60 protein-coding genes (2 of these 60 only partly in view) are annotated in these 57,671 nt (G+C 40.4%); 50 read left to right on the top strand and 10 right to left on the bottom strand.

All coding sequences use genetic code 11. The annotated features are described in order from the left end of the window. The 10 genes from R50345_RS13635 to R50345_RS13680 form a co-directional block, all read left to right on the top strand. Window positions 1-67 carry the 3' portion of a pyridoxamine 5'-phosphate oxidase family protein gene (locus R50345_RS13635; RefSeq protein WP_042127354.1) on the top strand. It extends 584 nt beyond the left edge of the window, so only the last 67 of its 651 coding nucleotides appear in the window; its start codon lies beyond the left edge, outside the window; the stop codon is at window positions 65-67. Between the two features lie 20 nt (window positions 68-87). Then, window positions 88-945 carry a S66 family peptidase gene (locus R50345_RS13640; protein WP_042127356.1) on the top strand — a complete coding sequence of 286 codons (858 nt, stop codon included), beginning with the start codon at window positions 88-90 and terminating at the stop codon, window positions 943-945. 48 nt (window positions 946-993) lie between these two features. Continuing rightward, window positions 994-1,500: a DUF2569 domain-containing protein gene (locus R50345_RS13645; protein ID WP_042127358.1), complete on the top strand. Its 507-nt coding sequence runs from the start codon at window positions 994-996 to the stop codon at window positions 1,498-1,500. A gap of 30 nt (window positions 1,501-1,530) precedes the next feature. Further along, entirely contained in the window at window positions 1,531-2,061 is a 531-nt protein-coding gene (locus R50345_RS13650; RefSeq protein WP_042127360.1) for a ClbS/DfsB family four-helix bundle protein, read from the top strand. Beyond that, entirely contained in the window at window positions 2,039-2,968 is a 930-nt protein-coding gene (locus R50345_RS13655; RefSeq protein WP_156114793.1) for a hypothetical protein, read from the top strand. The genes R50345_RS13650 and R50345_RS13655 overlap by 23 nt, the downstream gene beginning before the upstream one ends. Before the next feature lie 12 nt (window positions 2,969-2,980). Next, the gene (locus tag R50345_RS31680) at window positions 2,981-3,412 is read left to right on the top strand and encodes a hypothetical protein (RefSeq protein ID WP_197069783.1); all 432 of its coding nucleotides are present in this window, start codon (window positions 2,981-2,983) and stop codon (window positions 3,410-3,412) included. A 149-nt stretch (window positions 3,413-3,561) separates the two neighbouring features. Then, a complete protein-coding gene (locus R50345_RS13665) occupies window positions 3,562-4,605 on the top strand; it encodes a serine hydrolase domain-containing protein (protein ID WP_042127364.1) in 1,044 nt (347 codons plus the stop codon). Window positions 4,606-4,624: 19 nt separating this feature from the next. Beyond that, window positions 4,625-5,212 carry a DUF5071 domain-containing protein gene (locus R50345_RS30300; RefSeq protein WP_052414593.1) on the top strand — a complete coding sequence of 196 codons (588 nt, stop codon included), beginning with the start codon at window positions 4,625-4,627 and terminating at the stop codon, window positions 5,210-5,212. A 186-nt stretch (window positions 5,213-5,398) separates the two neighbouring features. Further along, on the top strand, window positions 5,399-6,292 hold the full coding sequence (locus R50345_RS13675; protein ID WP_042127366.1) for a PhzF family phenazine biosynthesis isomerase: 894 nt from the start codon (window positions 5,399-5,401) through the stop codon (window positions 6,290-6,292). Then, the gene (locus R50345_RS13680) at window positions 6,283-6,717 is read left to right on the top strand and encodes an NUDIX hydrolase (protein ID WP_231574190.1); all 435 of its coding nucleotides are present in this window, start codon (window positions 6,283-6,285) and stop codon (window positions 6,715-6,717) included. Before R50345_RS13675 ends, R50345_RS13680 begins: the two co-directional genes overlap by 10 nt. A gap of 65 nt (window positions 6,718-6,782) precedes the next feature. Here the strand turns inward: R50345_RS13680 and R50345_RS13685 are convergent, their stop codons facing one another. Beyond that, on the bottom strand, window positions 6,783-8,018 hold the full coding sequence (locus tag R50345_RS13685) for an MFS transporter (RefSeq protein WP_042127368.1): 1,236 nt from the start codon (window positions 8,016-8,018) through the stop codon (window positions 6,783-6,785). A gap of 156 nt (window positions 8,019-8,174) precedes the next feature. Further along, on the bottom strand, window positions 8,175-8,648 hold the full coding sequence (locus R50345_RS13690) for a MarR family transcriptional regulator (protein ID WP_042127370.1): 474 nt from the start codon (window positions 8,646-8,648) through the stop codon (window positions 8,175-8,177). Window positions 8,649-9,015: 367 nt separating this feature from the next. Here R50345_RS13690 and R50345_RS13695 point away from each other — a divergent pair, with 367 nt between their 5' ends. From R50345_RS13695 to R50345_RS13715, 5 genes are all read left to right on the top strand, one after another. Next, window positions 9,016-9,984, top strand: coding sequence for an ABC transporter permease (locus R50345_RS13695; RefSeq protein WP_042127372.1), 969 nt, complete (start codon window positions 9,016-9,018; stop codon window positions 9,982-9,984). Window positions 9,985-10,013: 29 nt separating this feature from the next. Then, complete coding sequence (locus tag R50345_RS13700; protein ID WP_042127373.1) at window positions 10,014-10,910, top strand: carbohydrate ABC transporter permease; 897 nt, start codon at window positions 10,014-10,016, stop codon at window positions 10,908-10,910. A gap of 72 nt (window positions 10,911-10,982) precedes the next feature. Beyond that, window positions 10,983-12,668, top strand: a complete 1,686-nt coding sequence (locus R50345_RS13705) for an extracellular solute-binding protein (RefSeq protein ID WP_156114794.1) — start codon at window positions 10,983-10,985, stop codon at window positions 12,666-12,668. A 178-nt stretch (window positions 12,669-12,846) separates the two neighbouring features. After that, the gene (locus R50345_RS13710) at window positions 12,847-14,433 is read left to right on the top strand and encodes a response regulator (RefSeq protein WP_042127375.1); all 1,587 of its coding nucleotides are present in this window, start codon (window positions 12,847-12,849) and stop codon (window positions 14,431-14,433) included. 64 nt (window positions 14,434-14,497) lie between these two features. Then, window positions 14,498-16,198 (top strand): sensor histidine kinase, encoded by a 1,701-nt coding sequence (locus tag R50345_RS13715; RefSeq protein WP_052414804.1) that lies wholly within the window; start codon window positions 14,498-14,500, stop codon window positions 16,196-16,198. Window positions 16,199-16,283: 85 nt separating this feature from the next. Here the strand turns inward: R50345_RS13715 and R50345_RS13720 are convergent, their stop codons facing one another. Continuing rightward, window positions 16,284-16,490, bottom strand: coding sequence for a DUF1657 domain-containing protein (locus tag R50345_RS13720; protein ID WP_036678243.1), 207 nt, complete (start codon window positions 16,488-16,490; stop codon window positions 16,284-16,286). A 208-nt stretch (window positions 16,491-16,698) separates the two neighbouring features. On the opposite strand from R50345_RS13720, the gene R50345_RS13725 reads away from it, so the two are divergent. From R50345_RS13725 to R50345_RS13775, 11 genes are all read left to right on the top strand, one after another. Then, a complete protein-coding gene (locus tag R50345_RS13725) occupies window positions 16,699-17,559 on the top strand; it encodes a DUF421 domain-containing protein (protein ID WP_042127381.1) in 861 nt (286 codons plus the stop codon). Window positions 17,560-17,718: 159 nt separating this feature from the next. Next, complete coding sequence (locus R50345_RS13730; protein WP_042127382.1) at window positions 17,719-19,161, top strand: spore germination protein; 1,443 nt, start codon at window positions 17,719-17,721, stop codon at window positions 19,159-19,161. Continuing rightward, complete coding sequence (locus tag R50345_RS13735) at window positions 19,158-20,312, top strand: Ger(x)C family spore germination protein (RefSeq protein ID WP_042127384.1); 1,155 nt, start codon at window positions 19,158-19,160, stop codon at window positions 20,310-20,312. The genes R50345_RS13730 and R50345_RS13735 overlap by 4 nt, the downstream gene beginning before the upstream one ends. A 29-nt stretch (window positions 20,313-20,341) precedes the next feature. After that, window positions 20,342-21,430, top strand: coding sequence for a GerAB/ArcD/ProY family transporter (locus R50345_RS13740; RefSeq protein ID WP_042127385.1), 1,089 nt, complete (start codon window positions 20,342-20,344; stop codon window positions 21,428-21,430). 137 nt (window positions 21,431-21,567) lie between these two features. Continuing rightward, window positions 21,568-22,545, top strand: a complete 978-nt coding sequence (locus tag R50345_RS13745; RefSeq protein WP_042132158.1) for an AAA family ATPase — start codon at window positions 21,568-21,570, stop codon at window positions 22,543-22,545. Between the two features lie 3 nt (window positions 22,546-22,548). Beyond that, complete coding sequence (locus tag R50345_RS13750) at window positions 22,549-23,637, top strand: DUF58 domain-containing protein (protein ID WP_042127388.1); 1,089 nt, start codon at window positions 22,549-22,551, stop codon at window positions 23,635-23,637. Then, window positions 23,634-24,968: a hypothetical protein gene (locus R50345_RS13755; protein ID WP_042127390.1), complete on the top strand. Its 1,335-nt coding sequence runs from the start codon at window positions 23,634-23,636 to the stop codon at window positions 24,966-24,968. Before R50345_RS13750 ends, R50345_RS13755 begins: the two co-directional genes overlap by 4 nt. A gap of 136 nt (window positions 24,969-25,104) precedes the next feature. Then, window positions 25,105-27,690 (top strand): hypothetical protein, encoded by a 2,586-nt coding sequence (locus R50345_RS13760; protein ID WP_052414594.1) that lies wholly within the window; start codon window positions 25,105-25,107, stop codon window positions 27,688-27,690. Window positions 27,691-27,729: 39 nt separating this feature from the next. Then, window positions 27,730-28,449 carry an ABC transporter ATP-binding protein gene (locus R50345_RS13765; protein WP_042127391.1) on the top strand — a complete coding sequence of 240 codons (720 nt, stop codon included), beginning with the start codon at window positions 27,730-27,732 and terminating at the stop codon, window positions 28,447-28,449. Continuing rightward, entirely contained in the window at window positions 28,439-29,818 is a 1,380-nt protein-coding gene (locus R50345_RS13770; protein ID WP_042127393.1) for an ABC transporter permease, read from the top strand. Before R50345_RS13765 ends, R50345_RS13770 begins: the two co-directional genes overlap by 11 nt. Before the next feature lie 30 nt (window positions 29,819-29,848). Continuing rightward, window positions 29,849-30,937, top strand: coding sequence for an efflux RND transporter periplasmic adaptor subunit (locus R50345_RS13775; protein ID WP_042127397.1), 1,089 nt, complete (start codon window positions 29,849-29,851; stop codon window positions 30,935-30,937). Window positions 30,938-30,957: 20 nt separating this feature from the next. Here the strand turns inward: R50345_RS13775 and nagZ are convergent, their stop codons facing one another. Beyond that, window positions 30,958-32,028, bottom strand: coding sequence for a beta-N-acetylhexosaminidase (gene nagZ, locus R50345_RS13780; RefSeq protein ID WP_231574192.1), 1,071 nt, complete (start codon window positions 32,026-32,028; stop codon window positions 30,958-30,960). Between the two features lie 49 nt (window positions 32,029-32,077). On the opposite strand from nagZ, the gene R50345_RS31945 reads away from it, so the two are divergent. Beyond that, entirely contained in the window at window positions 32,078-32,278 is a 201-nt protein-coding gene (locus R50345_RS31945) for a hypothetical protein (RefSeq protein ID WP_231574194.1), read from the top strand. 105 nt (window positions 32,279-32,383) lie between these two features. Further along, window positions 32,384-32,887, top strand: coding sequence for a ferritin (locus R50345_RS13785; RefSeq protein ID WP_042127399.1), 504 nt, complete (start codon window positions 32,384-32,386; stop codon window positions 32,885-32,887). A gap of 42 nt (window positions 32,888-32,929) precedes the next feature. On the opposite strand, the gene R50345_RS13790 is transcribed toward R50345_RS13785, so the two are convergent. Further along, the gene (locus tag R50345_RS13790; RefSeq protein WP_231574196.1) at window positions 32,930-34,264 is read right to left on the bottom strand and encodes an outer membrane protein assembly factor BamB family protein; all 1,335 of its coding nucleotides are present in this window, start codon (window positions 34,262-34,264) and stop codon (window positions 32,930-32,932) included. A 315-nt stretch (window positions 34,265-34,579) separates the two neighbouring features. Here R50345_RS13790 and R50345_RS13795 point away from each other — a divergent pair, with 315 nt between their 5' ends. The 5 genes from R50345_RS13795 (at window position 34,580) to R50345_RS13815 (ending at window position 38,842) form a co-directional block, all read left to right on the top strand. Further along, on the top strand, window positions 34,580-35,449 hold the full coding sequence (locus tag R50345_RS13795) for a cation diffusion facilitator family transporter (protein ID WP_042127403.1): 870 nt from the start codon (window positions 34,580-34,582) through the stop codon (window positions 35,447-35,449). A gap of 141 nt (window positions 35,450-35,590) precedes the next feature. Continuing rightward, window positions 35,591-36,001, top strand: coding sequence for a bacteriohemerythrin (locus R50345_RS13800; RefSeq protein ID WP_081389791.1), 411 nt, complete (start codon window positions 35,591-35,593; stop codon window positions 35,999-36,001). Between the two features lie 186 nt (window positions 36,002-36,187). Continuing rightward, a complete protein-coding gene (locus R50345_RS13805) occupies window positions 36,188-37,381 on the top strand; it encodes a metallophosphoesterase (RefSeq protein ID WP_042127405.1) in 1,194 nt (397 codons plus the stop codon). A 147-nt stretch (window positions 37,382-37,528) separates the two neighbouring features. Continuing rightward, window positions 37,529-37,978 (top strand): MarR family winged helix-turn-helix transcriptional regulator, encoded by a 450-nt coding sequence (locus tag R50345_RS13810; protein WP_042127406.1) that lies wholly within the window; start codon window positions 37,529-37,531, stop codon window positions 37,976-37,978. 48 nt (window positions 37,979-38,026) lie between these two features. Next, window positions 38,027-38,842 (top strand): SDR family oxidoreductase, encoded by an 816-nt coding sequence (locus R50345_RS13815; protein ID WP_042127407.1) that lies wholly within the window; start codon window positions 38,027-38,029, stop codon window positions 38,840-38,842. 18 nt (window positions 38,843-38,860) lie between these two features. On the opposite strand, the gene R50345_RS13820 is transcribed toward R50345_RS13815, so the two are convergent. Then, window positions 38,861-39,334, bottom strand: coding sequence for a ferritin family protein (locus R50345_RS13820; RefSeq protein WP_042127409.1), 474 nt, complete (start codon window positions 39,332-39,334; stop codon window positions 38,861-38,863). 144 nt (window positions 39,335-39,478) lie between these two features. Here R50345_RS13820 and R50345_RS13825 point away from each other — a divergent pair, with 144 nt between their 5' ends. The 4 genes from R50345_RS13825 (at window position 39,479) to R50345_RS13840 (ending at window position 43,409) form a co-directional block, all read left to right on the top strand. After that, entirely contained in the window at window positions 39,479-40,156 is a 678-nt protein-coding gene (locus tag R50345_RS13825; protein WP_042127411.1) for a response regulator transcription factor, read from the top strand. Beyond that, entirely contained in the window at window positions 40,153-41,529 is a 1,377-nt protein-coding gene (locus tag R50345_RS13830) for a sensor histidine kinase (RefSeq protein WP_042127412.1), read from the top strand. Before R50345_RS13825 ends, R50345_RS13830 begins: the two co-directional genes overlap by 4 nt. A gap of 69 nt (window positions 41,530-41,598) precedes the next feature. Beyond that, on the top strand, window positions 41,599-42,717 hold the full coding sequence (locus R50345_RS13835; protein WP_042127414.1) for an ABC transporter permease: 1,119 nt from the start codon (window positions 41,599-41,601) through the stop codon (window positions 42,715-42,717). Next, window positions 42,714-43,409, top strand: a complete 696-nt coding sequence (locus R50345_RS13840) for an ABC transporter ATP-binding protein (RefSeq protein WP_042127416.1) — start codon at window positions 42,714-42,716, stop codon at window positions 43,407-43,409. Before R50345_RS13835 ends, R50345_RS13840 begins: the two co-directional genes overlap by 4 nt. 64 nt (window positions 43,410-43,473) lie before the next feature. Here the strand turns inward: R50345_RS13840 and R50345_RS13845 are convergent, their stop codons facing one another. From R50345_RS13845 to R50345_RS13860, 4 genes are all read right to left on the bottom strand, one after another. Next, complete coding sequence (locus tag R50345_RS13845) at window positions 43,474-44,634, bottom strand: asparaginase (RefSeq protein ID WP_042127419.1); 1,161 nt, start codon at window positions 44,632-44,634, stop codon at window positions 43,474-43,476. 354 nt (window positions 44,635-44,988) lie between these two features. Then, the gene (locus R50345_RS13850; RefSeq protein WP_042127421.1) at window positions 44,989-45,879 is read right to left on the bottom strand and encodes a LysR family transcriptional regulator; all 891 of its coding nucleotides are present in this window, start codon (window positions 45,877-45,879) and stop codon (window positions 44,989-44,991) included. Window positions 45,880-45,909: 30 nt separating this feature from the next. Further along, window positions 45,910-46,341: a GNAT family N-acetyltransferase gene (locus tag R50345_RS13855; RefSeq protein ID WP_042127424.1), complete on the bottom strand. Its 432-nt coding sequence runs from the start codon at window positions 46,339-46,341 to the stop codon at window positions 45,910-45,912. Window positions 46,342-46,408: 67 nt separating this feature from the next. After that, window positions 46,409-47,242: a helix-turn-helix domain-containing protein gene (locus R50345_RS13860; protein WP_042127426.1), complete on the bottom strand. Its 834-nt coding sequence runs from the start codon at window positions 47,240-47,242 to the stop codon at window positions 46,409-46,411. A 158-nt stretch (window positions 47,243-47,400) separates the two neighbouring features. Between R50345_RS13860 and R50345_RS13865 the strand changes: the two genes are divergently transcribed. The 13 genes from R50345_RS13865 to R50345_RS13920 all read left to right on the top strand — a co-directional run. Further along, on the top strand, window positions 47,401-48,564 hold the full coding sequence (locus tag R50345_RS13865; protein WP_042127428.1) for a Gfo/Idh/MocA family protein: 1,164 nt from the start codon (window positions 47,401-47,403) through the stop codon (window positions 48,562-48,564). 24 nt (window positions 48,565-48,588) lie between these two features. After that, window positions 48,589-49,350, top strand: a complete 762-nt coding sequence (locus tag R50345_RS13870) for a sugar phosphate isomerase/epimerase family protein (protein WP_042127430.1) — start codon at window positions 48,589-48,591, stop codon at window positions 49,348-49,350. A gap of 30 nt (window positions 49,351-49,380) precedes the next feature. Then, the gene (locus R50345_RS13875) at window positions 49,381-50,469 is read left to right on the top strand and encodes a Gfo/Idh/MocA family protein (RefSeq protein ID WP_042127432.1); all 1,089 of its coding nucleotides are present in this window, start codon (window positions 49,381-49,383) and stop codon (window positions 50,467-50,469) included. Between the two features lie 31 nt (window positions 50,470-50,500). Next, window positions 50,501-51,502: a Gfo/Idh/MocA family protein gene (locus R50345_RS13880; protein WP_042127434.1), complete on the top strand. Its 1,002-nt coding sequence runs from the start codon at window positions 50,501-50,503 to the stop codon at window positions 51,500-51,502. 205 nt (window positions 51,503-51,707) lie between these two features. Next, window positions 51,708-51,968, top strand: a complete 261-nt coding sequence (locus R50345_RS13885; RefSeq protein WP_042127435.1) for a hypothetical protein — start codon at window positions 51,708-51,710, stop codon at window positions 51,966-51,968. Between the two features lie 246 nt (window positions 51,969-52,214). Then, a complete protein-coding gene (locus tag R50345_RS13890; protein WP_042132162.1) occupies window positions 52,215-53,711 on the top strand; it encodes a malate:quinone oxidoreductase in 1,497 nt (498 codons plus the stop codon). A gap of 118 nt (window positions 53,712-53,829) precedes the next feature. Beyond that, window positions 53,830-54,297: a DUF2691 family protein gene (locus R50345_RS13895; RefSeq protein WP_042127437.1), complete on the top strand. Its 468-nt coding sequence runs from the start codon at window positions 53,830-53,832 to the stop codon at window positions 54,295-54,297. Between the two features lie 174 nt (window positions 54,298-54,471). Further along, entirely contained in the window at window positions 54,472-55,128 is a 657-nt protein-coding gene (locus R50345_RS13900; protein ID WP_042127439.1) for a CatB-related O-acetyltransferase, read from the top strand. A gap of 155 nt (window positions 55,129-55,283) precedes the next feature. Next, on the top strand, window positions 55,284-55,520 hold the full coding sequence (locus R50345_RS13905) for a DUF3977 family protein (RefSeq protein ID WP_042127441.1): 237 nt from the start codon (window positions 55,284-55,286) through the stop codon (window positions 55,518-55,520). A 40-nt stretch (window positions 55,521-55,560) separates the two neighbouring features. Then, the gene (locus R50345_RS13910; RefSeq protein ID WP_042127443.1) at window positions 55,561-56,223 is read left to right on the top strand and encodes a uridine kinase family protein; all 663 of its coding nucleotides are present in this window, start codon (window positions 55,561-55,563) and stop codon (window positions 56,221-56,223) included. Between the two features lie 8 nt (window positions 56,224-56,231). Continuing rightward, a complete protein-coding gene (locus tag R50345_RS30805) occupies window positions 56,232-56,495 on the top strand; it encodes a CDP-alcohol phosphatidyltransferase family protein (protein ID WP_081954080.1) in 264 nt (87 codons plus the stop codon). Window positions 56,496-56,729: 234 nt separating this feature from the next. Beyond that, a complete protein-coding gene (locus R50345_RS13915) occupies window positions 56,730-57,140 on the top strand; it encodes a GntR family transcriptional regulator (RefSeq protein ID WP_042127445.1) in 411 nt (136 codons plus the stop codon). Continuing rightward, window positions 57,137-57,671, top strand: the 5' portion of a protein-coding gene (locus R50345_RS13920; RefSeq protein ID WP_042127447.1) for an ATP-binding cassette domain-containing protein. The gene runs 152 nt beyond the window's last position; the window shows 535 of its 687 coding nt (coding positions 1-535); its start codon is at window positions 57,137-57,139; the stop codon falls past the right edge of the window. The genes R50345_RS13915 and R50345_RS13920 overlap by 4 nt, the downstream gene beginning before the upstream one ends.

Here is a 57,671-nt window from a genome sequence, read left to right on the forward strand (position 1 = left end):
GCTTGGGCTATCTCAAGACGATGTATCTAAGTCTTTAAAGGACAGCTACGAGAATCGCTTATATTAGAGATGAGAGGAATAACAGAGATGAGTAGAGCTCTAAAGCTCACTGTTGGGAATAAAGTAGGACTTATCGCTTGTTCTGATGGCGTGAAGGTAGAGAACCTAACTAAAGTTGAAGAATTAATTAGAATTATGAACTCGTTTGGTCTTGAAGTAGTGATTTCCAACACCTTGTTTAGAAGGAATGGTTATTTCAGTGGGAGTCCTAAGGAAAGAGCAGCGGAGCTGAATCTACTATTTAAAAATAATGAAATTCGTGCGATTTTTGATATTTCAGGTGGGGATTCCGCGAACCAGATCTTGGAGTATTTAGACTACGATAATATTCGATTGCATCCAAAGCCTTTTTTCGGAATGAGTGATTTGTCCGTTATTTTGAATGCTTTATACACGCAAAGTAATGCTAAATCCTATCATTATCAATTGATGACTCTTGTTTCTTCTGATGGGGCGGAGCAGCAAGCTGCTTTTTATCGAACATTTTTCGAAGGGCATAACGATCTTTATGATTTCAAATATCATTGGATTCGTGGGAACCAGATGAGCGGGATTGTTATTGGAGGGAATATTCGATGTTTTCTGAAGCTGGCAGGAACCAATTATTTTCCAGACCCTTCGAACCAGATTTTATTCTTAGAAAGTTTAAGTGGCAGAGCGAACAAAATCGTTTCCTTATTTGCCCAGCTGCAGCAAGTTAGAACCTTTGATAAATGCGCTGGAGTAATTCTTGGGTCGTTTACTGAACTTGAGCGCTATAATGAATTTTCAATCGTTGAAGAGTATCTGAAGGAGATCAGCCGAATTCCTATCGTGAAGACGAACGAGATCGGGCATGGTAGTGATAGTAAGTGTCTTATTATTGGAGAGAATATTACTTTATAAAGAAATGATTTTGATAATCCATTAGATGTGAAAACAGGGAGAGTTGTCGTGGAAACAAACATAATCGAAAATAAAAAAGATTACAAGCCTTTAGGAGTGTCAGGACTCGGGGGATGGTTGATCCTCGTACAAATAGGTCTTTATGGGACGATTATCATTCAGATCATGCAGTTTTTCCAGAACTCTTCCATGATGTTTGACACCGAAGTCTGGACTGCACTAACTTCAAGTGAATCAGAGTTTTATCATCCTTTATGGGGAGCTACCGTTGTTTTTGAAATCGTAATTACCCTAGCGCTATTACTTTTTAGTGTATATATTCTAGTTAATTTCTATAGACGGAAATCGATACTACCTCGATTATTAATTATTTTTTATGTGGTGGTACCCGTAGTTGGAATCATTGATTATGTCCTTCTTTTACAAATTCCACTTGTCAGAGAACTTGAAACGGGACGGTCACTCCGGAATGTTATTAGACCTGTGATGACGAGTGCAATTTGGATTGCGTACTTCATGAAATCTGAACGTGTACATAATACTTTTATAAAGTGATTTAGCAAAGGTCTATAAAGGAGAGTTATGATGTCTACACTCAACTATCCCACTAAAGAAGTATTGAAAAAGGCTATACATACTGCGTATTTGTCTCTTGATAAAGAATTTGATGGCATTGAGAATACTCAAAAAGACATTCGTATAGAAGAGGTTGATCGGACACCAGCAGAAATCATTGCGTATCAATTGGGTTGGTTGAACCTTGTGATGAAATGGGATAGGGATGAAAAAGCAGGAAGAGCCGTCATTACGCCTTCACCGGACTATAAATGGAATCAACTTGGCGGATTATATCAATCGTTTTATCATTCATATGCTACCTGCACATTAGACGAATTAAGATCTTTATTTAAAGAAACGGAACATCAGTGGCAGAAATGGATTGATTCTTTAAGTGATGAAGAGCTTTTTACGCAAGGAGTCCGGAAATGGACAGGAAAGAATCCAAGATGGCCTATGGTCAAATGGATTCATATCAATTCCGTTGCACCGTTCAAGACTTTTCGTTCGAAAATTCGTAAATGGAAAAAGCAAAATGGTATTAGCTCAACTAAATAACAGCAGATCAAGCCCCTGTCTAAGAGAAGAAATCTCTGAAGCAGAGGCTTTTTTATGTGAATACAGATTAGTTTTATGTGGAGGAGATGGGATTAGTGGAAGAGAATGTATATTAGTATGCGAAAAAAAGATATCCCGTACTTCTAGATTAAACAGGAGTATTTTTAATAACCCCAAAGGAGCTACTGGTATGATGAAAAAAAGGAAAAAGAAATTCATCATCGCTGCAATTCTTTTTATCTTTCTTATGTTACTAGTAGGTAGCTACATGTTAAATCCTCAACCTGTTCATGCGATGATGGTCGACTTTTCTAGTATGGAGGAGCGTGTTGAACATGTTTATGTGGAACCTGACATCCCTGTGAATATGGAGGATATGATTTTAAACGATCTCACACAATCTAAAGAGAGAATTTTAGAGGTTTTTGACGGGTTACAAGCTAATCCAACCATTTTATTCGTTCAATCTTCTAAAGCCTTAGAGAAATATGCTCAAAATAATCGAACAGCACAAACTTATTATACGTATTGGGGACATTACATCGTTGTCGGTCCTGATGGATTTAATGAGGATGTGATAGCTCATGAACTGCTGCATAGTGAGCTAAGAACGAGATTAATGAATAAGGATAAGGTGCCTGTATGGTTTGATGAAGGGCTAGCAACCGTAGTTGATCATAGATATTTAAGAGATGAAAGTCTAAATTTAGATCATATTAATGATTTAAGTAGTAGAGATGCTTTTTATGAACCCTCACAAGTAAAAGAAAATTATGAGATCGCCCATTCAGAAGTTGTCAGATGGTTTGGGATCGTAGGAAAGTCAGGCTTAATGGAACTTATTGAGGGATTAAATCAAGGCGGAACGTTTAATGAACTGTATAAAGCAATCGAATCCCGTAGATAAGGTGGGGAAAAGATGAAGAAGTTCATTATTATATTTCTAGCCATTGTTGCTTTGCTACCAATACGCTCTATGAGCGCGGACTGGACCTATTCTTTTGTTGTTTACTCAGGCGATATTTATGAAATATCATCAGAAGAAATCGTCCCTTCGAATGAAATCGATAAGAAGATAGGTCAAGTAACCCGATATTCAGACCATGAAGGAACATACAGCGGCAACTTTTCAAATACTTACCCTAAAGGAACGCCATATTATTCGATTAAGAATACTGATCCAAAAGAAATCATTGCCATTCAGACCAACGAAGCTGAATTTGTCAAAGCCATAAATAAAGGTCAATATGCCAACGGTCAATTGGAAGGTAAAACGATTTGGTTTTTTATAATTGGGTCTTTAGTTATTGTGTTATTAATAATATGGATAATAAAACGAAAATATCGTTAGGAAAACCTGTTACTTTGATTACGACAGTGTATGATTCGGGGTTAACCAAGTTGTAATTAATAATTATTTCCTTAGTATTTTTGCTGGAGTTATGTGTTTTTGTTGTTCTTCTTGTCATTTGGAAGGTAGATTGGAGGATTGGATAACCCATGACAACCAAAAGAATACAAAACATCGAGAAGATTTTTAATAAAACAACAAGTTCTAAACATATTCATGAAGGAGTCATTTTCGTAGAGAACACCAATGGCGACTTCTCTTACAGCAAAGAATATGGAGGCAAGGGTGTTGACTCCCCGTTACTAATGGCCAGCATCACCAAGCTATTTACTACAACCTGTATTTTAGGTTTACTAGAGAAAAATGAACTTTCTTTGGATGATAGGCTTACAAAGTATTTTGATAATGAGCTGTTAAGTAATATCCATGTGTTTGGTGGCAAGGATTATTCATTTGATCTGACCCTATCCGATTTGTTGTTTCAGACCAGTGGGCTGCCGGATGTGTTTGAAGAAGGAGGAAATAGTGCTAAGAGTCGTGCCATAAAGGAGGACTATTACACAACCTTCAGTGAGCAGGTGGCGCTGGTAAAGAACCTGAAACCACATTTTGCACCTCGAACTAAGCGAAAAGCATACTATGCCGATATAAACTTTGACATGCTTGGTGAAATCGTTGAGAGAGTAACAAATACAACATTAGCTGATGCTTATAAGAAATACATATTTGAACCACTAGCATTCGAGAGTACATATCTGCCTGAACATGAAAATGATATTATACCGAATATCTATTATATGGATAAATCTATTTATCGACCCAAAGTGATTAGAAGCAGTCGTGCGAGTGGAGGCTGTATCACCACTGCTCGTGAATTAATGATATTTACGAAGGCCTTCTTTGGAGGCAAGCTGTTTAATAAGGAGTTGTTTGAACAACTATCGGCATCTAATAAACTTCAAGCATCCATGGGACCTATCTACTATGGCAGTGGTTACATGAGAATTCCTTTGAATGGGTTAATTACGCTTTTTATGGGCAAAGGAGAGTTAATGGGGCACTCTGGATCAACAGGATCGTTTGCTTTTTATTATCCGATTAAAGATTTATTTATGGTGGGAGATTTGAACCAGATGGGTAATGCTGCACTGCCTATAAGGCTATCGATGAAGCTTGCTATGACAACGAAATGATGATGAAAAGGCGGATACAATGGAAAGTATATCAAGTTTAATCAAAAAGTTATCATGGGGCACACCCGAAGAGGAAAAAGAAGATGCAATTAAGAAGCTACAATATATAGAGGAAGAGAATCTTCATTTGTTACTGCAGCCTATTTCAAAAGACTATTGGGATGGAGCGGCTGAAACAGTCGTGCGTTTGGGATATCCACGTGTGAAGAGTGTACTGACAGGTTTACTTGAATGGATACAAGATACAAATTGGCCAGGTGCGGGGCAAATATCAGTTTTTTTACGTGAAATAGGGGATCCGATGATTCCATATGTTAAAGAAGTACTAAATCACCACAGCGATGATCAAGAATGGGTGTACAATATTTTTGAAGAATTAATAAATCATTGGAATAAGAAACAAGTGCTACAGATTCAAGAAGAATTAATTAAAATTTCACAGGAAAAAGCTAGTGATCTTACGGCATTAAGAATCCTGTTAACTCATAATGTGTACTCAAAAGAAGGAGTCTGTGAAATCATCCAGCGTAAAAAAGATGCCCTTCTATTTGAACTCAAGGAACTTCATGATACGCATCCTGAAATTGATTGTGAAGCACTTAATTAAGGATTCAGAGAAACAATTTACAAACAACCAAATTTATCTAAAGAGTATCATGAAGACAATATAGAGCAGTTTATTATATGTAATGCTATTTCAAACCTCGAAAATAATTTAAGTGAAATAGAGATTTTTACAGCAGAGTGTCTCACTTAATCAGTCTATATGTATTTTAAAAAAGGAGACTTACCAGTGAACAATGTCAAAGTCCTTCATTATGATGCTTTTTCGCCCTATCCGAACAAAGGAAATCCTGCGGGAGTAGTGTTAGATGCGGCTCATTTAAGTGAAAGTGACATGCAATCTATTGCTCACAAGGTCGGCTTTAACGAAACAGTTTTTGTAGTTTCATCAGATGTAGCTGATTTAAGGCTTAAGTATTTTACGCCAGGCCATGAGATCGATCTTTGTGGACATGCTACAATGGCATCTTTATTTGCTTTGAAAACAAAGGGGATTCTTGGAGAGGTTAGCTCGGTAAATATTGAAACAAATGTAGGAGTGCTACCCATTCGATTTAGCTTCGATAATAACAACCAATTAATGATAAAAATGAAGCAAGATCATCCGAAGTTTATTGAATTTAACGGTGATAGAGCCGAGCTTGCGCACGCCATAGGTTTAACCCTTGATGAGGTAGAAGAGGATCTGCCTATTGTTTATGGTTGTACAGGTGCTTGGACGCTATTAGTCCCTGTTAAGAATAAAGAAAGTTTTAATAAAATGAAACCGATAAACCGGTTGTTTCCAGATATTTTAACGCAGCTTCCAAAAGCATCGGTGCACCCATTCGCAATTCTAAATGATAATCCGCACGCACTCATGCACGCTAGACATTTCTCATCGCCTTATTCGGGAACCGTTGAAGATCCAGTAACAGGTACAGCGTCAGGTGTTATGGGGGCCTATTTTTTGAATTATATTGATACGCATCTGGATTCGATTCAATTTAATGTAGAACAAGGGCATGAGATTGGTAGAGATGGAAAAGTGAGTGTTGACGTATATCGAAATGAATCCGGTGAAATGGATGTATTTATTTCTGGAACCGCAGTGTTTGTTAAGGAGTTTGACATATGGAGCTGATAAAACATACTCATCTTGGAGTATATGGTGTCTTAGTTATTAACGATAGAGTATTACTAATTAAGAAAGCAAGAGGCCCTCATACGGGGAAGTGGGACTTTCCAGGTGGATCTATTGAGTTTGGAGAGGAACCGTATGAGACTCTTAAGAGGGAGTTTTGGGAAGAGACAGGAATTACAAGTTTAAAAGGGGAACTTCAAGATTCTATTTCCTATACTTTAATTTATCCATACAGTGATACTCAGCTAGAAGAATTACACCATATCGGGATCATATATGAGGTGGAATTACTAGATTTGAATTATGAACTAAAGACTGATGGGGATGAACAAGACTCTCTAGGCGCCCAGTGGATAGACATTGAACAATTAAACACCCTTGAATTAACACCTTTCGTTAAAAAAATACTGCTGGGTTCTTATTAATAATAGGGTTTCAGAACTTGTCACTAAGTTTTGAAACCCTATTATTTGTTCTTAAGACCACCTGCTTACATATTTACAAGTGTCCCCTTATTCAATACTGATATAGCTGCTGCAATAAGGATCATACCCATAAAAGCGGGTGCGGCGTGACCAAGTGATACATAGATTTGTCCTCCAATGATAGGCCCAATCATTCTAGCTAAAGCCTGGATAGATTGGCTACCTCCCTGAATCCTTCCTTGTTCACTAGAATCGACAGACTTGGAGAGCATCCCATTGAAGGAAGGCCCAAAAATCGAATCACCAAAACCGAATATAAACATTCCAGCGATAAAAAGAGGATAGAATGCGAACAAAGCGGATGCTGCAATAAGACTGTAGCCTATAATCTCCGAAAACATTCCAAGAGTTGCTATCTGTTTATCACTAAGTTTCTTCAAAAGCTTTGGCATTAAGAAACCTTGTGAAATGATGTCTTGAAGGCCCATTATTGAAAACATAAGTCCGATTAGTGCAGGCTTCCAACTGAAAGTATCCATAGTGAATTGTGAAAAAACTGCCTGCAAAGATCCGTTAGGTATCCAAAGTAAGAACGCTGAGACAAGTAGCCTATTTAAGTTTTTCATAGAAAGTAAGTTCGCAAGCTGTGAAAATGGATTCAGTCTTACAAAGGTAATCTCTTTCAGTCTATTCTTCTTATCAAGGCTCTCAGGCATAAAAAAGAATCCATAAACAACGTTCAATAAAGTTATTATTGCTCCAAAGTACAAGGGTATAGAATAACCAAACTTAGCCAGTAATCCGCCTATAGTTGGGCCGATGACGGTGCCTACACCTACAACCGCACTCACCCATCCGAAGTATTTGGTTCTCTGTTCTGAAGGAATAATGTCTGCAAAATATGCGAAGATCGTGCTTATACTCCCGCCTGTTATACCTTCGATTATGCGTCCAGCAAAAAGTACCCATAGAGCACCTCCAATACCAAAAACGAAATACCCGATTGCGGAACCCAAGAGGCAAACTAAGAGCAATGGACGACGACCATATTTGTCGCTCAAAGCTCCAAGTATGGGGGCTGCAAAAAACACGCAGATTGCATAAACAGAGGTCAGCAGCGTAACAATTATAGCTTGTTCTCCCGGATTGCTTGTATAAGGCTGCACTAAGAATGGGACGACAGGCATTATGATACTGAAGCCGATTCCGCAAAGAAACACAGAGATAAGACCGAATATTAAAGCGTGTTTATCTATGGATTGTTCTGTGTTCTGTTTATTGTGTGATCTAAATAAGGACATATAAATTCGCTCCTCAAACGTTATTATTTTGATTCCTAGGAAACATATTCATCTTAATGAAATTATGTTTCCTTGTCAACAAAATAATAAAAATAAAAAATGCAGCTCGTTCTCAATAGAGCCCGGCTGCCTGTGGTTTCATATCATTATTTAAATTTAATCCGACTTAATATCTATACCCATTTTCTTTATTTCTTTATCCAAATGCCTATTATACTTCTCGACAAAACTAAGCATACTTTCAAATTGTTCCTCGGTTATTTGCTCAAATACAGCTTTATCCCGCTCTTGAAACTCTTTGTGCAGATCCTCATGGATTTTATAAATTACTTTTCCTTGCTCAGTAAGCCTAAAATAGATTTCTTTCTTGTTATCCGACTTCTGGTAGCTTTCGATAAGGCCTTTTTCTATGAGCTTCTTAGTTAATTTACTGATGGCACCGCGAGTCATATAAAAGGACTCCGCAAGTTTTGTCACGTTGGAATCTACATTTTTTTCAATGTATTCAATACAATGTACTTCGGAAGATGTATACCCCTTAAGACTTTCTTCCATCTTATCTTTATTAAGCCAAACGATCTTATTATATAGGTCCCTGACACCCATTAGGATCTGTTCTTCCTTGTTCATGACCTATCCTCCTACCCGTAAGTGCATTAGCAATATTATATTAAATTTTTGTTTCTGTTTCAACAATATTAAAGATGAGTAAACATTCTACTGATTGCAGGATTCAAGGTATAATTCGATTGCTAAACGATGAAAAGCGCTGGTGATTTCCAATAAAAGTAATATCGGACGAGCAATTACAAGACAGTGTCAAAGTATCAATAATAGTTGTTTTGTCATATACCTTTGAAAGCGCTTAGATATTAAGATTGGTTCATAAGGTCGCAGATCAACGGAAGGAGAGTAGAGGAGAACCAAGGCTGCAAAAAGAGAGAAGGCCATGCAAGCTGATTTAATTATAAGAATCTAGGTTTAGGAGGACTTACATATGGCGAACGCAAGCGTCGCACCAGACAAGACATCAAGACCGAATCTGGGCAAGCATCGGACCAGCGGGATAAGACGCTTTTTTAAGCAAATAGATCTACAGCTTATGGTATTGCCGGCACTCGTTCTAGTTTTTATTTTTGCTTATATCCCCATGTACGGTATTCTAATCGCTTTTCAAGATTACAAGTTAGGTAATAGTTTTATTAGCAGTGATTGGGTTGGATTAAAGCATTTTATTTACTTCTTTAATGCTCCTGAATTTGAAGTAGTTATGAAAAATACAATCATAATCAGCTTACTGAAGTTCTGTTTTGGATTTCCTGCACCGATTATTTTGGCGTTAATGCTGAACGAAGTTCGTAAAATGTTCTTTAAACGGGTTATTCAGACCGTTACATACTTGCCTCACTTTTTATCTTGGGTGGTTATCGGCTCAATGGTTACCTCGATGCTATCCGTAGATAATGGCAGTATAAATATGCTGCTTGAGAAATTGAGATTTATTGATGAACCGATTAACTTCCTATCTATGACCGAATATTTCTGGGGCATTTTAGTTACAACCAATGTATGGAAGGAAATTGGATTTGCCTCGATCGTTTACTTAGCTGCCATTGCTGGTATTGATCCGCACTTATACGAAGCTGCTTCGATGGATGGTGCGAGTCGCTTTAAACAGATATATTTAATTACGTTGCCTTCCATTATGCCAGTTGTGATCATCTTTATGATTCTGGCTATCGGTAATTTGGTGAATGCAGGATTTGAAGATATTTTGATCCTTGCTTCCAATCCGGCTCTACGAGAGGTATCAGATTCAGTTGATGTGTATGTTGTACGTGTTGGTATAGATAACTTCAGGTACTCCTATGCGACTGCTATCGGATTGTTCAAGGCCGTTATCAGTGTGACATTACTTACCTTTGCAAATTTCATTGCCAGAAGAGCAGGAAACAGCTTGTGGTAATGAATTACTCAATATAGGGGGACTGAACTATGAAACGTACTAACATAGGAGACCGATTGTTCATTGGATTCATATATGTATTCTTGACCTTACTGGCATTCTCCGCGTTTTATCCATTTTGGAATTCACTTGTGATTTCTTTTAACGAGGGGATGGATACCTCCAAAGGCGGAATTACTTTCTGGGTCCGCGAGTTCACGCTAGAGAATTATAAGATCGTATTTGAAGATTCTCGTTTAATGGGTGGATTCGTCATTGCTACATTAAGAACGGTAATTGGTACTGTAACAGCGATATTGGCCACTTCGATATTTGCTTATGGGATGTCAAAGCGTGAACTTATGGGTCGAAAATATTACATGATTATGTGTATCATTACAATGTATTTCGGTGGGGGACTCATTCCGTCATACATGCTAATCAGAAGTTTAGGTCTCTTCAACTCATTTTGGGTGTTTATTATTCCTGCACTTGTCAGTGTATGGAATATGATCATATTCCGGACCTTCTTTCAAGGTCTACCGCAAGGCTTGGAGGAGTCAGCAAAGATTGATGGCTGCGGATACTGGGGAACTTTTCTCCGAATCGTACTTCCCTTGTCAGGGCCTGTTATCGCAACATTATCGTTGTTCACAGCAGTTAATCACTGGAATGAGTGGTTCGTAGCGAGTATTTACATTACGAAAGAGGAGTTAATGCCGATTCAGACTATCTTGAGACAGATATTGTTCTCTAATATTGCTTCAGAACAGCTGTCTAATGTAGATGCAAGTTCCATTGCTCATATTAACTCAGCCAAGAAAATAACGTCGAAGTCATTAACGATGGCAACGATCATGGTTGCAACCATTCCGATTGTATGTGTATACCCATTCCTACAAAGATTCTTCGTTAAAGGGGTCTTAGTCGGATCATTGAAAGAGTAGGATGATAGAATGAGATGGGGTTTAGAGCATATTGCTTTGAACATAGATTACAAATTGAAAGGGGAAAATACATTGAAGACTAAGAGAAAGATGCTTCTCGGAACGTTGTCTACCTTGCTATTATCGACTGTGGTGGCGGGTTGTAGTGGCAACAATTCAAGCGCTCCAGCTGCAACTGCTGAACCAGCGAAAGAAGGAGGAACAGCGGTTAACACAGCAACTGAAGCTCCAGCGGCTGATTTGTATGAGTTAGGGAAAGAACCGCTTGAAGTATCCTTCTACGGAAACTACGGCTGGTATCAAATGCCGAAATGGGGCAAGGATGCCGCTTCTAAATGGATTTTAGATAATTTGAAAATCAATGTCACTGGTATTAGCTCCGGTGGTAATAATGCTCAAAAACTGCAAACAATGATTGTGGGTAACGAGCTGCCGGATATTGTGTGGACTGAGAAAGGTGCTGACGTAGAACGTCTTCGTCAAGCAGATATGCTAGTTCCTTTGGATGAATACATTGATAAATATCCAAACTTTAAAAAATACTTAACAGCTGGACATTTGGAATTGCTTCGTTCTCCTGATGGAAAAATCTATCAGCTGCCGAATTATTATACAACACAGCCTAACGGAAATGCCGGTTATGCGATCAATAAGAAAATTTACAAAGAACTCGGTTCTCCTAAGCTAGAGACTACGGATGATTTGTATGCTTACTTAAATGCTGTTAAAGCGAAGTTCCCAGATGTTATTCCGTTTGAGACTGGCTTAGCGAAAGATGGTAACGGTATTGACCAGTTGTTCTCCTCGTTTAAAGAGAATAACCTTTCGTATACTAGAATATACGCTGTACCTGATGGCGACAAAATGGCTTCCATTTACAAAGATGAAGGGTTCCGTGAGTCCGTTGTCTTTGGTGCTAAATTAATGCGTGAGAAGCTTATGACACAGGATGCGAATACCCAAACAGAAGACCAAATTAGAGAGAAAGCGATGAATGGCAAGTTCGCTGTGATTGCGACATTCGATCCGATGAAGTTGCTCGCTACTGCTGATGAAGAGATGAAGAAGAAAAATCCGGAAGATGGTTATATGTTTATTAAACCAATCTACAAACCGGGCTTGGATCAAAGTAAGATTACTCCGGGAACGTACAATCAGCTAGGCTGGAACGTTGCTACAATTACTAAAAACGCTAAAAATCCAGAAGCTGTATTCGCTATGCTTGACTGGATGACAGGTCCAGAAGGTTCTATGGTTCTGAACTGGGGTCCTCCAGGACCAGACGCTTACTGGGATGGCTTTGAAGCAGATGGACTTACTCCTAAATTTAATAAAGATAAATATCTAAATGAGCCAGAAGAATTATCTGAAATTAGCGGTAAGGCTGGTGACTTGGTTTGGGTAGGAAACACAGTTTTCTTGGATAATACGAAGAAAATGATGTTGCAAACCCTTCCAGCTGATAAAATCGACTTTAGTAACCGTTGGCAGATGGAAGTAACGTGGGCTTCACAAGGCGACTTTACGGAGTTCCTAAATTGGGATCCGGCTCCCGACAGTGAAGAAGGTATTATCAGACAAAGTGTCAGAGATATCTGGTTAACTGCTAGAGCGAAATCAATGTATGCGAAAACTGATGCAGAAGCATTAGCAATTCTTGATAAAGCGCACGATGATTCCATGAAGGTTGGTTATGAGAAATTCCTTGATTATGTTACAAAAGTATGGACTGAAAACAAGAAAGCTTTAGGAAAATAATCATTAGTAATGCGAAGGTTTGCTACTAGGCAAGCCTTCGTTTTTACGTTCGATTCTGATGACTCCTTGTTTATGAGCTGATAGACAAATTAATGAATGGTATACTGGAAAAGAGTAATGGTAGAATTTACAGGATTTTCAGGGATAGATTTAAGGCATTTCAAAGGGGGACTTGTTGATGTACAACGTATTATTAGTAGATGATGAGATGCTTGATTTAGAAGGTATGAGACAATTCATTCCTTGGGATGAGCTTGGTATGGAAGTTGTGGAGGCAGCAAATAACGCGTTTACCGCATGCGATATTTTAGATCAGCATGTGATTGATATTATCGTTAGTGATGTGAATATGCCGAATATGTCGGGTCTAGAGCTGGCCCGGATTGCCATAGAGAAGAAAAAGGATATACGCGTGATATTTGTAAGCGGTTACCAAGATTTCAGCTATGTGAAGCAAGCATTGTCACTAAAGGCGTATAGCTACGTCCTTAAGCCAATGGATGACAGCGAACTCATTGCTGCACTTCAGAAAGTAAGGCAAGATTTAGACGATGAACGAAAACGTCGTGACGTCGAAGAAGCCTATCAGCATATGATTCCAATGGCCAAAAATGATTTGTTGATACGCTTGTTTGAAGGAGAATGGGAAGGGGATGAGAAGAGCCAGGCCGGAATGTTGTCACTTGTAAAGTCATACGGTCTGGATCAGCTGAATTGGCCTGTTCGTGTAGCTGTCCTGGAGCTGGACTATTTTAATTGGCTTCAAGGACAGGATAATCTAACTAAACATCAAATGGCCAAGGACTTCCTTTATGAAGTAAATAGAATAGGTCAGAAGCATGGTATGCCACATTGCTACAAGGTATCGTCTTACCGGATTGCATTATTGATTAACGAACAGGAAATGGGAAATTTCACTGAGGATATTTTCGCCTCGATTCGTGCGAAGTTTCCAGTCACAATGACTGTGGGTGTTGGGAAACCAACATTTTCTATGGAACAGGTCCACATCTCCTATCGACAAGCTATGGAGGCTGTGGACGGAAAAATGTTCATTGGCAAAGGCAAACTTATTATGTATGAAACGGTTAGCAGCGAACCTGGGATGATTGACGCTCGTATGTTAGATACCCGCATGGATACGCTGTTTAAAGCAATGAAAGAGTATGAGTTAGTTCTTATTTATGATGAGATTGACAAACTGTTCCGCTCAGTAAGTAGTTTGAGATCCAAATTCACTATTCATAATCTGGCCATGTATATCATATGGAAGCTGGATCAGCAATTAAAGGATGTTAACGAGGATTTATTTGAAATATTAGGGATGGAGATACATAGCTTAGATGTTCTACACCAATTCGATACGATCAGTGATATTCGCTCCTGGCTCGTACTTAAAACATTTGAAATCTCAGAGTATCTCCGTAGCAAATCTGATTCTGTGAACCATAAACTCATTAGAGAGATTATCCAATTGATGCAGGACAGAATGAGCGATAACTTTACGCTTAAAGATATAGCGCAGCAGTTCTCTTTCTCGCCTAACTATTTGGGTTATCTATTCAAAGAGGAAACTGGGAAAACGTTTAGTGAAGTACTCACACAGCTTCGAATGGATCAAGCCGGCAAGCTTTTAAAAGATCCAACGTGTAAAATCTATGAAATCGCTAGCAAAGTAGGCTATCGTTATCTCCCTTATTTCAGCAGACAGTTCAAAGAGGCTTATGGTATGACACCTATGGAGTATCGTAAGCGCGACAAGTGATGGGGGATGATGTTCTGTGAAAAAGCGAAGTAAACATAAGTATGTGCCGATTGGCTATAAGTTAATGCTGACGTATATGTTTTTTATTATTATTCCTATTTCCCTAATCGGGTTCGTCTCGCACTCCATGTATAATGATTCATTACGCGAGCATATCAATACGAATATTAAAGGAACGTTATTACAGATTCGTGACAACATTGATTATAAAATGGACGAAGTCACTCGAATATCAACACAATTATACAGTGATTTTGATTTCTATCGAAATCTTCGGAGTTATGAGGAAGGCTGGGAAAATTACGACCGGATGTCTAAGAAGGTATTGCCGAAGCTTGACGTAGCTATTCAATCTACAGGTGTGAAGATTGGGATGTCGCTATTCTTAAAGAATGAATCGATCCCTGAGATCTATTCGAATTCACTTGAGGGCTATCTTGATAATAGCAGCTTTTATCATCTCTACCACATGAAACGGATTGAAGGGAAATCGTGGTATTATGATTTTCCAGCTGAAAAATACGCTGAAACTATGAAATGGTGGCAGATCGAGAGCGATGTAGAGAATAATCGCATCTCGTTGCTCCGCAGACTAATTGATACATACGAACCTCTTAAGCCTAAAGAGATTGGATTCCTACGGATTAATGTAAGGATTCCTGATCTATTTGACAGTGTCAATTATACGAAGATTGGAAAAGGAAGTAATTTAATTATTAAGAACGAGTTTGGAAGAACAATGTATCAATCGGGTGAATTACCGGAGAACTATACCAATGAAGCCGAGCTGAATAAGGATTACCTGACGATTAAAGAAACCATTATGGTTGCTAACCAAGCATGGCAATTAATCGCACTTGTTCCAATTGCTATCCTTGAAAAGGATGCAATGAAGGTACGTTTGTTTATTATTTTAATGTGTCTCATATGTTGTGTGGTCTTTAGCTTCGTGGGCATATTTATCTCCCGTTATTTTTCAATACGGATTAATAAGTTTGTATATGTGCTTAATGCCTATCGGGAAGGTGATCTTCACAAACGTATTAAATATCGAGGGAAGGACGAATTCTCTCAGATAGCAACTGCGTTAAATGATATGGGTGAAAATATTGATATGTTGATTAAAGAGGTGTATCTGACGCAGCTCCAGAAGAAGGAAGCAGAGCTTGAGATTCTGCAATCGCAAATCAATCCGCACTTCTTGTATAATACTTTATCATCTATTGTTCAGTTAGCTAAATTTGGTCAAAATGAGAAGCTACAGAAGATGGTACTGGAATTAGCGAAGTTTTACCGCCTAACGCTTAATGAAGGTCGTACGATGATTCCGGTTCCAACGGAAATTGAGCAGGCGAATGCCTACTTAGAAATTCAGAAAATTAAATACGGTGACCGCTTAGAGGTCATGTTTGATTTTGATACAGAGATTTGGCCTTATGAGACCATTAAACTGATTCTACAACCCTTTATAGAGAACGTGCTCAAGCATGCTTGGTGTGGCGATCACATTCATATACGAATTGTTGGTCGGAAGGAAGGCGATCATATCCTGTTCCGCATCATTGACGATGGGATAGGCATCAGACAGGAACGTATCGATCAGATTTTTGATTCGAAGGGTCACACGAACACAGGTTACGGGGTTCGTAATGTGGATCAACGCATTAAACTGCAATATGGACCAGAGTATGGCGTTACAATTTTTAGTCGTGTTGGAATTGGCACTTCAGTTCAGATTCGGATTCCTGCTAAAAAAAGAAAGTAAGCAGTATTGCAGTTATGATATAGAGAAGGGGTCATTAAGCTAGTTATCGCTAGCTTAATGACCCCTTTGATTGTTCAAGTGAAAGTTAGAAACCTTTGTATTGAGGTTCTTCTGACTCTAATTCGGTTACCCGATTTTCAACCTGTGTAACGATTTGTTGCGTTTGCTCAGCTGCATTTGTGAATAAAGTCTTTGCACTTTCGTTTTGTGTTTCAAGTGCAAATTGCTCCAAGCTCGCTTGAGCGCCTTTTAAAGAAGATAAACATGTTTTAACTTGTGAGGCTACTGTCATTAGGTTTCTCTCCTCTGTTTTAAGTTTCTAGCATAACGTTTCCTATTGTCCTCAACCGTTACTTTAGTTATGCAGGCAAAAAATAGAAGCTTAATACGTTAACCGATTTCCATAAATAAGTAGTCTAATTCAGGATTGAATGGACCTTTTTTGACAAATAATGAGTGTTACTAAACAAGTGTTGATTTAAAAAAGGAGGAAAATTGTGATGCCGGAGTGGTTGGAGGTTGTAGTACGAACACTCTTTGCTGTGGTTGTGCTTTTCTTTTTAACTAAATTACTGGGGAAGAGACAAGTATCGCAGCTTTCGTTCTTCGAGTATATTACGGGGATAACCGTCGGCAGCTTAGCCGCCTATATTTCTTTGGATACGGATAAGTATTGGCATTTAGGACTCATTGCATTGATTGTATGGGTCGCTTGTTCTTTAGGAATTGAATGGCTTCAGATGAAGAGTAAAAAAGCAAGAGACTTCATTGACTTTAAGTCCACAGTTCTTATAAAGGACGGAAAAATACTCGAAGATCATATGAAAAAGGAACGTTTAACAACAGATGAATTATTGGAAGAGTTACGAAAAAAGGATGTATTCAATATATCTGAAGTGGAATTTGCGATTATGGAGTCTGATGGAGCGATTAATGTTCTGCTTAAGAAGGAGTATCTCCCTCTATCGGCAAAAGACCTGGGTGTGAAGGTTGCCCCACAAAAAGAGTCACAAGCCGTCATTATGGATGGAAAGGTATTAGATAAACCGTTAGATACCTTAAATCTGACTCGCAGCTGGCTTGATGGAGCGCTAGAGAAAATGGGGCTAACCGTCGAGAATGTATTTCTCGCTCAAGTTGATTCTTATGGAGAGCTGACGGTCGATTTGTATGCCGACAACTTTAAAGTTCCACAGCCGCAAGATAAACCACAATTATATGCTTTGCTAAAAAAATGTGAAGCGGATCTGGAAATGTTTAGTTTGTCGACAGACAATGAAAAAGCTAAAAAAATGTACGAACAATGCTCACAGCAATTGCAAGCATCTTTGAAAGTGCTAAAGCCTTTAATCCAAAGTTGATGTGCTAACAAACCTCATACCTAAAAGCAAAAAAGAACCGGTTATTCGCATCGGTTCTTTTTTTCGTATCCAGCTAAATGATGTAAAGAGTATAAATCTCGTATACCATTGGCAAACTAAGTCAGATTCGCAAGTCACAACCTAGGAGGTATACAGCCTATGTCAGGAATTTTAGAAACCATTAAAGATCAACTGGAGGGATGCAGTGATGCGGTGTATCAGTCCATTTCTGTTCATGGGCAAACCTGTCTTTTGATTTTTTTACCCTCCATTATCGATTCCAAGACACTTCATGATAGTATTGCTTTGCCGCTGAAAACAGAAGCAGAAGCGAAGCTGGAATGGACAGATTTTTTAGAACGGTTAGATCAAGGTGTTGTTTTTCCTATCCCATACCTCAAGGCATTTGATTTACAGAAGATCGTAGATCTGATCGTTGCTGGAAAAGTAGTGCTTTGTATAGAGGATATCCCTTATGTTTATTATTTTGAAATTACTCAATATCAAAAAAGATCAGTGACCGAATCACAAAATGAACTTGTTGTTATTGGTCCCCAAGAAGCATTCATTGAAGATATAGAAACGAATCTCTCTATGCTTCGACATAAAATTAAACATCCGGATCTAAAAACCGTTCATTATTCGATTGGAAAATATACAAAAACTGATGTGTATGTGGTCTATATTGAAGGACTTTGCAAAAAAGAAATTCTAGCTGAGATTAAACAAAAACTAGGCGAAATAGATATTGACGGGATACTAGGCATTAGTTATATATCAGAATACTTAAGAGATGGTAACCTCACACCATTTCCGGTATTTCAATATACAGAACGGCCTGATTCGGTGGCAGCATCTTTAATGGAAGGCCGGATCGGAATCATACAAGATGGCACACCTACTGCAATGCTTGCTCCGACATCTTTTTTTACTATGCTGCAATCCTCTGAAGATTATTATCAAAGCTTTTATGCAGCAAGCTGGATTCGTTTAGTTCGATTTCTATTCTCAATCATATCCATGATTCTTCCATCCCTTTATGTAGCAATTACAACCTTTCACCCGCAGATCATTCCACCAAACCTGTTAATTACGATTGCTTCAGCTAGAGAGAACATTCCCTTCTCAGCTCTTACTGAAGCTTTAATTATGGAGCTTACCTTTGAAGCACTTAGAGAAGCTGGGACGAGAATTCCAAAGCCTGTAGGGCAGACGGTATCCATTATTGGAGGTATCGTTATTGGTCAGGCAGCAGTCCAAGCAGGAATTGTATCAGCTCCAATGGTTATTGTTGTTTCTATTACCGGAATCGCCACCTATATCATTCCTCATTATGAGCTGGGTCTGACTTTCCGGCTTCTTCGATTCCCGTTACTTGTTATGGGTGGAACAATGGGACTGCTCGGGGTATATATTACAGCTTTTTTGATTTACGGACATTTAGCCAATTTAAGACCGTTAGGTGCTCCATATTTGCAACCCGTTGCCCCTCTTGTGTTACGAGACTGGAAGGATACATTAGCTCGCTTCCCCTCGAACTTTATGACGAAGCGCAGTAACCTCTTTACAGATAGAAATAAAAGGAGACAGAAAGAGAAATGAGAATCCTGAAGCTAGGAGTTATTGTGATTTTGCTCCTAAATATAACAGGTTGTAGGTCGTCGAAGGTAGAACTGGATGAACTAACATTTGTATACGGAATGTTTATCGATGAGGGCAAAGAACCAGGTACTGTTGAAGTTACAATTAACTCACCTTTGCCCAACCGTCTTAACGCAGCGGGCCAGCCTTCAAGTGGCGGTGGAGGAGACGGTAATACTTATTCTACCGTTTCTAAGACAGCAGGATCGATTGCGGATGCCATGCTGTTAATTCAAAAAGACTTAACACGTCAACTAAGTCTTTCTCAATTGAAAGTTATTGTCTTAGGGAAGACCTATGCTGAAAAAGGAATCAGCGAATTATTCCTATGGATTGAAAGAGAACCAAGTCTGCCTTTAGGTGCGTATGTTATGGCTAGCCCCACAAGTGCAAAAGAGATGAATACTTTAACACCTATTTACGAGCAATTGCCTTCGGATGTACTAAGGAACTTTGGATCAGAGAGGTATTTGTTTTCAACTACGATTAAAGATTGCCTGTTTGCAGAGGCATCAGGTGTAGGATTTGCAATAAACAATCTTTCATTTGGTAAAAAAGAAGAAACGTCGAAAGAGGGAAAGCCGGAGTACTGGGCCGGAATTCAAGGGGCGATGCTGTTTCATAGAGATAAAATGAAAGGAACACTTAAGCTTAAAGAGGGAAGGGCATTAGCTTGGGCGGTAGGTAGTCTTAAGCTGGCAGTTTACACCGTCGAATGGGATGAGGGGAAAAGTGCCGCAAGTGTTGTATTTGTAAGCACAAAAGCATCAAAGAAGCTAAAACATACAGATAATGGACCGGTGTTCACTGTGAATTTAAAAGGGAAAGCTAGTGTGATTTATTTAAGGGATCCAAAAAATAGGGATGCAGAGGAACTCGGTCAAATTATCATTGCGAAGCTTAAAGAAAAAGTCTCTGATAATCTTGCCGAAGCCATTCGTAATACTCAAAAATCAGGTGCTGATGTTTTGCAACTCGGCTTGTTATTGGAATGGAATGATCCAAAGCAATGGAAGCAGCTTAGTAAGAGGTGGGAGAATTATTATGCCCATGAGGCTGATATTAAGGTGAAGACAGATTTTAGTATTGTAGATTTTGGAACGGCAAAATAGCAAAATAAAGAAATTTAGAGGGAGAAGTTATGCAAACATCAAAATGGCAGCTGTTCCGTTTTTTTATTATATTCTTCAGCTCCCAAACCACTATATTTTTGATTCCGACTCTAATTGCTACTTCATCCTATCAAGGCTGGATTGCATTATTAGTGGGGTCTTTATTAGGGTTGATATTATTGTGGTTTACTTTCCACGTCGGTATGCTGCGGCCTAATCAAGCATGGGTAAGCTTTGGAAAAGATATCTTAGGTAAATGGCCGCACAAGTTCATGCTTCTTTTGCTCTTAAGCTGGTGTGTTTACTATGCATCCTATGATATTGAGAACTTTGTACTGTTCTTTGGTTCAAATTATTTGAGAGGAACTCCGCCTCTGTTTATTCAGTGTATCATTGGGTTAGTGATTATGTATACGGCCAGTTTAGGCTTTAAAACGATAGCTTATATGGCAGATGGACTTTTTCTTATTTTTTTCATAACAATGATCATTTTATTTAATTTATTTCTCCCGAATGCGGACTTCAATATGCTGCCAGCCTTTATTCATTATCACGATCCCGGGATTGCTTTAAAGGACTCTATTGTAGTCATGTCATGGTTTGGAGAATGGATCGTCCTCTTGTTTGTTGTACCCGATCTGAAGCTTGAAGCGAAGATGCTGAAAAGATTAGTACTTACGGGGATATGTGTCTTAGTAACCGTCTTAATTGGTTGGGCGTTGACGATGATGAGTTTTGGTCCACATTTGGGGAAGGAACTGCAATATCCTTTCCTTGAATTGGTGCGTAGCGCCAAACAAGATAATCTGCTAGGTAATTCAGATCCGCTCTTAATTGGAATATGGTCGTCTTCTATGTTCATTCACAGCTCATTTCTTATCTACGTAGCCTCCAGATGTGTATCCAGCTTGCTGAATACCAAAACTAAAAAGATATATATTCCTTTATTAACAACAGTTTCAATTACGATAGCTTTTTTGTACTCACGACATATAGGCAGTTATTATAAACACTATAATAGCTATGCTATTGTTATCATTTGGCTAATCGTTGAAAGCATCCCGGTCTATTACACCATCACAGCTTTCTTTCGATTTCGGAATAAAACTGCGAAGTGAATGAAATTAGGAAGGGAAATCTAGGTTCTGTCTTTTAATGGACAGGGCCTTTTCTTGTGAATTATATATTGGATACACTTTCTGTTATGATGAAAGGACTTATTACATTAATTTCCCAGATTGGACGGTGTATTTACATGAACCTTCAAGAAGTCACTGAACTCATCAAATCTATTAGAACCAATCTAGCTAAAGTCATTGTAGGAAAAGAGGATGGAGTAGACCTGTTACTGACTGCATTGCTTGCGAATGGCCATGTTCTTCTCGAGGATGTTCCGGGTACAGGTAAAACTTTATTAGCAAAAGTCCTTGCTAAATCTCTGGATTGTTCATTTAAGCGTATTCAGTTTACGCCAGACTTACTGCCTTCTGATTTAAGCGGGATTAATTTCTACAATCAAAAGACAGGTGAATTTCAGTTTAGACCTGGTCCGGTTTTTGCGAATATTTTGTTGGCTGATGAAATAAATCGTGCAACCCCGAGAACACAATCCAGTCTGCTGGAATGTATGGAGGAGCGGCAAATTACGATCGATGGTGTGACTCATAGTCTAGAAGCCCCGTTTCTGGTAATTGCTACTCAGAATCCGATTGACAACCAAGGGACCTTTCCGTTACCTGAAGCTCAATTAGATAGATTTTTGATGCGGATTACTACGGGCTATCCGTCCTTTGACGAAGGAATTCATATTTTACAGCGCTTCCGTGAGAATAACCCGCTGGAAGAGACTTTTTCAGTGGCTACCGCTCAAGATATTCAAGCAGCACAGCGTTTAACCGCTTCCGTTAGTATAAGCGATGATTTGCTGGCTTATATTGTTCGAATTACAGAAGCTACACGGAAATCAACGGCAGTTAAACTAGGTGCGAGTCCCCGTGCTAGTGGGGCTTTGCTTAAATCTGCTCAAGGATATGCACTTATTCAAGGGAGATCTTACGTAACACCGGATGATATTAAGGCCGTAGCCGTTCCGGTGCTTGCCCATCGTCTACTTCTTCATCGAGGATTGGGTTCAAAAGAAGGACAGGCAGCGGATATTGTGCTACAAGTGCTTCGTGAGGTAGAGGTGCCGACTGAACTCGTTACGTCCATTAGAGGCGGAAAGGTGGAATGAGCTATGGCTTTGCCTTGGTTCATTTTCATTACTGTAGTTCTATTGTTCCTTCTTGCCGCTATCTATGAACGAAATGGTCTGAAAGCGCTTAGCTATACTCGTTATTTTTCAACAAAAGTTGCTTATGAAGGGGATCATCTTGAGATGATCGAGGAGATCGTTAATGCTAAGCTTTTGCCATTACCATGGCTTCGGCTGGAATCTAGTATTTCTAGAGGTTTGGATTTTAGTAGTCAGGATAATCTCGGAATTAGCACGGGGGAAATCTATCAGAATCATATCAGCTTGTTCTACCTGAAATCATACCGTCATATTAAACGGCGTCATCAAGTAACTTGCGAGCGACGGGGGATATACCGTTTAGAGACGGTCACAATGACCACTGGAGATCCCTTTGGTTTAATTCGGAAAAACAAAACGTATCCACTTGAATTAGAGTTATTGGTCTATCCTAATCTGCTGAGCTTAGATGATCTACCACTGCCGATACATAGCTGGCTGGGTGAACTTCCGGTGAAAAGGTGGATCGTAGAAGATCCTTTCCTGACTGCAGGTATTCGCGAGTATAACTCAGGAGATTCTATGGGACTTATAAACTGGAAGGCTACAGCACGCACAGGTACTATGCAGGTGCATAAGAAAGACTACACCGCAGATTCCAGACTCGTCATTTGCTTGAATATAGAGGACAGTCATTCCATGTGGAGAGCGGTAACGGATGTTGAACGTATCGAGCAAGGGATAAGGTATGCGGCCACTATCGCCGAATACGCCATGCGCCATGGAATTGAGACGGGGTTTATCTGTAACGGTAGACTGGACAACAGGGGCGAAAGAGATCCTGTAGAAGCAGAACCAATGGCTCAATTGGAAGACTTACTTGAGCTGTTAGCTAAGCTGGAGCTTGACAGAACGCTTCCTATGAGCCGATTGCTGGACCTGCAAGCCGAGAGTGGAATAAGTGATACTGACTTTCTGATCATTAGCTGTCATAGAGGAACAGAATTACAAGCGTCCGCAGACCTTCTATACCAGTTAGGAAACGGTGTGGAGTGGCTGGATATTCCGGAACAGGGGGGAGAGAGTGCATGAAGCTTACGTCATCTGGTTACGTATGGAGTACAATCAAACTCTGGATATTCTCTATTCTAGAACTATTATTAGTTCTACCTGTATGGATTCTGTTTCAGGTTTATGTACTGCCCAAGCAAATTGACCCTTTGTGGTTATCTGTCATGCCGCTAGTATCATTACTGGGCATTCTGCTGCGGCGACAGTGTAGTGTCAGATGGAAACAGTTGCTGGCTGCATTAATCCTTGGGGCAACGACTGGTATTTTGTCATCAGGAAGTCTGTCTATCGAAAGTCTGCCTTTAGGTATCGCAGGTTTTATATGCGCATATCTAGGGATGACTGCTGACTCTCGTGATCAGACCAGTAGGAAGTATTGGCTGGGGATTGTGATTTATTTTGTTGCGACCATTGTCTTTCATAGAATTCCTGATTTGGAGGCAACCGTTACCCTTCTGACCTGGTGTGGCAGCTTATGTTTATTGCTCACTCTACTTATATCTAATAGCAGTTATTTACAATATAGTACGCTCTCAAATGAGGGCAAAGCTTTGCCAAAAGGATTACAAAGAAATAACCGTATTTATGTTATTGGTATAGGAATTGTTGCGGCCGTGTTAGCGGCAGGGGTCGGAAAAGCCATAGGAACACTGCTATGGAATATGGTGCGTTCGTTCTTCGGATGGATTAGTAAACTATTCTCTGGATCGAGTGAGCCGCTGCCACCGTCAGTAGAACAGCCGCAAGCGAGTCCGGAGCTGCCTTTTGTAGGAGAGCAAAAACCAGGCCTGCTAGCTGCTATCTTAGATGTCGCTTTTTATGTAGCTGGAACTGTGCTAGTAGGAGTGGCAATCTACTTTGCAGTTCGGTGGTTGTATAGAAATGCCGGAGGGAAATTGAAGAGATTCATGGATGCCTTGCTATCCATGCTGCGCAGGGAGCATACGCCTAAAGACAATACCTCTTATCTTGATGAGGAGAAAAGTGTATTTACATGGGAACAAACGCTTCAAGGACTGAGGAACTTCTGGAGTACCCGTCTTACGTCAAGACATCGAAAAGATCGCTGGGAGCAGATGCAGAGTGAACGGGAACGTGTTCGCTGGTTGTATCGGCGTTGGCTTCATATGAAAGAGGATCAAGGTTATGTAGTTAAAAAATATCTTACACCGAAAGAAACGGAAGACGATATTTTTAAATGGACAGCTCTTAACCACTCTAAACGTAAGGGCGATGAAAGTTCTGTTAACACGTCGAATTCATTGATTAAAATATATGAAAAAGTTAGATACGGAGAGGAAAATCCTTCTGCTAATGATGTGGCTGCATTGAAAGATGAATTGAAATTATAGAATAGAGTATTCATCAAAAATCATGCAAATAGAACAAATAGGTTACAATCAGCCCAAAAGTGTTACAACATGGATACAATTGGTTTTGCGCTTGCCACTATAATAATTCTAGCAAAATATTCGTGGAGGGAAGTAAATGAGAAAGCATAGCAGTACATATGTTGTTTTACTATTAAGTACCTTTGTCATCAGTCAACTGACTGGACATACCGCTTCAGCGGCATCCGCTAATGCTGTTAATACAAATCCAGCTGTGGCTGCGGCGGCCGTTACAGCAACTAGTAATCTAGGTTCCATTTCTTTAGGAGCAAATATTAAAGCCACACTTGAAGATGTCAATATTTGGTCACAAACAGGTGGGAATATTTTAACCTATACGCTGAATTATTCGAATGGCAGCAGTAAAAATGCAAACCTAATGTACTATTTTTCGAGAGTTACGACGCCAGGGGGAGCTGTCATTCCGGGTAACCCTCTGAGTGCTGACGCGCTTAAGAAGAAGATTGGTGCAAAAGAAAGCTTGCGCGTTACATATTACGTCAACATAGGCAAGGCTAATTCGTTAAAAGGGATCAAGATTCCTATGTATGTGTGGGATTCCAAAACCAAAGGTTATTTAAAGCACGCAGGAAGTTTTACAGTGCCAGCTAATTATTCTCCAACCGCTGTAAATGGAAAAAATGTTAGCACTACAATGAATGATATTCCTGTCATCGCCAAAAGTGAGTCCTTGGAGCTCTATAAATATAATGGAAAGGTCTATGCCAAGGTTGGAATAAGCCTGACCAATAAAGGTAGCAAGGTACTCAGTGATCCAGGTTATGCGGCTTATTTGCTCTCTGCAGGTGGTAGTTCTTATGAATTAGCACTTGATCGATCTCAGATTAGTTACAAGATCCAACCGCAAGAGAAGAAGACAATTTATTATCTTGCCGAGATTCCTCCATATATGAAAACGGATAATATGAAGCTGCAATTTACACAAAAGGATGAAGCGCTGAAGCTTGAAATCGCTAAATCCTCGTACAAGCTACCGGCAGCTACAACACCTAATTTGGTGGTAGGTAAAGGTGTGACTAAGAAAATCACCATTAATAATAATCCGATAGAAACTCAGTTAAACAACGCAAACGTATACGCTGAGAATAATAAGGGAATCTGGACCTTCCAGCTACGAGTGAAAAATGTAGGAAAGACAGCCGTGACATTGCCTACTTATGAGCTTGCTGTCAAATCTTCAACAGGGACAACCTTTCCGATCAATGCGAAAGGATTGAGCGGATTAACCATAAAGCCTTTGGAAGAAAAAATCATTCCTCTTACCGCACAGGTTCCGCTTGAGGTTGAACAGAATTCACTGCAATTGCAAATGATAGAGGCTGTTTCAGCTCCAGCCAGTACAGATACTGGAAGTGTGGGGGAGGGAACAGGATCTGAAGGGAATAATGTAAGTACGGGCAATACTGCCAAGCTGACAGTACCGGTTGCCTACTACGCAATTTCTTATACATTACGACCTGAGATTCAAAAAGGCGTGGAGTATAGCGCATCGAATGAATATGGCTCTTTCACTTATAACTTGTTGTCATTACAGCGTTTTCCTTGGAAAGCTGATGATATCGTTGTTGCTAGAATAAATATCAAGAATCCCCAGTCGGTGGCATTGATGCTTCCAGAATTAAAAGGGTCTGTCCAAGTAGACAATGATGATGTGTCTGCTTCTACAGAACTCTTCATGGACAAGGAAACCTCGACAATTGCGCCAGGAAAAAATGCTGAGATCTATGTATTTGCTAAAATTCCATACACGCAAGAGTTCGATAAATTAAAAGTGAACCTCTTTTCCACGGTCAAAGAAGAAAAGAGCTCGTTCTTGTCGTTAAGCACAAACAGCACGATGAATGCAGTATCCACTATCGAACGTGGGGGAAGTTATACAATCACCGGTAAAGGCAAGAATGCCCAGGTACAAGAGAACAAAACGATCATTTATGAAGGTCTCAACTCTAATATCGTATATACAGAGCTACTGCTGAGCAGCGAAGAAAAAAGACAAAGCAAAATGGCTCGCCTTCAAGCGTACTTTAAAACGGCTGATGGTCAGCTATTTGAAGCCACAGCGAATCAACCGGATTCTTCAGCCACTCCTGGTGGTAAGCAATTAATTACGTACTGGGCAAAATTACCGAAGTCAGTTATACCTTCTGATGTGAGTATGTATCTAGGTCCGGGAATAACCGGGAATAAGTTGACTGAACCTGGTCAAGAAGCCACAGGATTTATAAATATTGCTTCCTTGACTCTGAATCCAGTTTCCACACCACCGGAGAATAACTTGACGAAGGTTGCGCTATATCCATACACGATGTCTGTCCTAAGTTCGGAAGGGCGAACACTGAAAGGAAGTAACACTTTAGACATCGTTATGAATTACAACCTGCTTCGTGACAGTACCTACGATATGGGAACCTTCACCCATAAACTAGTACTCAAAATGACAGATCCATATGGCTTATCACAGGAACGAAGCTTGAACATCGGTACCGAACTACTTGAAGGGAATAACAACTCGTATACTGCAACCTTTACGAATAATATGTACAAGAATTTGGAGGGTGGTTCGTACCGGATCACGCTGTATGATGAGTTTCAGGGAGAACGGATCGAGCTGGCTAATCAGGCATATAGCATAAAGATTGATAGACTAGTAACAGAAAAGTAAGCATTCATATCTATTAATGTACGCGAAGGAGCAGCTCCAATGTTGCGAGTGGAAAATGTAACGCATTCTTTTAAGAATGGTAATGAAACGACGGCAGTCCTTCATCAAATAGACTTTTCTGTGAAAAAGGGGGAAATGGTTGCTCTGCTGGGGAGCTCGGGTTCCGGTAAGTCAACCATGCTAAACCTGATGGCAGGTCTGATGAAGCCTACGGAAGGTCACATATACATTGCTGACCAAGATATCGTGAAAATGAGCGAGAATAAGCTATCCGAATTTCGAAGAAAGCATATCGGGTTTATCTTTCAAGCTTATGAACTGATTACTAGCTTGACTGTCCGTGAAAATGTGGAATTGCCGTTAGTCTTTCAATCCGTCTCTCCATCAATACGTAAGCAAAAAGCTCTAGCTTTGCTGGAAGGGGTCGGCATACCGGATAAAGCCGACCTGTTCCCTTCTCAGTTGTCTGGTGGACAGCAGCAGCGGGTCAGTATTGCTCGTTCCTTGATTACGGAGCCTTCTGTTATTTTCGCAGATGAACCGACTGGAAACCTGGACTCGAAGACAGAAGAGGAAATTATTAATATCCTGCTTAACCTGAATAAGAAGATGAAGACGACCTTCATAGTCGTAACACACGAGCTCAAAGTTGCGGAACAAATGCAACGGATTTTCACGCTTCAGGATGGATATATGATTACTGAGAAACAAACTTCTTCGGAGACAGAACTCGAAGGGGGTAAATTAATTGAGGATTAGTGATATTTCACGTTTGGCTTGGGAGCAGGTCAAACGACGGAAAGTTGTCACAGGTCTTTGTATGGCTGGTATATCGATTGGCTGTGCTGCTATTATTGTTGCTTTAAGTATAGGAGATTCCGCACAAAGCTATACGGAGCGGGAAATTAATCGGAATTTCAAAATGGATGAAATTACAGTGACTCCGAACAGCGGTATCCCTTCACAAGGGGGCGGCGAAGGAAGTGGAGCTTCTGCTTCTGATGCTAAGCTCGATCCCGGCAGGTTAACAGCTCAGAAGCTTGAAATTGTTCAAAGCCTGAAGCATGTTACAGCAGCTGCACCTTTTCAAGAGCTTGGCTACATACAAATGACTACTATCGATAATAAAATTACGGATGTACAGCTTATCGGAACGGATCTTCGGTTGCTAACGAAATACGACAAGACGTTTAAGCAAGGCGGTCCTTCTGATTTGATCGGAATGGCAGTGCTTAACTATGGAGCAACTGTAGGATTGATAGATGTCGAGACACGGCAGCGTCTTTTTGAACAGCTAAATTCAGATCCGTACAATAATAAAATAATGGAACAGTACAATAGTTTAAGCATGCTTCCATCGGAAATGTACAAACAACAGGTTCAATTACAATCGTATGACCCTGCTTCGCAGACTGGACAGTCCCTAGTCAGTTCACCCATTCAAATTGTTGGGATATTGGATAGTGGGGGGAACCCTGATATGGCGATGTACGACAAGAAGATTTACGTATCGCTAGAAACGGGTGAGCGTCTGGTTGAACAATTGAAACTAATGAACGGAACCGCTGGGCAGAAGGGTGTCTACAACTCAGCCATTGTAAAAGTTGACAGTACCGACAACATCGTGCAAGTGGAGAAGCTTGTACAGAAGCTCACACTAAACACTAGCACGAATCTGTATCAAAAAGAGGCGATGGCTTCCACCTTCAGTATGCTCAAGAAAGCAGCGCTTGGTATCGGTGTGTTTATCCTTATTATTGCCTCGATCTCGATTATCGTTGCAATGACCATGTCTACCCATCAGCGACGACGCCAGATTGGTATTATGAAAGTGCTAGGCGCTAATATGGGGCAGATCCGAAATATGTTCATTACAGAGGCGGCATTGCTTGGTATGCTCGGCGGTATGCTCGGCATTGTCTTTTCATACTTAATTGTATTCGGCATAAATAAGCTCATTGGTACTGCTGGAGGAATGGGGATGGGTGAACCCTTGGTTATCACTATACCTCTAATGACACTTCCAGTAGGAATTGCATTTGCAGTGATGACAGGAGTACTATCAGGGATTTATCCCGCGATCAGCGCGTCCAGAACGAATGCGCTCACGGCGATAAAACGGGATTAGCTATTTTCAAGTTGAAAGGAAGCAGAAGTGATGAAGAGGAGAATCAAGTGGATTGTATTGGTATTGATCATTATTGCAGCAGGTTATTTTGTATACAACAAGATGTATAAACCTGAGGCACAGCTAGAGCCTGTTGAACCGCCGCAAGCGATAACCTTTGAAGTGACAAAGGAAACAATGACGAATTCCGTTCAGGTTAAAGGGAACTCACACTATGAGCAGGAAACGCTTGTATATGCACCTTATGCTTCAAAGGTAACAAAGTGGAAGGTTGAGAACGGTGGGCAAGTAAAAAAGGGGGATTTACTGTTTACCCTTGATCAGGAACCCTTAAAGAATGAGATTGCTACACAGGAGGCGACCATCCGAAAGGCCCAGCTGGAAGCGGAATTAAATGAATTTGTTAGTCAGCAGGACCAGGAGAATGCAGCTCTTGGTGCAACAGAAGCCGAACGTATAAAAGCTCTTGCAGCCCAAGAAACGGCACGGCTAGGGGATGAGCTTAACCAAGTAAATGCTGAAATACAAGCTCGTGAATTAAAAGAAAAGAAGGCAAAGCTCTCAACAGCCCTCTACCATGCTCCGGCATCTGGTGTTTTTCTATTCGATAGCGCCAGCGAAATTCCACAAACGGTGACAGACAATCAATACATCGGCAAAATTGTTGATATGAACAAGCTTGAATTCATAGCTCTTGTTGGGGAACAGGATGTATTCCGTATTAAGACGGGAATGAAAGTGGATGTTAAAATGACAGCTTTAAAAGATTTGAAGCTATCTGGAGAAGTTACTAAGGTATCTAAATTTGCTAAGACTGCATCGGGTCAAAACACTTCTGCTACATCAGTTCCACAATTTGAAGTGGTAATCTCATTACAGCCTGACGAGCACTTGATTGGTGGACTAAGCTTAAGTGGAGAAATTGAGACAGTCCGCAAAGAAAATGCCATCGTAGTATCCAGCATCGCTGTAATGCACGAAGGAGATCTTTCGTACGTGATGCTGGATAAAGGCAATGGGGAGTATGAACGAAGAGATATCGAAGTGGGCATGGAGACGGCGGACAAAACTGAGGCCATCTCCGGGTTGAACGTAGGCGATGTTGTAGTCCTTCAGTAAGGATTAAATTCGACCTAAGCCTATTTCTCAATCGTTAGCTTCCAAGATTTAATATCTTTGTTTAGATCGGTAAGGTCAGGAACCGGAACTGGCTCATCGGATAGATTATATTTAGCTTTCAATGCTAAAATCCGATAGACGCTCTCATCAATCCGTGTTTCCTGTATCTTACCTTTTTTTACATTGTCCAGAAGGGTTTCCAGTACTCGTTTCTCATTATCATAGCCGTGAGCGATAAGTAGAATGTCACTGCCTGCATTAATTGTATCTACCGCCGCTGCGGCAAGGTCATAATTCTTCATGATAGCACCCATAGTAAGATCATCTGTGATTACTAAACCTTGATAGTTCATTTCTCCACGTAGTAGCTCACCAATGATTTTACTTGATAAAGATGCAGGCTTATCAGGATCAAGATTCGGAAATAATATATGAGCGACCATTACGGCGTCCGTTCCCTCTTTAATCGCTGCTTGAAATGGGAGCCATTCTAATTTAGCCAGCTCTTCGGCAGTCTTATTCACAATCGGCAGATCAAGGTGAGAGTCGACAGAAGTGTCGCCATGGCCAGGAAAATGTTTAACAACCGGCACAACACCTTCACTCGCAATACCCTTCATTTCGGCGATCCCTAGTGTACTGACTAGTTCGGCGGAGTTGCCGAAGGAGCGATCTCCAATCACAGGATTATCTGGATTGCTATTGATATCAAGGACGGGAGCGAAGTTCATATTAAATCCGGCTGAATTCACTTCTCTTGCGAGAAGCTTGCCCATCATTTCGGCAGCGTTAGCATCATTAGAAGAACCAACCTTTGCATTAGAGGGGATGGAAGCATACTCTTTCGGCATTCTGTTGACTTTTCCACCCTCCTGATCGACACTCATGAATAATGGAGTAGGGTTACCGCTGTTACTCTCTTTCATCGAATTTACAAGGCTAACCATACTTTTTAAGTCTTGAATATTGTTCTTATAAAGAATGATTCCACCGACTTTGTCTTCGGAAATCATCTTTTTTGCTTGATCATCTAGAACGGTTCCATCAATACCAACAAGGAGCATTTGTCCGATTTTCTCTTCAAGGCTCATATTGGAAACCTGAAGAGCAATCGGATCACTTTCTGAGGTGGGAACAGATGTGGCACTGATAACAGGTGATGGTGTGGAATCAGCAGTCGTCGAATTTGTAGCGATAGGTTGGGAAGTGTTACTGCTATTGGAACAACTTGTTATTAGAAGCATAGATAACATAGCTGAAGCCATTAGAAGGTTACCGGAGATTTTAGGTCTTAAGAGTTTACGTGTGAAACTGGTCATCAGAAAAGTCGTCCCTTCGTAGCTTATTTAGATGTCAGAAGGATGAATCCTTGCTGACTTAGATACACGGTGATAAGATGAACTTAAATCTTTACATATTAAATTTGAATTATGAGGTGACGGTCAGATGAAAGATGGATTAGTAAACGCACTAAATGAACAGATGAATTTCGAGTTTTATTCCGCTCATGTTTATCTAGCTATGGCTGCTTATTGTTCCGGTGAAAGTCTGGATGGTTTTGCAAACTTTTTCTTGATTCAAGCGGAAGAAGAACGATTCCATGCCATGAAAATCTATAAGTTCCTTAATGATCGCGATAATCGGGCGACACTTGAAGCACTCCCAGAGCCGAAGAACGAATACTCCTCGATGCTTGATGCTTTTGAACATGCTTTTGCACATGAACAACAAAACACGAAACGGTTCTATCATTTGGCTGACTTAGCACTGGATGAGCGTGAACATGCAACGATCTATTTCTTGAAATGGTTTATTGATGAGCAAGTAGAAGAGGAAGCACTCTTTAGCAACATCATTAGCAAACTGAAACGAATAGATAAAGATAGCAACGCCTTCTATATGCTGGATGCTGAATTTGCAGCACGTACTTTTACAGCTCCTGCTGAATAAGTTGAGTTGTGAAGCCAGAAGCCTGAGAAATCAGGCTTTTTTTTATTTTATGGATGTAGGCAGTTTAATGGCAAGCAGTTTATTATCTGTTCGGATCATCAGCATGCTTCCGGTTTTAAGCGAAGGAGCAAAGTTTCGAGAGCCGGTATTCACAGTGAAAATAGGCTTCAAAGTCAAAATGTCATAAGCGTGAAATAGGCCATCGGATTGTCCGCTATAAACCACATTTCCGAAAAGATCCGTCTGAACTACGGGATTCTCACCAATATTAAGATCGACGAGTTGTCCTGTTCCTAGTTTAAGTGCGGATATCGTACCTTTATCATAATTTTGAAATAACATTCTTTGCTGATAGACTTGGTTCAACGGTATGTCCTTTTCTCTGATCATCGAGGCCCAGGATTGAACCGGTTTGCCGTCGGCTGAATAATTCCAGAAATCATATTTCACAAACTTACTGCCCTGAAAGATATAGAAGTCGTTTCCATCCAAGAATGCAGTCCCATTTACGCCACCATAACTAAATACCCCATCTTTATTCTCGGTATCTGTCCATTTATATAAACGTTCTCCCTTTAATTCACCAGTCTTTATGTTGAACACGGATACTTTGACATTACGATTTACAGCATCATCATCCATCATTAACGTATTGGTAATAGAGTAGAGAAGCCCATCCTTTACTGCCAGTGGCCACCATTGACGGGTATGGTCCCATAGCTTTTTGCCTGTGAGACTGTCATAAGCGGCAAGTCCGGCAGTTGTTAAGGCACCTTGAGAGAGATAACTTCGAATAATAACCCCGTCGGTTTCCATAAGATTCGATAAGCCTGTAAAGTTATTACTCTCCACCGCAGCCTTCCATTTGATCTTTCCGTTGACGGCATCAACGGCTGCAAGTTGACTCTCCTGTGTAACATAAATAGTGGTGCCTAAACGTTGTATACTAGTTGCTTTAGGTAATGCTACAGCTGCTGACCATGCTTTTTTGCCTGCCTCATTAACGGCATATAAGGAGCCACTTTGGGTCAGTCCGTAGATAAATCCATTACTGTAAGTGAATAACGGGGCTAATGCATTTCCGAATTCCCACATTTTTTTACCTGTTGCAGCATTCAATGCGACTAATTTTTCATTCCGCTGCAAAGCAAAGACCTTCCCATTCTCCGCTAGTGCTGTAACATTCTGCTCAGTGACTCTACCTTCTTTTAGGATGGCTAACGGTGCTGACCATACCGGTGCAAGAATAGGCGCTTTGATCTCATTGTAAAAGGGATTGCTTGTACTAATGACTGCTTGTTCCGCAGAAATGACGGATAATGTTCCATTGTAAGCTAATGGCGATGCAATACTAGCAACAGCTAAAACTTTAATCATGGTCTTGTGCAAAGACTGAATCATCGTTCCACGCCCCTCAAAATTAGTGTTTACTATAATTAGACATTTCAAATGGCAAAAAGTTACTATACCAATAGAACAAGCTTAATCGACTTCGGCAACTTATACTTTCTTATAATTTGGAAGTAAAGTTGATCAAAGGCAAACTATGTTACACTCCGCAAAACAGTTATGACCTAGCAACTCTATTTGACGGAGGGAACTATTACGCCTCTTAGCAACACTGTTTCTCTAGACCCACCCGAATCTTGGAGTGTAGTATAGAACAATACTATTCTTTGGGGGTTCTTTTTTTTGGAAAATTACAACGACATCAAACAAGGTGAAAAAGGAGCTTGGCTAAGCATAGTTGCTTATATCTTCTTATCCGCCATCAAATTGTTCATTGGTACGGTCTCGGGATCTCAAGCGCTGCTTGCGGACGGTCTGAACAACAGCACGGATATTATCGCTTCTATCGCCGTACTAATCGGCCTCAAGATCTCCAGAAGACCGCCGGATTCCAATCACAGCTACGGGCATTTCAGAGCGGAGACCGTGGCATCCTTAATTGCTTCGTTCATTATGATTGTGGTAGGACTTCAAGTGTTGTACCAGGGTGTGAATAAATTTATCCAACCGGAACTGGAAAGTCCAGATCTTATGGCAGCGTGGACGGCAGTCTTTTGTGCTGTAATCATGATGGGCGTGTATATGTATAACATTAGACTGGCCCGCTCCATTAATAGTAACGCTATGCGAGCCGTTGCACTAGATAATCGATCGGATGCTTTAGTTAGTATTGGCGCATTTGTCGGAATTGTGGCTTCTGGATTTGGGATACCATGGCTTGATCCACTTACAGCGATTATTGTCGGCCTGATCATCTGCAAGACGGCATGGGATATCTTTAGTAAAGCAACACATGACTTAACGGACGGTTTTGATGCGGAAGAGCTTGAACTGATGAAAGAAACCGTTGCTGAAGTGGACGGCGTTCAATCTATTAAAGATATCAAAGCCCGCATCCATGGGAATAACGTGCTAGTGGATACAACTGTATTAGTAGACTCTGAGCTTAGTGTGGTGCAGAGCCATGATATTACGGAAGAAATTGAAGAACAATTGAAGGACCGACACCAAGTTTCGAATGTGCTTGTCCACATAGAACCGGTAATGAAGTAGAAGTAGACTCAGAAGTGTGACTTTCCTTGGATGAATATGGGATTTCCTCTGTGATGTTGTTAATAGATCTTTTGTGCAGAAAGGTGGAAAATTAGTTGTATTTATCGATATGTAAATTTCAGGAAATGGAATGGTGATTTCGTGATTGAGTGGAAGGATTCATATGATATCGGTGTAGAGAAAATAGACTGTCAGCACAGACAGTTGCTAGCGAAATTGAACGAATTTTTTGATGCTTGCAGTAAGCAGCAGGGGAAAGAAAAGATCGAAGAAACGCTGAAATTCTTGAAGGAATATACCATTGAGCATTTTAGCAATGAAGAACAATTGATGGAAGAGATCGATTTTCCTGAATTGGCGGAACATCGTCAGACGCATGCTGATTTTGTAAAAGCCGTTCTTGAATTGGAAGAAACCATTAAAACTAAGGGAGTTTCCGTTCTCTCGACAATTAAGCTTAACCGTACGTTGACCGATTGGCTTCTGAATCACATTAATAAATGCGATAAGCTAATTGGTGAGTGTATGGCCACACGGGATAGAGCGGTATAACTTAAACCCCCAAAGAAAATGCCGACGGGCATTTTCTTTTTTTTTGACAGGGAATGTGATAAGAAATTGTGGTATGTTATTTGCTCCGTTTTCCGAAGACAGCACCGGAATTTATACTGGGTTAACGGTTTGTGTTATGATTTGAGATAAGACATATAGAGTTAGTATAGTAAAGGGAGTGGAATGATGAAAACATTACGAATGTTAGTTTCAGGGTTTGCTATGCTGCTTATTCTGGGCCTTGTTAATTTTTACATTGGGTATCATGGATGGTTGCTGGTTCATGAATGGTTTTCAGGTGCTTCCTTAGCTTTGTTCTGGACAGTATTCCTGCTTGTGGCCTTTGCGTATGTCGTTGGAATGATACCGTGGCCTACACTTGTGAAGCCGTTAGCTAGATTCTTTAAAGTGATTGGATCGTATTATCTAGCCTGTATGGAATTTGCTATTATCATGTTGCCGTTAGCTGATCTGTTGTATGTACTGCTGGGCTGGATGGGTGTTGATCGAACGCACTACATCTCAGAAGCGGGAGTTACGCTACTGATATTACTCATAGTTTTTCTAGTCTGGGGTTCGATTAATGCTTGGAGTACAGTAATCCGTACGCATCCCATTCCCATCGATAAATCCATAGGAACCAGTACACCATTAACCATCGCGGTTGCATCCGATCTGCATTTAGGAAATATCGTCGGTAATCGCCATCTCAAAAAAATGGTTGCACAAATGAACGCTATGAAGCCTGATGTGATTTTGCTGGCTGGGGATGTACTTGACGATAGTATAGAGCCTTTTATTCGCAACGGTATGAGTGAACAGCTCAAGCAATTAAAAGCACGTCATGGTGTCTACGCAGTGCTGGGCAATCACGAATATTACGGTGGTTCGATTAAAGAATATACCGATTTAATGAGTAGCATAGGCATTAAAGTCTTACAGGATGAGGTTGAAGAAGTAGCTGGAACGTATATTGTGGGTCGAAAAGATAAAACTGCCGAAACAATGGAAGCCGGTGGCAGAATGAGTGTAAGCTCTTTATTGAATGGTCTCGATCTTACACGTCCTGTAATCATGATGGATCATCAGCCTACCGGTTTTGATGTCGCTGCCCAAGAAGGGGTAGATATTTTGCTCTCCGGTCATACGCATCGTGGACAGATTGCGCCTAATCACTGGATCACTAAACGGTTATTCGAACTGGACTGGGGTTATCTTCGTAAAGATAACTTGCATGTGGTTGTTTCCTCTGGTTATGGGACATGGGGACCTCCAATCCGATTAGCCAGCCGTTCGGAGATCATTAAACTTGAAGTAGTCTTAGAAGGGACTAAACAATATAGTGAAGAAGCCGTGTCTACAAAGACGGTATTAATCTAACTGAGAAATTAAATGATAAGAAGCTGTCTTAACCCGTGGAATTATTCTGCGAGATGAGGCAGCTTCTTTTTTTGACAATTAGATGAGCGTGTAGTATTGTTTGTTTGTGATAGTTAAGCACTTAACTAAATTGGAGTTGGAAAATCTATGAATGAACATTTGCAACCGTTCGTTTTGAAGCAGCCGCTGCATACTCAGGTTTTTTTTACTTTAGTTCATACTACTGCAAGCTTGGTTTCTGTCTCTGATAAATATTGGCAGTCTAAAGGATTAAATGGCGCAAGAATTCGTATCTTGGTAGAAATATCTAAACAGGGTGGAACAATTCTGCCTTCTACATTGGCTCACAATATTGGTGTCACAAAAGCTAATATTAGTCTTTTGCTGACCCCCCTAGAGAAAGATGGTTGGATCACCCGTTCGAATCATACACAGGATGGTCGAAAAAGCGTTATTTCGATCACGGGTGAAGGTCAGCGATTACTCCTAGAACATCTTCCCGGAAATCGTGAAGTGATCGCTGAACGTATGCAGGGACTGGATGAACAAGAGCTTCGACAACTCATCGTTTTATTAGATAAGCTTAATAATAGCTAGCTATAATGTTGCGGTCTCGAATTCAAGGAAAGGGAAGGGTGGAGTGTAATGTCAATTATGGTTACTGGGGCTACGGGGCAATTAGGGAGTTTGATTATGGAGAATCTTCTACAGTTTGTTTCGTCCAGTCAGATTATCGCATGTGTTCGTGATCCAGAGAAAGCAAAGGAACTTTTGGAAAAAGGGGTTGAGATTCGCTTTGGCGATTATGACCAGCCTGATTCCCTGGTGGAAGCTTTTTCAGGAGTTGCAAATTTGTTGTTCATCTCTAGTTCACATCCCGATGATAACGTCAGATTGATTCAACATTCTGAGGTCGTTAATGTTGCATTAAAGGCCGGGGTAAAGCATTTGCTGTATACAGGCTTTGCATTTCCACCAAAAGGACAAATTCCAGCGAATCATGTTCACCTACTTACAGAGCAGATGATTCTTAAATCAGGGATTGACTATACATTTCTCCGCAACGCTTTGTATATGGATTTTATAAATGTACTAGGTCTGAAAGAGGCGATCCAAAACGGTGAGCTAATCACCTATCCAGGGAACTGGTTATTTAATTCGGTGACACGAAAGGATCTCGCTTTAGCAACAGCAGTCGTGCTTACCACTACAGGGCATCATAATCAGATTTATGAATTAGCTGCACCACGCTCTTGGGATTTCGACGAACTTGCGGAGATATTATCAGAGCTATCGGGAACAAGGATTGTTCATCGGCAGGATTCAAACATTCAGCACTGGATTTATTCATTTCTTGCGAAGTTAGATACAGCTTCTACTTCAAATGATATGGAGAGACTAATGGGACGGCCTGTTACCACATTGAAGGAGAGCATAGTCACTTTCCTTCAGAATGAATAGCGATATTGAATAATTCAATTATATAGTGGTTCGATCTAAAGTGAGTAAATAATTATATTTACTGGCATGTTTTAATTCATCTAAAATAATCCCATATACAGTATCGCGATAAACTCCAACAGGCAGACCAAACCATATTTCGCGGTACTTTTCTACAGCAGCCAGTTCACCTTGGAGTGCTTTCTCTAATCCTTCTTCATAGGAACTGATCCGTTGATATTGTTCACTACTAATTCCAGTGATATCTTGACCAGTAATTTCTTTGAACATCCCGCGGAACATGGAGTTGTGACCCCGTTCGTCATCTCGTATTGAGGTGATGATGGAGGCTTGCTCGGAATTTGGGGCCAGTTTGATAAGTTCATCATAGAAAAGCTCATCATTTCGTTCACCTTGCACAGCTTCTTTGATTAAATTTAATGCTTGAGGAAGAGAGGTTGCCCAGATAGGTTTGAAATCAGATCTATTCTGAGATAAGGGTGTCCAATACATTTTTTTATTAACCTCCTGATTTGCACATTATAATTAGGAGTAGTATATGAGCGAATGCCCGGTATGTTCACTTTTTTTCTTTAGTTGTTCTAACCCTTTAAAGTTGATACTATGGGTTCATCCGTAATTCAGGGAGTGTAAATGATGAAGAAGATTTTAATAGCAGATGACGATAGCAATATTCGGACTTTATTGAAGCATGTATTGACCAGAGAAGGTTATCAAGTCATGGAGGCCGTCGATGGTCGGGATGCGATACATAAACTGCAAGAAAGTATTGCCGATTTAGCCATAGTGGATGTAATGATGCCGCATGTGGATGGATTAGAGCTATGCCAGCATATAAGAGAAACGTATGATATACCGATCATTTTGCTGACAGCTAGGCAGCAGCTTAGTGATAAAGAGCAAGGCTATTTACGGGGAACAGATGATTATGTAACGAAGCCATTCGAGCCTGAAGAATTGTTGTTTCGGATTAAAGCTTTATTTCGGCGGTATTCCATCGCTTCGGATGATCGGATTCGCTTGAATTCACTTGTGATCGATCGTAAAAATTATGAGATCACGGATGGCGATGAAGTTCTCCTGCTGCCGGTAAAGGAATTTGAACTACTAGCGCAACTGGCACAATATCCAGGCAGACTATATTCACGCAGTGAGTTGATTGAATTAGTATGGGGAATGGATTATGAAGGTGATGAACGTACGGTGGATGTGCACATCAAGCGATTACGTCAGCGGTTTCTGGATTATCAGGATGATTTTGTGATTCGGACGGTAAGGGGAATCGGATATAAATTGGAGATGGTGAATTCGTGAAGTCCTTGTATGTGAGGATGTGCATTCTTTTTTGTTCGGCCATTGTTGTGAGCAGTCTTCTTGGTTTCTTGGTATCTAATATTTATTATCAAGCTCAGATTAAATCTCAGAACGATGCCAAGCTTACGGGGATGGCTATTGAAATCCAGCAGTTTGCGGAGACTCACCCGGATTCTATGGAGGATTATCTGCAAAGTGTAGCCAAGCTGGGTTATAAAATCTATCTAACCGATGCAGAAGGTCAATCCCGATTCTACGGCAAGCCTTTTCGGAAAGAGGATCTAGATAAGCAACAGTTAGAAAAAGTACTGAATGGACAAGTGTATCATGGTGTAGAAGAGTTTCCTGATAGTGCATTTATTACAGGGTTTTTTGATAACCAATTAAGCAATACGATAGGTGTGCCAATCGAAGTCAATAATGAGACCTTCGCGTTATTCATGCGTCCGGATGCAGAGGTTCAATTCGGTGAGCTGCGCGTATTTTTTGCTGTTATTATCGGGTTTACCGTATTGTTCAGTCTGGGATTCGTAATGATCAGCGTATTACATGTGGTCAGACCTATTACACGTTTAACAACGGCAACTAAGCGGATTTCAAAAGGTAGATATGATATTAAACTAAATACTTGGCGAAGGGATGAGATTGGTCAGTTAGCCTCACACTTTATGATTATGAGCCGTGAGCTGGAACGGACCAATCGTGCGCGTCAAGAGTTTGTTGCGAATGTGTCGCATGAAATCGAATCGCCATTAACTTCTATTCAAGGCTTTGCCCAAACCCTTAAAGATCCTACATTACCAGAGGATGAACGCATAGAGTACCTTAATATTATTGATCAAGAAAGCCATCGTCTATCGATGCTTAGTAAACAGCTGCTAACGTTATCTTCCCTCGATTATGATCCGGATTCCTTGCAGAAGAAGCCTATAGATTTGCGTGCACAGCTTCGGCAGGTTGTACAAATCATGGAGTGGAGATTAACAGAGAAGCAATTAGCCGTTCGTTTAAGTCTTGCGGACATTCGCGTATATGGCGATTCCAATCTGTTGTATCAGGTGTGGATGAACCTCATTACTAATGCTATCAAATATACACCTGCTGAGGGATCCATTATGATTTCCGCAAAACTTGACGAAGGGAATTGTGTTGTAACCTTTTCGGATACTGGGGAAGGTATTCCTGCTGAGGAATTACCACTCATCTTTGACCGTTTTTATAAAGTTGACCGGGCACGGACACGAGAAACACATAGTAGCGGACTTGGACTTGCGATTACGCAAAAGATTGTAGAGACACATAACGGAACCATAGAAGTATCCAGTACAGTTGGCAAAGGCACGACCTTTACTGTTACTCTTCCTCTTTTGTAACTGGTTATTCATACTCCGTTCATTTTCATCTTCTAAACTGTGACTATACAGATTAGAAGGAGTGGTAATATGTTTCTAGCCTTAAGAGAAATGCGACATTCTAAAGCCAGATACCTGTTGATAATGGTAATCATGTTATTGGTTTCCTTTCTTGTACTTTTCGTAACGGGACTGGCCAGAGGATTAGCGTATGCTAATATCTCAGCAATAGAGAATATGCCGGCAAACTATTACGTGGTGCAGAAGGATGCGGATCAGACGTTTAGACGTTCTCAGTTAACGGATACGGAGCTGGGTAGTGTTCGAGCAGTAGTAGGAGATAATAATGCTTCATCACTTGCTTTACAGATGAGTACAGTGACTACGAACGATACGGATACTAAAGCAGACGTAACTTTTTTCGCAGTTGATATGAACGGTTTACTGGCTCCAAAAGTGATTGAAGGTGACAAGATTACGAATGATACGCAGGGAAGTGTCATCGTTGATCGTGACTTGGAACAGTCGGGCATTAAGATTGGTAGTACGATCCAAGATCAGGCGACTGGGAAGGAATTTAAAGTTACAGGATATGTTGAGAATAGCTCATACAGCCATACCCCAGTAGTCTATATTAACAATAAAGATTGGCAGGAAATGAGACAAGGTGTTAATCAAGGTAGTGAGGCTACATCAGGAGCGCCTTTTAATGTAATTGCGCTTAATGCAAACGCAGGGCAAGTGGATAAGATCTCTGCTAGTACGAAAAATGTGGAAGTGATTACGCAAAAAGAAGCGATTTCTAATATTCCGGGTTATTCATCAGAACAAGGTTCACTGCTTATGATGATTGCCTTCCTGTTCGTAATCGCCGGGTTTGTTCTGGCTGTATTCTTCTATGTCATTACCATTCAGAAAACAAGCCAGTTTGGAATTCTGAAAGCCATGGGTACAAAAATGTCTTACTTGGCTTGGAGCGTTGTAGGGCAGGTCATGATATTGGCTATTGCAAGTCTAAGCATTAGCTTGCTGCTTACCTTTGGAATGAATCAGGTACTACCAGACACTATGCCGTTCCAACTGGAACCTTCTACGATTCTATTAACCAGCGGTTTGTTCGTTGGGATGTCTCTTTTAGGATCACTCATTTCTGTCGCTAAAGTGGCAAAAGTTGATGCATTAGAAGCAATTGGGAGGGCTGGGGCATGAGTACTACTAAACTATTGATGAAGCAAGTGACCAAGACGTATGGAGACGGCGATACAACGGTATCTGTTCTGAACAATTTGAATCTTATAGTCAATGAAGGGGAATTCGTCGCCGTCCTTGGGCCTTCGGGAACAGGGAAGAGTACATTCCTTTCAGCAGCGGGAGCACTTCTTACCCCTACCAGTGGTGAGATTTTCATAGATGGAGAATCGCTTACTGACAAAAGTAAAAGCGAGCTGACTGAGCTTCGTTTAGAGAAGATAGGCTTTATGTTCCAAAGCGCACAGCTACTGCCTTATTTGAAAGTTGAGGAGCAACTTCTCTTTGTAGCTAAACAAGCGAAGATGAGTGCTAAAGAAGCTAAAGAACGGGCAGCAGATTTGATGAAGCGTCTGGATATCTGGAAACGTCGGAACCATTATCCTGAGCAGTTATCTGGCGGCGAGAAGCAGCGTGTAGCCATTGCAAGAGCATGGATGAATAAACCTGCGATCTTGTTTGCAGATGAACCGACAGCAAGTTTAGATTTCAAACGGGGCAGAGAAGTCGTGCGAATGATTGCTGACGAAGTTAAGAGTGAAGGCAAGGCTGCTGTAATGGTCACTCATGATGAACGGATGCTTGAATGGTGCGACCGCGTGTTGCATCTGGAAGATGGACATTTGGTTGAACATGAGTTAAGCAAAATTTAGTAGAAAAAAGATTCATGCCTTGAATGGCATGAATCTTTTTTTGTGTGTGAGTAATAGACTGTCCTTATTTGTCAGCTATGGTAACTTGGCCTGAGCCATATGTGTCAAACCAGCCTTTAATTGTGTTGAAATCGCTACTGAATGACAGTGCCAGTTCTAGTAGAATTCGGGCATGTGCTGCGTTCAGGTTGTCTCCGGCAATTATGCCGTCACTTGATGTATAGTTAGAACCGGAACCCGTACGAGTGGTAGCTACGAAGATCACTCCGTTTTCCTTAATAGCCTTTGTACGAGCTTCTCCCATCGCTTTGGATACGCCACCGGCCCCTGTGCCTGAAGTAACGATACCTTTTGCTCCGTCTTGGACGAAACCTTTAATTGCTCCTGCACCCGCATCTTGGTAGGCATAAGCAATTTCAACCTTCGGCATATCGCTGCTCTTAATCTTAGTTAGATCGAATGGTGTTGCCCATTTGTCAGCGGTCAATAGCGCTCTGGAGTTCGCACGATATATTCTAATATTATTTTCATCGATATATCCGAGGATACCTAGTTGCGGACTTTCAAAAGTGTCAGTACGATAGGCATTCGTCTTGGTAACCTCTCTAGCTGTATGAATCTCGTCATTTAACATGAGTACAGTACCGTAATATTTCGTTTTTCCACTAGCAGCTAGTTTAATAGCATTGAATAGATTAGCCTGAGCGTCACTTCCGATAACAGTCCATGGACGCATAGAACCAGTTACCACGACAGGTTTGGAGCTGCGAACAGTAAGATCAAGGAAATAAGCAATTTCCTCCATCGTATCTGTACCTGTAGTAACAACGATACCGTCTTGGGTTTCTAGTGCTTTATCTACATTTAAGGAGAGATCATATAGTTGTTGCATGGTATACGAGCCAGAGCCTGCATTCCCAAATTGATAGCTAGTTACATCGGCGAACTTTTTAAGGTTAGGCAGCGCCTTGACCATATCCTCCATTAACAAAGTCCCGGCTTTATAATTCTGAAAGCTGGTCTCATCCACAGATTTACCGGCAATCGTACCACCGGTTGCTATGACTTGGACCTTTGGAAGCTTAACTGTTCCTTCAATCGTTTGGGTAACCTCTGCAGCGTAAGTGGTAGAAACGGGAAGCATTGTTGAAGCGGAGAAGAGTAGTGTGAAAGTGAGTCCTGCGGCAACAGTAGTTTTGGCGAGCTTTGATTGAAATCCATTCATAGATGTAGCCTCCCATTTGAGTATGTACTTTCACTTATATGTTATTTTATATTACATATAGGTGGTTCGTGATTGGATTATATCTATGAATATATTATTACGACAAGTTTACTTACATGCTGATAAAACGCTTAAATCTACTATTTATGCCGATTTTCTATCTATTGCTTATATATTATATGAATTTTATTAATCAACTTTTGAAGTAAAATATAATAGTTATGTTATATTTTATAACACTAAACTTGCGAGGTTTATGAATCTAATAAATAACAAAATGCCGGACTATCTTTGTGAGATTGTCCGGCGTTGCTAATCTATAAATTTGCTGCCGAAACTTTCTCGGCGGCCTGACTACATGTCTTTTCTAGAGACTAGTAGTTTTTGTATAAACACATTGGTGGCCATGGAGGAGGAACTTTCTTTATGGCGGATGATAGAAAATTGTCTTTCAAGATGGTGATGTCTGATGGGAAGTTCATAGATTTCACCACATGCTAATTCCTTACGCACAATCCATCTGGAGAGCATAGCGATTCCCAAACCGGAGGAGACCGCTTCTTTAACTCCTTGACTACTGTTGAAAACATATGATCTTTTGACAAATATCTCTTCTTCTTGAATGAAATGATCACTAAAAGCACGCGTTCCAGAGCCAGGCTCTCTCAGTACCCAAACCTGATTTTGCAGCATGCTTTGCTCGACAGCCCCCCTTTTTGACAAAGGGTGATCGGCAGGGGAGACGATAATCATCTCATCCTTCATGTAAGGTGTGACGATCAGATCATTCTCATGGGCTTCTCCTTCGATAAAGCCTATGTCCAATTCATTAGATCTTACACCACCAATAATTTCTTCGGTATTACCGATTGTCACTTGAAGCTTAACTTGCGGGTACTGATTTGCAAATTCCGCAAGTCTTGAGGGTAATATATATTCTCCAATTGTAAAGCTCGCTCCAATATGTATACTGCCAGTTACCTCATCCTGTAGCATTTGTATTTCCTGATGAGCTTCTTCAAAGTGGGCCAATATTTGCTTGGCGTGTTTATAAAGAATTGCACCTGCTTCGGTTAATCTCACTTGTTTCGGAGACCGGTGCAGAAGCTTTGCGCCTAGTTCATTCTCAAGATTCCGGATATGTAGACTGACACCGGGTTGAGAAAGATTTAGTAATTCTCCTGCTTTAGAGAAATGGCTTTGCTCAGCTACAGTAACGAATACCCGTAATGTATCAACAATCATAAAAATCCCTCTCTGAAAGTCCCAAATGTATTAAATTTTCTTATCAAGTACGAACTGAGCCTTCTTTTGTGAGAATCCAATTCGTGTGTAAAAACGTACGGCATCTTCCCTAGTTTGGTTTGTACGAACTCTTAATTTGTTCACTCCAATTTGTGCTGCCCAGCGTTCACAGGCTTCAACAAGTTGTTTACCGGTCCCTACTCCGCGATGTTGCTGATCGACCACTAAACCACCAATCTCAACAAAGGGTGGAGATTCAATTAACAATCGCACACTGGCATGAATCCATCCTATTAATTGCCTATCCGACTCTGCTACATAAATAACATGATCTTTACGATTACTTATCTCTGGAATTCTTTCTTCTAGTTGCTCGATATTTAAAGGATAACCGAGTTCACTGGATACTCTTGCAATCTCTTGCGTATCGTCTATTGTTGCTGTTCTAATAAGTATGTTCATTCACCGCCTTAAAATGAAGTAAGTCTTTATTATATTTCATCTTGTACAGAGGAACACCTCTAATAAGCTACTTTGTACTATTACGATAAGCGGATGGGGAAAGACCCATTGTCTTTTTAAAATACTTAGAGAAATGAGCTAATTCCATGCCGACTTGCTCCGCAATATCCGAAATGCTGAAATCTGTGTAAGAAAGCTGTCTTTTGGCATGCTCCATACGTTTCAATTGAACATAGTGCATAGGAGTCACCCCCATGAATCTTTTGAAATAAGGAATGAAATAGTTCGGGTGGAGGTGGACAAGCTCTGCTAAGTCATCAATCTCTATGGGCTTATTCAGATATTTATCGATGTAATGGAGCACATGAGCCAGCTTGCCTTGGTCACCGGTGTGTATGAATTGAGTCATAAAGTCTGTATCACTACTATCGCTCGATTCTAGACAAGTGGCTATGAGATTGAGCAAACACGCTTGCGTGCGCAGGATAGATAGAACGTCGTCCTTTTGAAATTGTTCGATCATCTCTATGAAGATTGCCCTTATTGAATCTGGATTAGGTGAATCGCAGATGTATAATTTTTTCTCTGCATGGAATAAGGGCCACTCCCCAATATCAGCATCAAAGTGGCAGTAATAACGGATATATGGATCATCAATAGAAGTTTCGGTAGTTTGTGTGCTCCCCGCAGGCATGATCATAAGCTGACCCGGTTTCGGATAATAGGTAATCCCGTTAATAATAACTTTTCCCATGCCCCCGTCTATATAATATAGCCGATTAAAAGCGGGTGTTTCCAGCGTGCGGTTCCATCCGGGATATCTGTTACTCAGTTGGGCATGGGTCACAGTAACCTTGAGATTCTGCAGGAGACGTCCTGATAAGTTACCTGGGTTGTTCATCATCTAACTCCTTTAACGCTCGTATATCCTCATTATAACGGTTCTATTTAACTAAAACATCTTACTTAAATGCAAATAAACCTTAATTTCAATCATGTTCATGTCCATAAATTAAGTATATCCTCTAAGCATAACCACTAATAAGGAAGTGACCAGAGATGAGTACAGTTCGTTATGGAATTATTGGCATTGGAAATATGGGAACGGCACATGCGCAGAGTCTGCTGAGTGATATTAAGGGGGCTGAACTTACTGCCGTATGTGATATAAGAGAAGAACGTTTGAAATGGGCTGAAGAGCAATTACCTGAGAACGTCAGGAAGTATTCAACTCCGAAAGAATTATTCGAGTCACGTATCATGGATGCGGTATTAATCTGTACTCCGCATTATGATCATCCTACACTTGCAATCGAAGCTTTTCAGCATGGTTATCATGTACTAGTGGAGAAGCCTGCAGGTGTTTATACGAAAGCTGTTCAACAGATGAATGATGCTGCAGCACAGTCTGACCGCAAATTTGGAATCATGTACAATCAGCGTACAAATCCTTTGTATCAGAAGCTGAGAGATCTTATTCAGTCTGGTGAGTTAGGTGAGATCCGCCGGACGAATTGGATTATTACCGACTGGTATAGATCGCAGAACTACTATAATTCTGGTGGCTGGCGGGCGACATGGGCGGGTGAAGGTGGTGGGGTATTGCTTAATCAAGATCCTCATCAGTTAGATTTATGGCAGTGGACAACAGGCATGATGCCGAAGCGGATAAGAGCATTTTGCCACTTTGGAAAATATCGCAACATTGAGGTTGAAGATGATGTAACCGCTTATGTGGAATATGAGAATGGAGCTACGGGTTTGTTTATTACTACAACTGGAGAGGCACCGGGGACCAATCGTTTTGAAATCAATGGCGATAATGGGAAAATCGTAGTGGAAGACGGGAAGCTGACCTTTTGGCGTTTACGTACACCTGAGCCTCAGTTCAACGCAGAATTCACAGGAGGATTCGGTAGTCCAGAGTGTTGGAAATGTGAGATTCCTGTAGAAAATGGCGGAGGGGAGCAACATAAAGGGATTCTACGGAACTTTACGAATGCCATTTTACATGATGAGGTATTACTTGCTCCTGGAGAGGAAGGGATTAAAGGGCTAACGCTTTCGAATGCTATGTATTTATCGGCTTGGACGGACAATTGGGTGGAGCTTCCGATAGATTCAGATTTATTCTATGAGAAACTAATGGAAAAAGTAAAAAATTCGACTTTCCAAAAGGAAACCTCAGAATCTAAAACATTGAATGTTAAAGGAACTCATTAAATCGAAGGAGAGAGGTTAAAGCCTATGAAACGTTCAACGATTGCGGCACAAATGTACACATTGCGTGATTTTACTCAAACGGCGGAGGATTTAAGAACAACTTTTCAAAAGGTATCAGCAATGGGTTATGAGAGTATTCAGATTTCATCCATCGGACCGATTGATCCGAAACTAGTCAAAAAATATGCTGATGAAGCAGGGCTGGCCATATGTGCGACTCATGTGTCATGGGAGCGGTTAGTGAATGATCTGGACGCTCTTGCCGCAGAGCATAAGCTGTGGAATTGCAAATACATTGGACTTGGAAGTTTACCGGAAGAATTTCGTACTGGAATTGAAAGCTACCGAAAATTCGCAAAATTGATATCTGAAATTGCGTTAACACTCAAAGAACAATACGGTCTGCAATTTGTTTATCATAATCATGATTTTGAATTTGAACGTTTTGACGGTATTACTGGAATGGAAGTATTGCTCAATGAGACGGACCCTGCAGTTGGTTTCATTCTTGATCTATATTGGGTTCAGGCAGGCGGGGCAAGTCCAGTGGAATGGATACGTAAAGTTGAAGGCAGAATGCAGGTCGTGCATTTAAAGGATATGGAGATTATAGACAGACAGCAAGTCTTTGCTGAGATCGGTGAAGGAAATATGAACTACGGTGAGATTATTACAGCTTGCCGTGGAACAGGTGTTGAATGGTATGTAGTGGAGCAAGATGTTTGCCGTCGTGATCCTTTTGAGAGTCTGGAGATTAGTCTGCGCTATCTGCTTAATCTTTTATAGTATCACTTAGAAGCCATTAGGAGGATTCTGATGAATAGAAAAGATGGAATGAACTATGCCCCCACGTATGAAGCTAAACCAATAGTAAAGCCAGGTGAATTCATCTTCGCTGCGATTGCACTAGATCACGGTCATATTTACGGAATGTGTAACGGGCTCGTTGAGGCAGGGGCAGAGTTGAAATGGGTATATGATCCGGATGTTGAGAAAGTTAGAGCTTTCATAGCCAAATATCCTGGAGCTAGGGCTGCTGATTCTATGGATGAAATATTGGAGGATCCAGAGGTTCGCTTAATTGCAGCGGCAGCTGTTCCTTCAGAGAGAGGACCTTTAGGAAATAAGGTTATGGCTCATGGGAAGGATTATTTTACGGATAAGACCCCTTTTACAACACTTGAACAACTGGATGATGCTAGAGCTATGGTCGCAGCAACCAATCAGAAGTATATGGTTTACTATAGTGAGCGTCTTCATGTTGAAAGCGCAATCTATGCGGGACAGTTGATCCGTCAGGGGGCGATTGGTCGTGTTCTTCAAGTCATTGGATTAGGACCGCATCGTTTAAATGCTTCTAGTCGACCGGAATGGTTCTTTGAGCGGGATAAATATGGCGGAATCCTAAGTGATATTGGCAGCCATCAAATCGAACAATTTTTGTATTATGCAGATTGTCAGGATGCTTCAATTGTTCACAGTAAGGTAGCTAATTATAATCATCCATCTTACCCTGAATTGGAGGACTTTGGTGATGCGACGCTTGTCGGGGACAATGGCGCAACCCAGTATTTTCGAGTAGATTGGTTTACACCTGATGGGCTCGGAACCTGGGGAGATGGACGTACAATGATCATGGGGACTGAAGGCTATATTGAATTGCGAAAATATACTGATGTCGGGCGTTCTAATACAACAGATCATGTGTACTGGGTGAACGGAGAAGGGGAGCATTATGAACATGTGGCTGGAAAAGTTGGTTTTCCGTTCTTTGGTGAGCTTATCCTCGATTGTCTGAACCGGACGGAGCAGGCGATGACACAGGCACATGTCTTTAAGGCTGCTGAACTATGTCTGATGGCTCAAGCTCAAGCGATGAATCTAACCCCTGATCAACTAAAATAGCGAATGGAACGATTATAGGAGGGTGGAATAGATGACTACACTTGGAGCAGCGATTATTGGCTGCGGGGCGATTTATCCTCTCCATGCTAAAGCAATATCAGCTATAACAGATGTAAATCTCCTTACTGTTGTAGATATTGATGCTGATAAAGCTAAACAAGCGGGAATAGAATACGCCTGCCATGTCACTGATGATTATAGGGAAATACTCAATGATAATCGTATTGACGTTGTACATCTCTGTACACCTCATTATCTTCATGCTGAAATGGCTGTAGAGCTATTGCATGCAGGGAAGCATGTATTAACTGAAAAACCAATCGCAGTTGATCTTCCTTCAGCCAAGCTTATGTTGGATGCAGCGGAAAAGAGTTCAGGCCAGCTTGGTGTGGTGTTCCAGAACCGTTATAATGATGCATCGATCTATATTAAGAAGACGATTGATTCTGGCGCTTTAGGAAAACTGCTTTGTATGAAGGGGATCGTAACCTGGCACCGAAACGAAAGTTATTACAGAGATAGTAACTGGAGAGGAAGATGGTCCACGGAAGGCGGAGGGGTTCTAATTAATCAGACCATTCATACCTTGGACTTACTCCAGTGGTTTGGAGGGGAGATAACCTCTGTGAAAGGCAGTATTACCACGGATGTGCTGGATGATGTCATTGAAGTAGAAGATACCGCACATGCTTGCATCGACTTCGCCACTAATGTTCGCGGGTTATTTTATGGTACGAATACCTATCTTGAGAACTCTCCGGTGGAGTTGGAGCTAGTCTTTGAAGAGGGAACGCTTACCCTTCGTAGAGACTACTTGTATCTTTGGAAAGATGGGAAGGAAAGCTTGGTTTGTCAGCCTATTTTCAGTCCTACCGAAGGAAAGTCGTATTGGGGGACTGGGCATAAAAGACTGATTGAGGACTTCTATGACCATATTTTTAGTGGACGAAAGTTTTGGCTTGATGGTTCTGAAGGGATAAAGGCACTGGAGCTTGTGAAGGCTATTTACAGCTCATCGCAGAGGAATAAATAATCATCAATATAGTAAAGCTGTTCCAAAAGTAGATTTATCTACAAATGAGACAGCTTTTTCGTGTTTAGGGACTTCCCACATTTGGTTAAACACTAAGAAGACTACGACTTGCAGAGGAAGATAGATTTGATTAATTCTCCTTAGTGGAATAATCTAAAGTAAGTATAGGTTATTAACAGCAAGATATCTGGAGGGTGCATACAATATGGAGAAAATACTACAGAACATTAGAACGAACACCAAACTAATTTCCATTGTGCAGACCATTGTTTTTATCTTTGTCATATTATACGTACTGATGTTTCTTTCTGGAGGATTATTCACCACCTTTTTTATTATGCTCATTGCTTGTTTTGTTAGTGTGATCGCTGCTTTACTCATGCTAATTCGAAAAAGCTTCTTATGGGCAATTGTTGATCTTGCTGCTGCGGGCAGTATGTTCATTTATTTTATTTATAATGCTTAACTGTTATTAATCCTTGCAAGAAGCGGGTTTATGGCTGTAGCTTAAGTTCCTTAACCTGGAGGACTTATTTCTCTCTTTTTTGCAAGCTTTTAAATAATTTATTTTTTTCATATAATAGTAGATATTAAATTTATAAATAATTGTAATACACTCGGATAAGGGTATAATTGAGACAGAAAAGGTGTGACGCCTAAGAAGGAGCGCCCACATCCTTTCTGCAAAATTCAGGGGATAAGGATGGTAATAATGGGCAAAAGTGCAACTGAAACAGACGTCATTTTAATTGGTGCTGGAATCATGAGTGCGACTTTAGGAACACTTTTAAAAGAATTAGTGCCGGATTGGAAGATTAAAGTGTTTGAAAAGCTCGAAAATGCAGGTGAGGAAAGCTCGAATGAATGGAATAATGCAGGAACTGGACATGCGGCGCTCTGCGAGCTTAACTACACTGTCGAAAAATCCGATGGAACCGTAGATATAAGTAAAGCTATCCAAATTAATGAACAGTTTCGGCTTTCATTGCAATTTTGGTCTTATTTGGTAAATCGTAAGCTGATACATAATCCGCAGGACTTTATCATGCCATTGCCCCATATGAGTTTGGTATTAGGTGAGAAAAATGTTGCTTTTTTGAAGAGAAGATTTGAAGCGCTATCAAAAAATCCTTTGTTTCAGGGAATGGAATTCTCTGATGATTACAGTAAATTAATGGAATGGATACCACTTATTATTAAAGACCGTCCATCGAATGAACCTATAGCAGCAACAAAAATTGACACTGGCACGGATGTTAACTTTGGTGCTTTAACGCGCATTTTATTTGACCATTTAAAGAGTAAGAATGTTGACCTTCATTATAAACATAGTGTGGATGGAATTACACGTACTAGCGATGGCTCGTGGGATTTGAAAGTGAAAAACGACAGCGGAACCATCGAACACCATACTGCAAAATTTGTCTTTGTCGGTGGTGGCGGAGGAAGCCTGCATATCCTGCAAAAGTCCGGAATTCCTGAAGGGAGACATATTGGAGGATTCCCGATTAGCGGAATATTTATGGTGTGTAATAAACCAGAAGTTATCGAGCAGCATCATGCAAAAGTTTACGGAAAAGCTAAGGTTGGAGCGCCTCCGATGTCTGTTCCGCATCTGGACACCAGATTTATAGACAACAAAAAATCATTGCTTTTTGGACCGTTTGCCGGCTTTTCACCAAAATTTCTAAAAACCGGTTCAATGTTTGATTTGATAACTTCCGTAAAACCGGATAATCTCCTAACAATGCTGTCGGCAGGTGCAAAGAACATGTCCTTGACCAAATACCTGATCGAGCAAGTGTTGTTATCGAAAGAAAAGCGTATGGAAGAATTACGAGAGTTTATTCCGAATGCTAAAATCGAAGATTGGGATTTAGTCGTAGCAGGCCAACGCGTGCAGGTTATCAAAGATACAGATGACGGCAAAGGAATCCTTCAGTTTGGTACAGAGGTAATTAGCGCAGAAGACGGTTCGATTGCAGCATTACTAGGAGCTTCTCCAGGTGCTTCTACGGCTGTTCACGTGATGCTTGAAGTACTTAATAAATGTTTCCCTCAACATATAAAAGAGTGGGAACCGAAAATTAAAGAAATGATTCCTTCTTATGGCTTATCACTACTGGAAAATCCAGAGCTTTTGCAAGAAGTGCACACATTAACGGCAACTACATTGGGGCTAGGTGGAAAAGAGCGAGTGCATAGTTAAGCAATGATCAATCGCTCGAAAGTATGATAATTGACAGATATTTTCTTCAAGAAAGCCTATGGATTTCATTCATAGGTTTTTTGTTTAGGGAATTCGAAAAAAAGAAGGGGGAGTGCACATGAAACGAGGCATCATTTTTAAGATTCCTAATGAATACGGGAAAATACTTGGAGATCTATTAAAGCCATTTAATATCGAATCATTCAATTGGTATATAGGTGGCGAGGAGTCTTATTTTATCCAAAACGATACATTAGGGGAGCTCATGTTCCATGAAGACATATATGGTATGGACGGCAGAGTCCTGAAAGAACTGTTGGAGAATAACGAATACTATATCATTTTTGCGAATTTCAAGGCTTTTCTACGAGAGAAGGATGTAATTGATGTTCAGACCTATGAGGAGTTCTTAAATAGTGATTGCCAGCTTGTACTTTTAGTCGTCGATTGTGAATATGCTACAGTTTATTGTAAAGACCAAGGGAAGCTTGAAGCACTGTACCATAACGCGATTTCAAATGGATATGAAGATGTTCAGTACATTACGAATGAGAATGACTTCAGAACAAGATTATCAATATGGTAGATGGAAACCGTAAGGTTGATTTGACGAACAAATCAATCGTTTGTTACAATGGCCCCATCAATTAGGAAAAGGATGAGGACGATGGTTCGTCGTTTGAAACGGTTTAAGAATGTCGCTACTGTATCAAGCTTCTAAGTATAAATGCTATAAATTACTTAGAAGCGAGGGAAAAGAATGAAACAACAGTTGTTTAACCACTGGTCAGAAACGAAGTATTTAAAGGATATTGTCACCAACCCAATGATTGAGGTAGGGGATTACTCGTACTACTCTGGGTATTACGATAATCATCATTTTGAAGACGGGTGCGTCAGATATCTTTGGGGAGACGAAACGTCAAGAAAGTTATTTAACCCGATCGAAGATTTTGGGTGGCATTTAGATAAATTGATTATAGGAAATTATGTTTGTATTGCAAGTGGTGTAATTATTTTAATGGGTGGTAATCACAATCATCATCCTGAATGGATTACCGTGTATCCTTTTGTGGACCAGATTGAAACCTCTTACGAACCCAAAGGGGATACGATCATAGAAAGTGATGCTTGGATTGGGATGAATGCAATGATTATGCCAGGTGTGAAAATAGGTGAAGGTGCTATTGTTGCGGCAGGCTCGGTTGTTGTAAAAGACGTTCCACCATATACAATAGTAGGTGGCAATCCTGCTAAAGAGATTAGAAAAAGATTTACAGATCGTGAAATCGAAAAGTTAAAGGAAATGCGTTGGTTTGATTGGAAACGTGAGAAAATAGAACAAGCTACGTCTATCTTTTCAAGTTCATCGATTGATCAATTATATGAGTTTTATCTAAGGGAAATAATTTCATAACACAATCAGAACAGGCTGCCGCAATTATTCGGCAGCCTGTTCTTTTATCAGTTAAGGCAGTTTAACAATAATTGTTCTTTACCAGATTAATCCTAATTAGTATGATAATACGAATGGGCTCATCTAATCTCTTGGGAGGAAAGTGTGCTAGATATATGAAATATATTGAATTTGGTCTAGGCAATAGATGGTTTATTAGAACCGAAACGGAGTTAGAGGATGGAAATGAATTTGAAGAAAAAGGAATTGTGAAACCGGTAAGGTTCCATTCTCTATATTTCAGGATTTGGATTGGTAAAACTGTAGTAGTCCTAGACTTAAAACAAGGTTTTAAAATAAGTAAGAAAAGTTATAACGCGTTTAAGATTATTTTTGGTATAACAAGTCTCTAGAATAAAGGAGCATACATATAACGACAAGATGGAGGAAACTATGGATAAAATATTAAATGAAATAGCCAATTTGATAAGCAGTGAGGAAAAAAGAGTTACTATTGGGATTTCGGGTCATGGTGCATCTGGAAAGACAACATTTGCCTATAATCTTTTAAAGCGTCTGGGTCATGAGAAGGTGAATTATATGAATACTGATCCCTATATTATCGGCTCACATCTTAGAAAGTACACTGTAATCGATTATGAATATAGCAATGAACGTCATCGTAATAAAATGACAGCTTGTCATCCTTCTGCTCATAATATATCTGCTCTAGAGAGAGACATCCGAATGATGCGAGATGGTTTAGATTTTTATACAATAGACACCAATTATTTAAAGAGTACAATGATAACTTCACAAAACAGAGTGAATATTGTAGAGGGCATGAGCGTTGCTTTTGCAGACCCGAATTTGTTTGATCTGAAGGTTTACTTATATACGGATGGAGACACTGAATTGATGAGAAGGAGTACACGTGATGTCTCTGAAAGAGGAACAGACATCAAATATTTAAGGAAATCACATGAAGACCGTAGAATTCAATATGAGTTATTTATGCATCCTTTTCATCGAAACTTTGATATCATTATAAAAAATTCCAATGAAGGTTATATTCTTGAAAATGAATGTAGGAGGGAAAAGCCACCGACAAACTAGATGGGTATATTGCAAGGAAGTATAATCAGGTTACGAACCTTGGAAAGTTACTTGATCCATTAGCGGATAAGTTGCCCATTTCTGCTGCGTTGATTCTACTGGTAAGTCAGCAGATGTTATACGCATGGGTTGCTTTAGTTATTGTAGCGAGGGAAGTGATTACGAATATACCTATCAATCAAATCCTAATCTATATTTCACTGGTCATAACTATCTATTCAGGATTTAACTACATAAGAAATAACTATCGTTTTTTAAAATTAGAAGCATGAGCTCGATAAAAAGGTTGCCGAGTAACGCAACCAAATAGATAAAGGCGAATTCTCACTCCATTTCGAGTAAGAATTCGCCTTTTTTCACTGTAAATAAACCCATTGCCCTTGCGTGTGTATGCCAAGTCTAACCTCAAATCCGAACTATTGACACAAAAGTGTATTACACATATAGTACATAAGTAAGATGTATGAACCACTTAGTACACACACTTAGTATATGGAGTTGGTTGTATGACAGAAGAACAAAAATCAGGTGTCAGCTTTAATATTCGTGAACCGGTATATATTCAAGTTGTCCGTTACTTTAAAGAACAGATTGCTACAGGGCAAATCGGAGCAGGAGACAAGATTCCTTCACGGCGTGAACTGGCATCAGTAATGAAGATTAATGCGAACACGGCACAGAAGGCATATAAGGAAATGGAGGAACAGGGTTTGATCGTAACAGAAGGGAATTCCCCAAGTAGAATTACACAGGATCAGCAAATACTAAGCTCGATTCGTGCTGAATTAATCGAAAGTGCAGTGGATATATTCATCGGTTCCATTCGAAATATTCAAATTCCAGTTGAAGAACTGGTAGACATCATAAAGACAAAATATACAATAGAGCGATCTCCAGAGGGTGGTGACACAAGATGATCCAAGTGAATCAGATGGTGAAGAATTATGGATTCAAGAAGGTACTAAATGGCGTTAGCTTTACTGCTGCCAAGGGAGAGATCACCTGCCTGATCGGAATCAATGGTGCCGGAAAGTCAACGGTGCTGAAGTCCATCATGGGACTGACACCATACAAAGGTGAAGTCTTAATCGATAATGCATCACTAACACCTGCGATGTATGAGAAAATGACTTTTATTCCAGATTCGTTAACGATGCCCTCCAATATGCGAATTGCTGATTGCTTCAGCTTTATGGCTGACTTTTATCGGAATTGGAACGCTGAACGTGCAGAGGAATTGCTTAAGTTCTTCCAACTGAGCTCTTCGGATCGCGTATCCTCATTGTCAAAGGGGATGGCTGCGAAGTTAAATTTGTTGCTCGGACTTGCCTTGGATTGTGATTACATCCTAATGGACGAACCGTTCTCGGGGATTGATATGTTCAGCCGCGAGCAAATTACTGATGTGTTCACGAGTGAATTGATCGAGGATCGTGGTGTGATTATTA

Source organism: Paenibacillus sp. FSL R5-0345 (assembly GCF_000758585.1).
Classification (GTDB): Bacteria; Bacillota; Bacilli; order Paenibacillales; family Paenibacillaceae; genus Paenibacillus_AQ.

Bases quoted from the DNA above. Each gene is read 5' to 3' on its own strand.
- R50345_RS13640 (WP_042127356.1), top strand. From the start codon at position 88: ATGAGTAGAGCTCTAAAGCTCACTGTTGGGAATAAAGTAGGACTTATC.
- R50345_RS13650 (WP_042127360.1), top strand. From the start codon at position 1,531: ATGTCTACACTCAACTATCCCACTAAAGAAGTATTGAAAAAGGCTATA.
- R50345_RS13655 (WP_156114793.1), top strand. From the start codon at position 2,039: ATGGTATTAGCTCAACTAAATAACAGCAGATCAAGCCCCTGTCTAAGA.
- R50345_RS31680 (WP_197069783.1), top strand. From the start codon at position 2,981: ATGAAGAAGTTCATTATTATATTTCTAGCCATTGTTGCTTTGCTACCA.
- R50345_RS13665 (WP_042127364.1), top strand. From the start codon at position 3,562: ATGACAACCAAAAGAATACAAAACATCGAGAAGATTTTTAATAAAACA.
- R50345_RS30300 (WP_052414593.1), top strand. From the start codon at position 4,625: ATGGAAAGTATATCAAGTTTAATCAAAAAGTTATCATGGGGCACACCC.
- R50345_RS13680 (WP_231574190.1), top strand. From the start codon at position 6,283: ATGGAGCTGATAAAACATACTCATCTTGGAGTATATGGTGTCTTAGTT.
- R50345_RS13685 (WP_042127368.1), bottom strand. From the start codon at position 8,018: ATGTCCTTATTTAGATCACACAATAAACAGAACACAGAACAATCCATA.
- R50345_RS13690 (WP_042127370.1), bottom strand. From the start codon at position 8,648: ATGAACAAGGAAGAACAGATCCTAATGGGTGTCAGGGACCTATATAAT.
- R50345_RS13695 (WP_042127372.1), top strand. From the start codon at position 9,016: ATGGCGAACGCAAGCGTCGCACCAGACAAGACATCAAGACCGAATCTG.
- R50345_RS13700 (WP_042127373.1), top strand. From the start codon at position 10,014: ATGAAACGTACTAACATAGGAGACCGATTGTTCATTGGATTCATATAT.
- R50345_RS13710 (WP_042127375.1), top strand. From the start codon at position 12,847: ATGTACAACGTATTATTAGTAGATGATGAGATGCTTGATTTAGAAGGT.
- R50345_RS13715 (WP_052414804.1), top strand. From the start codon at position 14,498: ATGCTGACGTATATGTTTTTTATTATTATTCCTATTTCCCTAATCGGG.
- R50345_RS13720 (WP_036678243.1), bottom strand. From the start codon at position 16,490: ATGACAGTAGCCTCACAAGTTAAAACATGTTTATCTTCTTTAAAAGGC.
- R50345_RS13725 (WP_042127381.1), top strand. From the start codon at position 16,699: ATGCCGGAGTGGTTGGAGGTTGTAGTACGAACACTCTTTGCTGTGGTT.
- R50345_RS13730 (WP_042127382.1), top strand. From the start codon at position 17,719: ATGTCAGGAATTTTAGAAACCATTAAAGATCAACTGGAGGGATGCAGT.
- R50345_RS13735 (WP_042127384.1), top strand. From the start codon at position 19,158: ATGAGAATCCTGAAGCTAGGAGTTATTGTGATTTTGCTCCTAAATATA.
- R50345_RS13740 (WP_042127385.1), top strand. From the start codon at position 20,342: ATGCAAACATCAAAATGGCAGCTGTTCCGTTTTTTTATTATATTCTTC.
- R50345_RS13745 (WP_042132158.1), top strand. From the start codon at position 21,568: ATGAACCTTCAAGAAGTCACTGAACTCATCAAATCTATTAGAACCAAT.
- R50345_RS13750 (WP_042127388.1), top strand. From the start codon at position 22,549: ATGGCTTTGCCTTGGTTCATTTTCATTACTGTAGTTCTATTGTTCCTT.
- R50345_RS13755 (WP_042127390.1), top strand. From the start codon at position 23,634: ATGAAGCTTACGTCATCTGGTTACGTATGGAGTACAATCAAACTCTGG.
- R50345_RS13760 (WP_052414594.1), top strand. From the start codon at position 25,105: ATGAGAAAGCATAGCAGTACATATGTTGTTTTACTATTAAGTACCTTT.
- R50345_RS13765 (WP_042127391.1), top strand. From the start codon at position 27,730: ATGTTGCGAGTGGAAAATGTAACGCATTCTTTTAAGAATGGTAATGAA.
- R50345_RS13775 (WP_042127397.1), top strand. From the start codon at position 29,849: ATGAAGAGGAGAATCAAGTGGATTGTATTGGTATTGATCATTATTGCA.
- nagZ (WP_231574192.1), bottom strand. From the start codon at position 32,028: ATGAGCCTTGAAGAGAAAATCGGACAAATGCTCCTTGTTGGTATTGAT.
- R50345_RS13785 (WP_042127399.1), top strand. From the start codon at position 32,384: ATGAAAGATGGATTAGTAAACGCACTAAATGAACAGATGAATTTCGAG.
- R50345_RS13790 (WP_231574196.1), bottom strand. From the start codon at position 34,264: ATGATTAAAGTTTTAGCTGTTGCTAGTATTGCATCGCCATTAGCTTAC.
- R50345_RS13805 (WP_042127405.1), top strand. From the start codon at position 36,188: ATGAAAACATTACGAATGTTAGTTTCAGGGTTTGCTATGCTGCTTATT.
- R50345_RS13810 (WP_042127406.1), top strand. From the start codon at position 37,529: ATGAATGAACATTTGCAACCGTTCGTTTTGAAGCAGCCGCTGCATACT.
- R50345_RS13815 (WP_042127407.1), top strand. From the start codon at position 38,027: ATGTCAATTATGGTTACTGGGGCTACGGGGCAATTAGGGAGTTTGATT.
- R50345_RS13820 (WP_042127409.1), bottom strand. From the start codon at position 39,334: ATGTATTGGACACCCTTATCTCAGAATAGATCTGATTTCAAACCTATC.
- R50345_RS13825 (WP_042127411.1), top strand. From the start codon at position 39,479: ATGAAGAAGATTTTAATAGCAGATGACGATAGCAATATTCGGACTTTA.
- R50345_RS13835 (WP_042127414.1), top strand. From the start codon at position 41,599: ATGTTTCTAGCCTTAAGAGAAATGCGACATTCTAAAGCCAGATACCTG.
- R50345_RS13840 (WP_042127416.1), top strand. From the start codon at position 42,714: ATGAGTACTACTAAACTATTGATGAAGCAAGTGACCAAGACGTATGGA.
- R50345_RS13845 (WP_042127419.1), bottom strand. From the start codon at position 44,634: ATGAATGGATTTCAATCAAAGCTCGCCAAAACTACTGTTGCCGCAGGA.
- R50345_RS13850 (WP_042127421.1), bottom strand. From the start codon at position 45,879: ATGATTGTTGATACATTACGGGTATTCGTTACTGTAGCTGAGCAAAGC.
- R50345_RS13855 (WP_042127424.1), bottom strand. From the start codon at position 46,341: ATGAACATACTTATTAGAACAGCAACAATAGACGATACGCAAGAGATT.
- R50345_RS13860 (WP_042127426.1), bottom strand. From the start codon at position 47,242: ATGAACAACCCAGGTAACTTATCAGGACGTCTCCTGCAGAATCTCAAG.
- R50345_RS13865 (WP_042127428.1), top strand. From the start codon at position 47,401: ATGAGTACAGTTCGTTATGGAATTATTGGCATTGGAAATATGGGAACG.
- R50345_RS13870 (WP_042127430.1), top strand. From the start codon at position 48,589: ATGAAACGTTCAACGATTGCGGCACAAATGTACACATTGCGTGATTTT.
- R50345_RS13875 (WP_042127432.1), top strand. From the start codon at position 49,381: ATGAATAGAAAAGATGGAATGAACTATGCCCCCACGTATGAAGCTAAA.
- R50345_RS13880 (WP_042127434.1), top strand. From the start codon at position 50,501: ATGACTACACTTGGAGCAGCGATTATTGGCTGCGGGGCGATTTATCCT.
- R50345_RS13885 (WP_042127435.1), top strand. From the start codon at position 51,708: ATGGAGAAAATACTACAGAACATTAGAACGAACACCAAACTAATTTCC.
- R50345_RS13890 (WP_042132162.1), top strand. From the start codon at position 52,215: ATGGGCAAAAGTGCAACTGAAACAGACGTCATTTTAATTGGTGCTGGA.
- R50345_RS13895 (WP_042127437.1), top strand. From the start codon at position 53,830: ATGAAACGAGGCATCATTTTTAAGATTCCTAATGAATACGGGAAAATA.
- R50345_RS13900 (WP_042127439.1), top strand. From the start codon at position 54,472: ATGAAACAACAGTTGTTTAACCACTGGTCAGAAACGAAGTATTTAAAG.
- R50345_RS13905 (WP_042127441.1), top strand. From the start codon at position 55,284: ATGAAATATATTGAATTTGGTCTAGGCAATAGATGGTTTATTAGAACC.
- R50345_RS13910 (WP_042127443.1), top strand. From the start codon at position 55,561: ATGGATAAAATATTAAATGAAATAGCCAATTTGATAAGCAGTGAGGAA.
- R50345_RS13915 (WP_042127445.1), top strand. From the start codon at position 56,730: ATGACAGAAGAACAAAAATCAGGTGTCAGCTTTAATATTCGTGAACCG.